Source organism: Comamonas nitrativorans, assembly GCF_042654765.1.
GTDB lineage: Bacteria > Pseudomonadota > Gammaproteobacteria > Burkholderiales > Burkholderiaceae_C > Comamonas > Comamonas nitrativorans.
The window spans coordinates 1-53,226 of record NZ_JBHSEW010000006.1 but is presented as its reverse complement, the minus strand read 5'-3'; the positions used below and the strand labels follow the sequence as shown (position 1 = coordinate 53,226).

Genomic DNA, 53,226 nt, shown 5'->3' with positions numbered 1-53,226 from the left:
AAGCGGCTCCTGGGGCTTCAACGTCGGCGCGGGGCTGAACCTGCCCATCTTTACCGCCGGGCGCAACATGGCCAATCTGCGGGCTGCCAAGGTGGACAAGGACATTGCCATCGCCCAATACGAAAAAGCCATCCAGGTCGGCTTCAAGGAAGTCTCGGATGCCCTGGCCGGGCGCAACACCCTGCGCGAACAGGCCCAGGCGCAAACGGCCCAGGCAAATGCCGAACGCCGCCGCCTGGAGCTGGCCGACCTGCGCTACCGCAACGGCGTGGCCAGCTACCTGGACCTGCTCGATGCCCAGCGCTCGCTGTTTGCACTGGAACAGGCAGATGTGCAGACGCGCCTGCTTCAGCAAATCAACCAGATCCAGCTCTACAAAGCCCTGGGGGGCGGCTGGAACACCCCGACCACGGCAACGCACCCGACGCGCAATACCCCGCAGCAAGGGTAAATCCGGGGGGCCTGCGCCGATGCTGCGGTGGGTACTTGAGCAGCATCAGCAAAACCCCTATGGATATAATGCCTTCTTCGGTTTTCTGCCATCGCCCGATCGTTCTGTGCAAATCGCGTGTCCATGCGAATCCACAGCCATCGGGCGCTGAAATTTTGCCCTCTACCCACCCAAGAACGTCATGAACGCCCCCCAACAAAACGCCTCCGGCAGCGCGTCCCACTCCACCACCTTCTTTCTCCTGGCCACTGCCGCCGGTATTGGCCTGAGCATCGCACTCATCCTGTTTGGCGGCGGCGCCCCTTCCGGCTCCGTGCCCAGCACGACCGGCGACCTGGCCAAGGCCCAGCGCCTGCAAAAAGTCGGCTCCGTAACCCTGCGTGCAGAACAGAAAGACCGTCCTCTGGCCAATGGCGAAGCAGTCTTCAAGGCCCAATGCGCGGCCTGCCATGCCAGCGGCATCTCGGGCGCCCCGGTCTTCGGCAACGCTGCCGAATGGGGGCCGCGCCTGGGCCAGGGCTTTGAAGCGCTGGTGCAAGCCGCCCTGCACGGCAAGGGCGCCATGAGTCCGCAAAGCGGCGGCCAGTTCTCCGACCTGGAAATTGCCCGGGGCGTGGCCTACATGGCCAACGCCGGCGGCGGCAAGTTCGATGAACCCGAGCCAGCGCAAAGCAATTAATTTTTCATCCGCACAAAACCCAAGAGGCTTGCCATGGCAAGCCTCTTTTCATTGCCGGTTTTTCAACCCCGACGATTGCTGCATCGGCAGTTCGGACGCCATCAGCCCGACGTGCCCGGTTCCACCAGCGCCTGCGGACTGCGCACAAAACCGAACTGCTGCGGCAATGCCGCCCAGGCCAGCACCTGCGGAGCCGACCAGCGCCCTTGCTCCAGGCAATCGGCCGCCTGCCACATGTCCTGGGTATGCACCAGGCCCAGCCCTTGCGCGGTGTGCAGGTAGAGCCGGCCATCTTCGTCGAGCAGGCACTGCCGGGGCACCTCGGCCAGGCCGGTATGCGAGCGCACAGCGCCGTCCTCTTGCACCCGCCAGACCAGCGGCGTGTTCTCCAGCTCGACAAACACCCTCTGCGGGCCATTCTGGAAAAACCAGCAGCCGCGCTCGTCCACGGCGTAATTGCGCTCGATAAAGGCAATGAGCTGGACATGCTCCAGCCGCGAGCCTTTGCTCACGGCAAATGCACCCGCCGCCTGCGCCGCAAAATCACGCAGCCACCAGTGACCGCGCTGATCCAGACCCAGCCAGCCGTAGCAGTCGGGCACATTCGGCCACTTGGCCATGGCTTGTTTGACGATGGCGTCCATCCCAGCACTCCTTTATAAAATAATAGCTGCTACTGCTCTTGATTACTTGTTTTTAGATTATTTTTATACTGAAATTCAATAAAAACCAGCGGTAAAAGCTACGTTTTTAAATGTACCGCCATAAAAAAACCACCCGAAGGTGGTTGTTTTACCGCGAAGGCTTGACTTAGCGCTGACCCCGGAAGCGGCGCAGCGCAGCCAGCTGGGCTGCCAGCACGGTCAGCTCCGACTGGGCGCGGGCCAGGTCCAGATCGTTCCTGGCATTTTTCAACGCCTCTTCGGCAGCCGCCTGGGCTTCCTTCGCCTTTTGCTCGTCCAGGTCTTTGCCACGAATGGCAGTGTCGGACAGAACGGTCACGCAATTGGGCTGCACTTCCAGAATGCCACCGGCCACGAAGACAAATTCTTCGCCGCCATCGGCCTTCTCGATACGCACCGAGCCGGGCTTGATGCGGGTGATCAGTGGGGTGTGCTTGGGCAGAATGCCCAGCTCGCCCGCCTCGCCAGGCAACGCAACAAAACGCGCGGCGCCCGAGAAGATGGACTCTTCGGCACTGACCACATCAACGTGGATGGTGTTCATCGTGGGCTCTCCTTAGAAAAAGCAAAACTGTCTTCAGCGCGGGGCGGGGTGAAAAACAGGTCTTTCACCCCGCCCGCCGCATCAAGCTGCCAGTTTCTTGGCCTTCTCGAAGGCTTCGTCAATGGTGCCGACCATGTAGAAAGCCTGCTCGGGCAGATGATCGCACTCGCCGGCCACGATCATCTTGAAGCCGCGAATGGTTTCCGCCAGGGGCACGTATTTGCCGGGGGCGCCGGTAAACACTTCGGCCACGTGGAAGGGCTGCGACAGGAAACGCTGAATCTTACGGGCACGGGCCACGACCAGTTTGTCTTCCGGCGCCAGTTCGTCCATCCCCAGAATGGCGATGATGTCGCGCAGTTCCTTGTAGCGTTGCAGCGTGCCCTGCACGTCGCGAGCCACCTTGTAATGCTCTTCACCGACCACTTGCGGGTCGAGCTGGCGGCTGGTCGAGTCCAGCGGGTCCACGGCGGGGTAGATACCCAGGGCGGCGATGTCGCGCGACAGCACCACGGTGGAGTCCAAGTGGGCGAAGGTGGTGGCGGGCGAAGGGTCGGTCAAGTCGTCGGCAGGCACGTACACGGCCTGGATCGAGGTGATCGAGCCCACCTTGGTCGAGGTAATACGCTCTTGCAGGCGGCCCATTTCCTCGGCCAGCGTCGGCTGGTAGCCCACGGCGGAAGGCATACGGCCCAGCAGAGCGGACACTTCGGTACCGGCCAGGGTGTAGCGGTAGATGTTGTCCACGAAGAACAGCACGTCGCGGCCTTCGTCACGGAAGGACTCGGCCATCGTCAGACCGGTCAGCGCCACGCGCAGACGGTTGCCGGGCGGCTCGTTCATCTGACCGTAAACCATGGCCACCTTGGAATCGCCCAGGCTCTCCTGGTTCACCACGCCAGCATCGCTCATCTCGTGGTAGAAGTCGTTCCCTTCACGGGTACGCTCACCCACGCCGGCGAACACGGACAGACCCGAGTGCGCCTTGGCGATGTTGTTGATGAGTTCCATCATGTTCACGGTCTTGCCCACACCGGCGCCGCCGAACAGGCCCACCTTGCCGCCTTTGGCGAAGGGGCAGACCAGGTCGATCACCTTGATGCCGGTTTCCAGCAGTTCCTGCGAAGGCGACAGTTCGTCGTAGGCAGGAGCCTTGCGGTGGATGGAGGCCGTCAGGGACTGGTCCACGGGGCCGCGCTCGTCGATGGGGTTGCCCAGCACGTCCATGATGCGGCCCAGGGTGGCCTTGCCCACGGGCACGGTGATGGGGTTGCCGGTATTGGTGACCATCAGGCCACGCTTCAAACCGTCGGAAGAGCCCAGGGCAATGGTACGCACCACGCCGTCGCCCAGCTGCTGCTGCACTTCCAGGGTCAGTGCCGAGCCTTCGAGCTTCAAGGCGTCGTACACCTTGGGCATCTGGTCACGCGGGAACTCCACGTCCACCACGGCGCCGATACATTGAACAATCTTGCCTTGTACTTGAGCCATTTGTGTTTGCTCCAATCTGTTTACTGTGAAAGCTGTTACACAGCAGCGGCGCCAGCGACGATTTCCGACAACTCGGTCGTGATCGCGGCCTGACGCGTCTTGTTGTAGACCAGCTTCAACTCGCTGATGACATTGCCAGCGTTATCCGTTGCAGCCTTCATGGCAACCATACGCGCCGATTGCTCGGACGCCATGTTCTCTGCCACGGCCTGGTAGACCAGGGACTCGACGTAGCGCACGAGCAGATCGTCGATCACGGTCTGCGCATCCGGCTCGTAGATGTATTCCCACGATGCCCCGGTCTTTTCCGCCTGCATCTGTTCGCTGGACAGCGGCAACAGCCGCTCGACCACCGATTCCTGCTTCATGGTGTTGATGAACTTGGTGTAGCACAGGTACACCGCATTCAACTTGCCCTGCGCGTACTGGTCGAGCAGCGTCTTGACCGGGCCAATCAGCTTGTCCAGATGGGGCTGATCGCCCAAGCCGGTCACCTGCGAGATCACCTTGACACCCGAGCGGTTCAGGAACCCCAGGCCCTTGTTACCGATGGCTACAGCGTCTACCGCAACGCCCTCTGCCTGCAAGTCACGCACCTTGTTGATGACGACGCGCAGCACGTTGGTATTCAAACCACCGCACAGGCCCTTGTCCGTGGTAACCACGATGACACCGGCCTTCTTCGCGTCGTTCACCAGCATGAACGGATGCGTGTATTCAGGATTGGCTTCGCCCAGGTGGGCGGCAATGTTGCGAACCTTCTCGCTGTAGGGGCGGGCAGCCAGCATCCGCTCCTGCGCCTTGCGCATTTTGGATGCGGCCACCATTTCCATGGCTTTGGTGATCTTCTTGGTGTTTTCCACCGATTTGATCTTGCCGCGTATTTCCTTACCTACTGCCATAAGGCCTCCTCGTCCGGTTTACGCGAACGACTTCTTGAACGCAGCGATGGCAGCGGTCAATTCGGCTTCGTCTTTGCCTTCTTTGTCGAAAGCACGGTTTGCGTTCAGACGATCCACCAAGGCAGCGTGGCTGGTTTTCAGGAACTGGTGCAGGCCGGCTTCGAAAGCCAGAACTTGCTTGACGTCCACGTCGTCCATGAAGCCCTTGTTCACGGCAAACAGCGTCACGCCCATGATGGCGGTGGACAGCGGCGAGTACTGGGCTTGCTTGAGCAGCTCGGTCACACGGGCACCACGGTCCAGCTGTTTGCGGGTGGCATCGTCCAGGTCGGAAGCGAACTGCGCAAACGCAGCCAGCTCGCGGTACTGCGCCAGGTCGGTACGGATACCGCCGGACAGGCCCTTGATCAGCTTGGTCTGGGCTGCACCGCCCACGCGGGACACCGAGATACCGGCGTTGATGGCAGGACGGATACCGGCGTTGAACAGGCTGGTTTCCAGGAAGATCTGGCCGTCGGTGATCGAAATCACGTTGGTCGGCACGAAAGCGGACACGTCGCCGGCCTGGGTTTCGATGATCGGCAGTGCGGTCAGCGAGCCGGTCTTGCCTTTGACTTCGCCTTTGGTGAAAGCTTCGACGTAATCGGCGTTCACGCGGGCAGCACGCTCCAGCAGACGGCTGTGGAGATAAAACACGTCGCCGGGGAAAGCTTCACGTCCGGGCGGGCGGCGCAGCAGCAGCGAAACCTGGCGATAAGCCACGGCCTGCTTGGACAGGTCGTCGTACACGATCAGGGCATCTTCGCCACGGTCGCGGAAGTATTCGCCCATGGTGCAGCCCGAGTAAGCCGACACGTACTGCATGGCTGCCGAGTCGGAAGCCGTAGCTGCCACCACGATGGTGTAGTCCATGGCACCGGCCTGCTCCAGCGCACGCACCACGTTCTTGATCGAAGAAGCCTTCTGGCCGATCGCCACGTAGACGCAGGTGACGCCCTGGCCCTTCTGGTTGATGATGGCGTCAATGGCCACGGCGGTCTTACCCGTCTGGCGGTCGCCAATGATCAGTTCGCGCTGGCCGCGGCCGATCGGCACCATCGAGTCGATCGACTTGATACCGGTCTGCAGGGGCTGGTCCACCGACTGACGGGCGATCACGCCCGGGGCGACCTTTTCGATCACGTCGGTCATCTTGGCGTTGATCGGGCCTTTGCCGTCGATGGGTTGGCCCAGGGCGTTCACCACACGGCCGATCAGTTCGGGACCGACAGGCACTTCCAGAATACGACCGGTACATTTGACCGTATCGCCTTCGGAGATGTGTTCGTAGGCACCCAGAATCACGGCGCCGACGGAATCACGCTCCAGGTTCAGGGCCAGGCCGAAGGACGGCTGGCCGTTGGCATCGGCAGGGAATTCGAGCATTTCGCCCTGCATCACATCGGACAAGCCGTGCACGCGCACGATACCGTCGGTCACCGACACCACGGTGCCTTGATTACGGATATCGCTGCCAGCTTCCAGCCCCTCGATGCGGCTCTTAATCAGTTCAGAAATTTCTGCGGGATTGAGTTGCATGACTCTTTCCTTCTTCCTTTAAGTTAGCCCAGTCCTTACGCACGTCGATACGCTTGCATCACGCGGTAAGGGCCGCTTTCATTTGTTCCAAGCGAGCTTTGACGGAGGTGTCCAGCACCTCATCGCCCACCACAACGCGCACGCCGCCGATCAGGCTCTCATCGACCTTGACCGACAGAGACAGCTTGCGGGCAAAGCGCTTTTCCAGCACGCCGGCCAGATCGGCCAAGGCAGCATCGTCCATCGGGAAGGCGCTGTACACCACGGCATCCGAAGTGCCGCTGCGTTGATTGACAAGCCCGCGAAACTGCGCTGCCATTTCGGGCAGGGCATCGAGGCGGCCATTTTCAAGCACGACACGCAAGAAGTTGCGTGCCGCGTCGGGCAATGCCGAGCGGGCCACGCCCGTGATGACACCCAGCACTTTGTCAGGGCTCACCTTGGGGCTGTCGGCCAGCTGGCGCAATTGCGGATCGGCGGCAATCGCCGCCAATTCCTCCACCCAAGCGACAGTGCCGTTCAGGTCTGCGCTTTGCGCACAGGCCTTGAACAAGGCTTCCGCGTAAGGGCGGGCAATGGTGGCGAGTTCTGCCATGGTTGCTCTTCCTTACAGCTCTGTCTTGAGGCGGTTCAGCAGTTCAGCATGGGCACCGGCATTGACTTCCTTGCGCAGGATCTGCTCGGCACCTTTGACAGCCAGCGCAGCCACTTGCTCGCGCAGGGCTTCACGGGCGGCAATGGCTTGCTGCTCGGCTTCGGCGCGGGCAGCGGCAACGATTTTGTTGCCCTCGTCTGTCGCACGCGCTTTGGCTTCTTCGATGATGGCCTGGGCGCGACGATCGGCGTCCGCAAGGCGCGAAGCTGTTTCGTTGCGTGCCTGGCCCAATTCCTGCTCCACGCGCTGGTTGGCAGCACGCAGTTCGGTTTTGGCTTTGTCAGCAGCAGCGAGGCCATCGGCGATTTTCTGGGCTCGCTCATCCAGTGCCTTCGCAATCGGGGGCCACACGAAAGACATCGTGAACCACACCAAGATCAGGAAAACAATGGCCTGAACGAACAGGGTCGCGTTAATACTCACGGCAACACCTTTCTATTCTTCGGCGTTGATCGGAGCTTAGGCCAGGACGAAGGGGTTGGCGAAAGCGAACAGCAGAGCGATGGCCACGCCGATCAGGAAAGCGGCGTCGATCAGACCGGCCAAGATGAACATCTTGGTTTGCAGTTCGTTGATCAGCTCAGGCTGGCGAGCGGAAGACTCCAGGAACTTGCCGCCCATCAGAGCGATACCGATCGAAGCGCCGATAGCGCCCAGACCAACGATCAGACCACAGGCCAGAGCAACGAGACCGAGAATGTTTTCCATGATGACTCCTAGAGATGAAAGAAAGGTTGGAAAGTTAAAGGGAAAGGGAAGGTTTAGTGAGCTTCATGCGCCTGGCCGAGGTAAATCAGCGTCAGCATCATGAAAATGAAGGCTTGCAGGGTGATGATCAGAATGTGGAAGATCGCCCAGATCGAGCCTGCAATGATGTGCCCCACGGGGAGCAACACGCCAGAGAGCGACATGGCAGCCGCGCCACCCATCAGGGCAATCAGGCAGAACACCAACTCACCAGCGTACATGTTGCCGAACAGTCGCATGCCATGCGAGACGGTCTTGGCAACGTATTCAATGATTTGCATGGCCAGGTTCACGACACCCAGGATCACGGCAAATACAGGATTCTTGGAGGTACCGAAAGGCGCGGTCACCAGCTCGTGCGCCCAGCCGCCCATGCCCTTGATCTTGACGCTGTAGATGAAGCACAGGATCAGCACGGCGGTGGACAGGCCCAACGTGGTGGACAGGTCGGCCGTGGGCACGACGCGCAGGTAGGCATGGTCATCACCCTGGGCAACCTGCCACAGCTTGGGCAGCAGATCGACGGGCAGCAGGTCCATCGCGTTCATCATGAAGATCCAGACGAACACCGTCAGCGCCAGGGGAGCGATGAACTTGCGTGATTGGGCGTTGTGGATGTTGGCCTTGGCCTGGTTGTCCACCATTTCGACCAGGATTTCCACGGCGGCCTGGAAGCGCCCCGGCACGCCGGAGGTGGCCTTACGGGCACCCAGCCACAGCAGGAACAGCGCAAAAGCACCCGTCAGGATACTGACCGCCACGGAGTCAAGATTGACCACCGAGAAGTCAATGATGCTGTTCTGCTTGATGTTTTGCAGATGTTGCAAGTGGTGAACGATGTATTCACTTGCGGTAGGGGCGTGTGCATCAGCAGCCATCGGACAACTCTTCCCTCAAATAATCAATTGGTTTTACGAGCATTGACCCGCCCTGCCAACAGGGCCAGCCAATAAGTTTTCATTACGGCGATCAGGCCGATCAGCAGGGCCAACCAGTTCAGATCGCTGACAAGGCGCGGCGCGGCTGCCAACATGGCAATGCACAACACCAGCTTGACCAATTCCCAGCCAAAGAGCCGCACCATCGCTGCACCGGCCTGCCCTGATTTGCGGGCCAGCGCCCGGGCAAAAACGAGGGTCGGCAGCAAAATCGCCAGACCGCCGTAACCGGCGGAACGCCCGGCAGCAGCACCTGCAATCAGCCAAGCACCCAGGGCAACCAGCAGCGCCACCACGCACTGGATACCGATCAGACGACCCACCGATAATTGGGGATAACGCTGACGCCATGCTTGCGCTTCCTGCGCAGTCAGGGGCTTGAATTGCGGCTCTTCGTCCTCAAGTTCCGAATCCTGAATCCAGTAGTTCATGATGTTGAATTACCCTCAGCACGTTTGGAACTTTTTTCAAAAGCCTCTGATTATACGTAGAAACCCCGGCAATAAGTAAGTACTGTCGGCAAGTTGTACGTGTTTTTACCCACGTCAGCCCACCCCCTGCCCAACCGACACCGCCACTGCGCCGGTGTTGTTGCACTGCGACAATCGGGCATTCCCCATAGACAAGATTCTCCATGCCCCCAGACGTCCCCGCTACGCCCCCCGATCCTCGCAAGGACTCGTTGATCGAGTACCCCAGCCAGTTCCCCATCAAGGTGATGGGCCTGCAGACGGAACATTTCGTCCACACGATTGCGCAGATTGCCCGGCAGTTCGACCCGTTTTTCGATGCCCAGACCGTTGAGCTGCGTCCCAGCAGCAATGGCAAATACCTGGGCGTGACCATTACCGTCACCGCCACCAGCCGCGAGCAGCTGGACGACCTGTACCGCGCCCTGACCGGACACCCTGACGTGAAGGTGGTGCTGTGACGGCCCACGGCGCCCAACCCCTGGACGTGCGCTTTCTCGGGCCGGTGGATTACGCCTGCACGGTTGCAGCGATGCAGGACTTCACCGCCACCCGCACCCCGCAGACCCCGGACACCCTGTGGCTGTGCGAGCATCCGCCCACCTTTACCCAGGGGCTGGCCGGCAAGGCCGAACATGTGCTGCAACCGGGGACGATTCCCGTGGTGGCGACGAACCGGGGCGGGCAGGTGACCTACCACGGCCCGGGCCAGGTGGTGGCCTATCCGCTGCTGGACTTTCAGCGCCGGGGCTACTTCATCAAGGAATACGTGCATCGGCTGGAAGAGGCGGTCATCCGCACCCTCGGACATTTCGGCATTACCGGGCACCGCGTGGCCGGAGCGCCCGGGATTTACGTGCGCCTGGACGACCCGTTCAGCCACGCCCTGCTGCCCCAGCGCCCCCAGCGGCGGGTACCGGGCAGCGCTGCACCGCAGCCGGACTTTACCGGCCTGGGCAAGATTGCCGCGCTGGGCATCAAGGTCAGCCGCCATTGCAGCTACCACGGGCTGGCGTTGAACGTGGCGATGGACCTGGCGCCGTTTTCCCGCATCCATCCCTGCGGCTACCTGGACTTGGCCACGGTGGATATGCGCCATTGCGGCATCGACGCCACCTGGGCCGACGTGGCGCCACGCCTGGCCCAGGCGCTGGAAGGTTTATTGAATTAGTAGCTGCTTCCGGTTTATTTATCAGAGATTCAGATACTTTTCATCCTGAAATCCTTGCCAATAAAGCGGAAGAAGCTCACTTTTTAGGGAATTTGTGCCATCACTGCCGCCGGATCATCCGCACTGACGACCTGTTCGGCCCAGGGCGCCAGCTTGCGGGTATCGGCCCGCAGGACTTCCTGCTTGACCGTCAGGAGCTGCGCCGGGTGCATGGAAAAGCTGCGCAGCCCCAGCCCCAGCAGCAGCCCGATCATGTCCGGGTCCCCGGCCATTTCCCCGCACACGCACACCGACTTGCCCGCGGCCTGCCCGGCTGCAATGACCTGGGCCACCAGTTGCAACACCGCCGGATGCAAGGGGTCGTAGAGGTGGGCGACCGCCTCGTCGGCCCGGTCAATGGCCAGGGCGTACTGGATCAGGTCATTGGTGCCGATGGACAGGAAGTCAAAATGGCGCAAAAAGTAATCCACCATGATGGCCGCTGCAGGGATTTCGATCATGGCGCCCAACTGCACCGGCCCATACGGCACGCCGCGCTCCTGCAGCTCCTGACGGGCCTGGGCAACCTGGGCCAGGGTTTGCGTCACTTCCTGGCGGTGCGCCAGCATGGGGAACATCAGCCGCACCGGGCCGTGCGCCGCCGCCCGCAGCACGGCCCGCAACTGGGTGCGGAACATCGCCGGCTCGGCCAGGCTCCAGCGGATGGCCCGCAGGCCCAGGGCCGGGTTCAGGAAAACGTCGCGGCCATGCTTTTCCAGCGGTTTGTCGGCGCCGATGTCGATGGTGCGGATGGTCAGGGGGCGCCCCTGCATGCCGTCCACGGCCTGCCGGTAGGCCTGGTACTGCTCCTCTTCGCCCGGCAGTTGGCCGGCGCGTCCCATGAAGAGAAATTCGCTGCGGAACAGCCCGACGCCCGCAGCCCCGGCCTCCAGCGCCAGGGCCGCATCGCCGGGCTGCTCGATGTTGGCCAGCAGTTCGATCGGCACACCATCGCGGGTAATCGCCGGGGCGTGGCGCAACCGTGCCAGGCGCCCGCGCTCCAGGGCAATCTGCCGCTGGCGGAAGCGGTACTCATCCAGCATGGCCGCCGAAGGATCGGCCAGCACCACGCCGGCATCGCCATCGACGATCAGCCAATCGTCCTGCCGAATGAGCTGGTGCGCTGCCCGGGCGCCGACGACGGCCGGAATGTCCATGCTGCGGGCGACGATGGCGGTGTGGCTGGTTTTGCCCCCCACCGCCGTGACGAAACCGGCAAAGACGCTGCGCTTGAACTGGAGCATGTCCGCCGGCGACAGGTCTTGCGCCACCAGAATCAGCGGGGCCGGGCCGGTTTGTCCGGGCAGGCTCTGCTGCCCTGCGGCGGCTCCCGCCGGGCCGGGCGCTGTCAGCCCCTGGCCGTGCATATGGCGCAGCACACGATCAACGACCTGCTCCAGGTCGGCTTTGCGCTCGCGCAGGTAGTCGTCCTCCATTTCGTCGAACTGCCGCGCCACCTGCTCCAATTGCGTGACCAAGGCCCATTCGGCGTTGTACAGGCGCTCGACAATCCATTGCCGGATGCCGCCGAGCAGCAATTCATCCTGCAGCAGCATGAGATGCACGTCCAGCAAGGCGCCCAGCTCGGCCGGCGCATCGCCGGGCAGCTCCTGGGCCAGATGCTGCAGCTCGGCCACCACGGCATCCCGGGCAGCCCGGGCCCGGGCCAGTTCGGCTTCGACCTGGTGCGGCTCAATGAAGTAATGGCTGACTTCTGCCCGGCTGTTGGTCACGACAACGGCCTGCCCAATGGCGATGCCACGTGCCACCGCCAGACCGTGGAGGGAAAAGCTCATACCCGCTCCTCTTGCTGGTGCTGCCGTCGGCCTTATTGGCCTTCGCCAAACTTGTCTTCGATCAAGGCCACCAGGGCCTGCATGGCCGCCTCTTCCTGCGGGCCGTCGGTTTCCAGTACGACCTGCGAGCCCAGACCGGCAGCCAGCATCATCACCCCCATGATGCTCTTGGCATTGACGCGCCGCTCGCCCTTGCTCATCCAGACGTTGCAGTCAAAACTGCCCGCCAGCTTGGTCAGCTTGGCCGACGCACGGGCGTGCAGACCCAATTTATTGGTAATGGTAATTTCTGTACTCAGCATGGATCTGTCTTGGTAATCGTTATCGGGTCACGGTGCGGACGAGGCTTCCAGGGACGTGACAATGCCGTTGCGGGCACCGTCCACGGCCCGCTGCACCCATTGCCCCCCGGTTTCATGGCGGTAGGCGATAGAGCGCAGCAGCATCGGCAGATTGACACCGGCCAGCACCGGCCAGCCCTGGCCCTGCGCCCAGCGCAAGGCCACGTTGCCCGGCGTGGCCCCCCAGACATCGGTCAGCACCAGGCAGCGCTGCATTTCCACCGTGGCCTGCAGCGCCTGCGCCCGGGCCACGCTGGCCTCCGGGGGCTCGTCAGCAGGAATGTCCAGCGCATGGACAAATCCGGGTGCATCGGGAAAAACGTGGGCCGCACAGGCCAGCAGGGCACTGGCCAACGGCGCGTGGGCAACCACGACCACGTGGGCCGGCTCGGAAGAATCTGTCATGGGCAACTCTCGCAGCAAAGAGCCTCGATTATTCCAGCACCAACCCCTGGAAAAACTGCTGGGCGATCTCGTGGTGGGGCTTGGGCGCGTAAATCACGGCATGGATGATGCGGGCCTGCTCGCCCTCCTGCCGGGCAAACCACACGCCATGCGTGGTGATCGTCCAGCCGGACGGCCCCTCCCCTTCCACCGTCGCCTGGATCGAGCGCGACAACGGCATGGCCCCCGGCGGCACGAATGGCGCTCCGCTCTTGCTGCTTTTGCCATCAACAGCCTTCAGCTTGCTCAATACCGCTGCCTGCCAAAACGCCAGGGCATCATCGGCCCGGCTGGCATCCGCCAGCACCCAGTCCGATACGGCATAGGTCGAATCGACCGCATCGCAGCCCATCATGCTGACCTCGACCGGGCCATCGCCCATGCCAAAGTCCACCCGGGTACGTCCAACTTGCGGCTCGCAAGGGAAATTCACCAGCAGCTTGGCCTCGGCCAATTCCACCTGGCGCCACGGCAGTTGGGACTTGTCTTGTCCGCACCCCAGCAATGTCAGCAAAAGCGCCGCACTGGCGATCCCTCGGAAAAAAGCAAAGTATGTACGCATGCCTGCATTATCGGCAACCTGGACACTCCGCAATAGCCCTGGCGGCACAGTCCGGGCCCGAACTTTCCCGAGCAGGGCGACTCCACACCACCTCCTCACACACCACCTCAGGATTGCAATCCAGGCAAAATCCGTTCCCTTATGAAGACCACCCATCTGATTGCCAGCCTTGCCTTTGCCGCCGTCTCCGGCTTGGGCGCCTATGTGTATTGGGGTTCGGCCACCCAGGCTGCCCCCGCCTCCGAATTCGTTTTGCTGGACGGCAGTACCACCAGCACCCAGGGCTTGCGCGGCAAGGTCACGCTGGTCAATTTCTGGGCCACCAGCTGCACCACCTGCGTGGCAGAGATGCCCGACATCGTGGCCACCTACAACAAGTACAAGGATCAGGGCTACGACACCCTGGCCGTGGCGATGAGCTACGACCCGCCCCAGTACGTGCTGAACTACGCACAATCGCGCCAGCTCCCCTTCAAGGTCGCGCTGGACAACACCGGGGCGGCCGCCAAGGCCTGGGGCGACATCAAAATCACCCCCACCACCTATCTGGTGAACAAACGCGGTGAAATCGTCAAAACCTATGTTGGCACTCCCGACTTCCCGGAGTTGCACCGGCTGATTGAAAAGCTCCTCGCCGAAGCATGAGCGCCAGGGCCATTGCCCCGCAAAGGGGCAAGCCATTACACTTTGCTCTATCGCTGACCCTCCCTATTGCCCCGTTTTGACCGAGGAACATTCCCCCATCGCGCTACGCCAGGCCACGGATGCCCAGGACATGGCTATTGCTGGCGAGCTTTTCCAAGAGTACGCCGTCGACCTGGACATCGACCTGGGCTTTCAGGGCTTTGACGAAGAGGTGGCGACCCTGCCGGGCGACTATGCCCCGCCACGCGGCGCTTTGCTGCTGGCCTGGGTCGATGGCAGCCCGGCCGGTTGCTGCGCCCTGCGCCCGTTGGATACGTCCGACTATCCCAACGCCGCCGAAATGAAGCGCCTGTACGTGCGCAAAGCCTTTCGCGGTTTTGGCCTGGGCCGTCATCTGGCAGAGGCCACGCTGGATACCGCCCGCCAGGCGGGCTATGCCAGCGTCCTGCTCGACACCCTGGACGACATGGAGGCCGCCCGCGCCTTGTACGCCGAACTGGGCTTCGAGGAAATTCCGCCCTACTATCACAACCCCGTGATAGGGGCACATTATCTGAAAACCGATATTTTTTAAGTAAAAAAGGCTGCAAGCGCTTATTTGGCAAGCGGTTGCAGCTCTCTTTTTAGACAGCTTGAATTATTGCAACTGGCCCAGCAGGGTTTCAGCATCGCTCACGGTCAGGGCCGCGCCGTTTTCCAAATTCAGACGCTCCACCTTGCCATCACGCACCAGCATGGAATAACGCGCAGCACGCAGGCCCAGACCCTTGCCCGTCAGGTCCAGGGTCAGTCCAGTCGCCTTGGCGAATACGGCATCGCCGTCAGCCAGCATGCGCACCTTGCCCGCCACCTGCTCGGCCCGGCCCCAAGCCCCCATCACGAAGGCATCGTTCACGGCCACACACCAGATCTCGTCCACCCCGGCGTCTTGCAGCGCCTGGGCGTGTTGCACATACCCCGGCAGGTGTTTTTCCGAGCAGGTCGGCGTGAATGCCCCCGGCACGGCAAACAGGGCAATGGTTTTTCCCCGCAGGGCATCGGGCAAAACCACCGGATTGGGGCCGATGCTGCAGCCATTGCCCTCGACTTCAACGTATTCCATCAAAGTGCATGCCGGCAGCGCCTCGCCTACTTGAATCATGGTGTCATCCTTTCAAAATAAAAAAGCGACCCACATTGTGGGTCGCTTTTTAAGACCTTAAGGTCTTGGTCTGCTTTGGCGAAGCGTGCTTACACCAGAGCTGCTTTCTGCACCAAGCGGGTAGCCACCCAGTTCTTGGTTTTGGACAGCGGACGGCTTTCGGTGATCTCGATGGTGTCACCCAGCTTGTACTCATTGTTCTCATCGTGAGCATGGTACTTGCTGGACTTGATCATGATCTTGCCGTAGATGGGGTGCATCACACGGCGTTCCACCAGAACCGTCACGGTCTTGGTGCGCTTGTCGCTTACTACCTTGCCAACCAAGGTGCGCTTGAGGGATGGTTTAGCTTCCGTCATGTCGGCTCCTTACTTGGTGGCTTGCTTTTGGGCAAGAATGGTTTTCGCACGGGCGATATCGCGGCGTGTGGCCTTCAGCGTGGCAGTGTTGCCCAGCTGTTGCGTAGCCTTTTGCATACGCAGGCCAAAGTGTGCCTTTTGCAAGGACTTCACTTCCTCTTTCAGAGCGTCCACATCTTTTTCGCGGAGTTCAGCAGCTTTATTAGTCATGTTGATTCTCCTTAAGCGCCAATGTGACGGGTCACGAAAGTGGTACGCAGCGGCAGCTTGGCGGCAGCCAGGCGGAACGCTTCGCGGGCCAGCTCTTCAGGCACACCCATGATTTCATAGATGACCTTACCAGGCTGGATCTCGGCCACGTAGTACTCGGGGTTGCCTTTACCGTTACCCATACGCACTTCGGCGGGCTTGGTAGAGATAGGCTTGTCCGGGAATACGCGGATCCAGATCCGGCCACCACGCTTGACGTGACGCGAAATCGCGCGACGGGCAGCTTCGATCTGACGAGCAGTCAGACGGCCGCGATCGGTGGACTTCAGACCGAAGTCACCAAACGACACCTCATTGCCACGGGTGGCAATACCGGTGTTGCGGCCTTTATGTTCCTTGCGGAACTTACGGCGTGCAGGTTGCAGCATGTTTATTCTCCTTGACCGTCCGCTGCTGTAGCGGGCGCGTTCACGCGCTTAACGGAATCGACTGCCACGGCAGGCTTGTCGCTGCCATCAGCGGGGGCAGCGTTGGTACCGGCAGGACGGCGGCCACCACCACGGCGCTCGCCATCACGACGACCGTCACGACGGCCATCGCGGCGGGGGCGGCGTTCGTCTTCGCGCGGTGTTTCCACTGCAGGCAGATCGCCACGGCCCAGGGTGTCACCCTTGTAGACCCACACCTTGACACCGATGGCGCCGTAGGTGGTCTGGGCTTCCGAGAAACCGTAGTCGATGTCGGCACGCAGGGTGTGCAGCGGCACACGGCCTTCGCGGTACCACTCGGTACGGGCGATCTCGATACCGTTCAGACGGCCCGACGACATGATCTTGATGCCCTGGGCACCCAGACGCATGGCGTTCTGCATGGCACGCTTCATGGCGCGGCGGAACTGAATGCGCTTTTCCAGCTGCTGGCAGATCGAATCGGCGATCAGCTTGGCATCGATTTCGGGCTTGCGCACTTCTTCGATGTTCACGGCGACAGGCACGCCCAGACGGGTGGCGAGTTCCTTCTTCAGGTTCTCGATATCCTCGCCTTTTTTACCGATCACCACACCCGGACGGGCCGAGAAAATGGTAATGCGGGCGTTCTTGGCCGGACGTTCGATCAGCACGCGCGAAACGGCGGCGTTCTTGAGCTTGGCCTTCAGGTACTCGCGCACCTTGATGTCTTCGGCCAGCATGCCGGCGAAGTCACGGTTGCTGGCGTACCAACGGCTGGCCCAGTTACGGCTTACAGCAAGGCGAAAGCCGGTAGGATGGATTTTCTGTCCCATAGTCTTTCTGGCCCTTTAGTTACCCACTGTCACGTAGATGTGGCAGGTGGGCTTGCTGATACGGTTGCCACGGCCTTTGGCGCGGGCAGTGAAACGCTTGAGCGTGGTGCCTTGTTCGACGTAGATGGTCTTGACCTTCAGTTCGTCGATGTCGGCGCCATCGTTGTGCTCGGCGTTGGCAATGGCAGATTCCAGCACTTTCTTGACGATGCCAGCAGCTTTTTTCTGCGTGAACGTCAGGATGTTCAGTGCTTGATCCACTTGCTTGCCGCGGATCAGATCGGCTACCAGACGGCCCTTGTCTACCGACAAGCGCACGCCACGGAGAACAGCACGTGTTTCAGACATGTTCATTCCTTATTTCTTGGCCTTCTTGTCGGCAGGGTGACCTTTGAAGGTACGCGTCAGGGCGAATTCACCCAACTTGTGACCCACCATCTGGTCGGTGATATAGACCGGCACGTGCTGCTTGCCGTTGTGCACGGCAATCGTCAGGCCGATAAAGTCAGGCAGCACCATGGAGCGGCGCGACCAGGTCTTGACGGGACGTTTGTCCTTGCCGGCAACAGCCTTTTCCACTTTGGCCATCAGATGATGGTCAACAAACGGACCCTTTTTAATAGAGCGAGTCATTGGCTACCCCTTACTTCTTGCGACGCGACACGATCATGTTCTGTGTGCGCTTGTTGTTGCGAGTGCGGTAGCCCTTGGTCAGGTTGCCCCATGGGTCCATAGGATGCTTGCCACCCTTGCTGCGGCCTTCACCACCACCCATCGGGTGATCGACCGGGTTCATCACCATACCGCGAACGGTCGGGCGAATACCCATCCAGCGCTTGACACCGGCTTTACCCAGCTGACGCAGGCTGTGTTCTTCATTGGCAACTTCGCCAATGGTGGCACGGCATTCGATGTGGATCTTGCGCACTTCACCCGAACGCATACGCACTTGGGCGTACACGCCTTCGCGGGCCAGCAGCGTTGCCGAAGCACCAGCCGAGCGGGCCAGCTGAGCGCCAGCACCGATCTTCAGTTCGATGCAGTGGATGGTCGAGCCGACGGGAATGTTGCGGATCGGCAGGGTATTACCCACGCGGATCGGCGCTTCCGAGCCGCTGACGATGGTGGCGCCCACTTCCAGGTTGCGCGGAGCAATGATGTAGCGACGCTCGCCGTCGGCATAGCACACCAGAGCGATGTGGGCCGTGCGGTTCGGGTCGTACTCGATGCGCTCCACCTTGGCGGGGATGCCATCCTTGTTGCGCTTGAAGTCCACCACGCGGTAGTGGTGCTTGTGGCCACCGCCCTTGTGACGGATGGTGATGTGACCGTTGTTGTTACGACCGGCCTTCTGGAATTGCGGCTCCAGCAGCGGGGCGTAAGCGTCACCCTTGTGCAGGTGGTCACGCGTGACCTTCACCATGCCACGACGGCCAGGCGAAGTCGGTTTGATTTGAATCACAGCCATGGTTTACGCAGCCTCCCCGGACAGGTTCAGCTCTTGACCTTCTTTCAGCAGCACATAAGCCTTGCGCACGTTGTCGCGGCGGCCCACGGTCTTGCCAAAACGCTTGGTCTTGCCTTTGGTGTTCACTACAGACACACCCTTCACTTCGACCTTGAACAGCAGCTCGACAGCGGCCTTGATCTCGTGTTTGGTGGCGCCTTGCAGCACTTTGAAAGTCACGGCGTTGGATTTCTCGGCAACCATGGTGGCCTTTTCGGACACGATGGGAGCGACCAGCACCTGCATCAGACGACCTTCGTCAAACTTGGGGGTATTCATGCGAACATCTCCTGGAGTTTGTCGATTGCGCCCTTGGTGACGAGCACTTTCTTGAATTGGATCAGCGACACGGGATCTGCATAGCGCGGCTCAACCACGAAGACATTCTTCAGGTTGCGCGAGGCCAGGTACAGGTTCTCGTCCACTTCTTCAGCGATCACCATCACCGATTGCAGGTTCATGGCCTTGAATTTGTCGGCCAGCACCTTGGTCTTGGGCGAATCCACTTTCAGCGACTCGACCACCACCAGACGACCTTCACGGGCGAGCTGCGAGAAAATGGCAGCCATGCCAGCGCGGTACATCTTTTTGTTGATTTTCTGCGTGAAGTTTTCTTCCGGCAGATTCGGGAAGATACGTCCGCCCCCACGCCACAGCGGGGAAGAAGTCATACCGGCGCGGGCATTACCCGTACCTTTTTGCTTGAAGGGCTTCTTGGTCGAGTGCTTGACCTGTTGGCGGTCTTTCTGGGCACGGGTACCCTGACGACCGTTGGCACGGTAAGCCGTCACCAACTGGTGAATCAGGTCTTCGTTATAAGCACGACCGAAAACAGTCTCAGGCGCATCGATTTGCGCGGCGGTTTGACCCTGTTCATTCAGGAGTTCGAGCTGCATTAGTTCGCTCCTTTGCTAGCTTTAGCCTTGATGGCAGGACGCACGGAGACGAAACCACCTTTGGCACCAGGGATGGCACCCTTGATCAGCAGCAGCTGACGGGCTTCATCGATACGCACCACGTCCAGATTCTGGGTGGTCACGGTGACATCGCCCATGTGGCCGGTCATACGCTTACCGGGGAACACACGACCGGGGTCTTGCGCCATACCGATCGAACCAGGCACGCGGTGCGAACGGCTGTTACCGTGCGAATTGCGCTGGGCACCAAAATTGTGGCGCTTGATCGTGCCCGCAAAGCCCTTACCGATGGAGGTGCCTTGCACGTCCACTTTCTGGCCCACGGCAAACAGTTCGGCCACAGGCAAAGCAGCGCCAGCGGCGTACTTGGCTGCGGTTTCTTCCGTCACCTGGAATTCACGGGTAACTTCACCGGCTTCAACCCCTGCCTTGGCAAGGTGACCGGCTTCAGGCTTGGTAACACGCGAAGTTTTGCGTGCACCAAATGTGACCTGCAGGGCCACATAGCCATCGTTCTCTTGGGTTTTGACCTGGGTCACGCGGTTGTTCGACACATCCACCACCGTGACGGGAATCGCTTCCCCGTCATCGGTGAACAGACGCATCATGCCCACCTTGCGGCCCAGCAACCCTAGGGAGTTGCTCAGACTCATTTATTTACTCCAATACTTTCGCCGCTGCAACTGCAATTGGCCCAGCGTTGCGCTCAGTAAAAAGATGCCAGCGCACGAAAGAAGGTTGATGAAACTCCGCGCAAAAACGCGAAGCACAAAATTTTAACGCGAACTGCCCAAGCGAGCAAGTTCGCGTTAAAAACTCAACGAATGGCCCGCCACGACGGCAGGCCTTCCGTCTTATTGCAGTTTGATTTCGACGTCCACGCCAGCCGGCAGGTCGAGCTTCATCAGGGCATCCACCGTCTTATCGGTCGGATCCACGATGTCCATCAGACGCTGGTGGGTGCGGATTTCGAGCTGATCGCGGCTGGTCTTGTTCACGTGCGGCGAACGCAGAATGTCAAAACGCTTCATGCGCGTCGGCAGCGGCACGGGGCCTTTGACGATGGCGCCTGTGCGCTTGGCGGTTTCCACGATCTCGGCAGCGGATTGGTCAATCAGCTTGTAGTCGAAGGCTTTCAGGCGGATACGGATTTTTTGTTTGGACATTGTTAATTCCTAGTTGTGCTAAGAATCAAGCAATAACCTTGGCAACCACGCCAGCGCCCACAGTGCGGCCACCCTCGCGGATAGCAAAGCGCAGACCTTCTTCCATAGCGATCGGTGCGATCAGCTTCACGGTGATCGACACGTTGTCGCCAGGCATGACCATTTCCTTGTCAGCAGGCAGTTCGATCGAGCCGGTCACGTCCGTGGTACGGAAGTAGAACTGGGGACGGTAGTTGTTGAAGAACGGAGTGTGACGACCACCTTCGTCCTTGGACAGCACGTACACCTCGGCGGTGAATTCGGTGTGGGGCTTGATGGAGCCGGGTTTGCACAGCACTTGGCCGCGTTCCACGTCTTCACGCTTGGTGCCGCGCAGCAGCAGACCGACGTTGTCGCCAGCCTGGCCTTGATCCAGCAGCTTGCGGAACATTTCCACGCCGGTGACGGTGGTCTTCTGGGTGTCCTTGATACCGACGATTTCGATTTCTTCGCCGACCTTGATGATGCCGCGCTCGACACGACCGGTCACCACGGTGCCACGGCCAGAGATGGAGAACACGTCTTCCACGGGCATGGCGAAAGCACCGTCCACAGCACGCTCGGGCGTGGGGATGTAGGTATCCAGGGCTTCGGCCAGTTTCAGGATGGCGGGCTCGCCCTTGTCGGACTGGTCACCTTCCAGGGCCAGCTTGGCCGAACCACGGATGATGGGGGTGTCGTCACCGGGGAATTCGTATTTGTCCAGCAGTTCGCGGACTTCCATTTCCACCAGTTCCAGCAGCTCTTCGTCGTCCACCATGTCGCACTTGTTCAGGAACACGATGATGTAGGGCACACCCACCTGACGGGCCAGCAGGATGTGCTCGCGGGTCTGGGGCATGGGGCCGTCAGCGGCCGAGCACACCAGGATGGCGCCGTCCATCTGGGCAGCACCGGTAATCATGTTCTTCACATAGTCGGCGTGGCCGGGGCAGTCCACGTGGGCGTAGTGGCGGCCTTCGGTTTCGTACTCGACGTGCGAGGTGTTGATGGTGATGCCACGGGCTTTTTCTTCGGGGGCATTGTCGATTTGCGAGTAGTCTTTCGCTTCGCCGCCGAATTTCTTGGACAGCACCGTTGCCAGAGCAGCCGTCAGCGTGGTCTTGCCGTGGTCCACGTGGCCGATCGTGCCCACGTTGACGTGGGGTTTCGACCGTTCAAATTTTTCCTTTGCCATTGCAAATTCTCCAAAAGAGCTTGCCTGTGTGGGGTTTAACGTCTGCACCCGATTGCTTGATCACCCTGCACAGGACAACAGGATGGCACCGGATCGCAGATTGCAAAAAAATTTGCTTTTTTAATAGCTGCCAGCGCCTGCTACGCAAGGGCTAGCAGCCAATTCGACTTTTATTTGGCACGCGCCGAAACAATGGCTTCGGCTACGTTACGCGGGGCTTCCGAGTAGTGCTTGAATTCCATCGTGTAGGTCGCACGGCCCTGGGTCATGGAACGCAGCTGGGTGGCGTAGCCGAACATTTCGGACAGGGGCACTTCGGCCTTGATGGCCTTGCCGCCACCGGCCATATCGTCCATGCCCTGCACCATGCCGCGACGGCTGGACAGGTCACCCATCACCGTACCGGCGTAGTCTTCCGGCGTTTCCACTTCCACGGCCATCATGGGCTCCAGGATGACGGGGTTGGCCTTGCGGGCAGCTTCCTTGAAACCGAAGATGGCGGCCATCTTGAACGCCTGCTCGGACGAGTCCACGTCGTGGTACGAACCGAAAGTCAGTGCAACCTTGACGTCCACCACCGGGTAACCCGCCAGCACGCCGCTGGTCAGTGCCTCTTCCACGCCCTTCTGCACGGCGGGGATGTATTCGCGGGGCACGACACCGCCCTTGATCTCGTCCAGGAACTCGAAGCCCTTGCCCGGCTCGTTCGGTTCCAGACGGAACACCACGTGACCGTACTGCCCCTTGCCGCCGGACTGGCGCACGAACTTGCCGTCCACGTCCTTGACGGTGCTGCGGACGGTTTCGCGGTAGGCCACCTGGGGCTTGCCCACGTTGGCTTCCACGTTGAACTCACGCTTCATGCGGTCGATGATGATGTCCAGGTGCAACTCGCCCATACCGGCGATGATGGTCTGGCCCGATTCTTCATCGGTACGCACGCGGAAAGACGGGTCTTCTGCAGCCAAGCGCGACAGGGCAATGCCCATCTTTTCCTGGTCGGCCTTGGTCTTGGGTTCGACGGCCTGGGCAATCACCGGCTCGGGGAACACCATTTTTTCCAGCACGATCGGGGCGGACACGTCGCACAGGGTTTCACCCGTGGTCACGTCTTTCAGGCCCACGCAGGCAGCGATGTCGCCAGCGCGGATTTCGTCCACTTCCTGACGCTCGTTGGCGTGCATCTGCACGATACGGCCGATGCGCTCTTTCTTGCCTTTGGTGGCGTTCAGCACGGTCTCGCCCTTGGAGAGTACGCCCGAGTAAACACGCACAAAGGTCAGCTGACCAACGAAGGGGTCGGTCATCAGCTTGAAGGCCAGCGAAGAGAACTTCTCTGCGTCGTCGGCCTTGCGGGTCAGCTTCTTCTCTTCATCGTCAGGATCGGTACCGGCCACGTCAGGAATGTCGGTGGGCGCAGGCAGCAGATCCAGCACGGCGTCCAGCATGCGCTGCACACCCTTGTTCTTGAAGGCCGAACCGCACAGCATGGGCTGAATTTCGGTGGCGATGGTGCGCTGGCGCAGACCGGAGATGATTTCTTCCTCGGACAGCTCACCCTCTTCCAGGTATTTGTCCATCAGCTCTTCACTGGCTTCGGCGGCGGCCTCGATCATGTTCTCGCGCCACTTGTTGCACGTTTCCACGAGGTCGGCGGGGATGTCGCCGTATTCGAACTTCATGCCTTGAGAAGCATCGTCCCAGATGATGGCCTTCATCTTCAGCAGATCGACCACGCCCTGGAAGGTGTCTTCCGCACCGATCGGCACCACGATGGGCACAGGATTGGCGTTCAGGCGCACCTTCATCTGCTCAACCACTTTGAAGAAGTTGGCGCCGGTACGGTCCATCTTGTTCACGAAGGCCAGACGCGGCACTTTGTGCTTGTTGGCTTGGCGCCACACGGTTTCGGACTGGGGCTGCACGCCACCCACGGCGCAGTACACCATCACAGCACCGTCCAGCACGCGCATGGAACGCTCCACCTCGATGGTGAAATCCACGTGGCCCGGGGTGTCGATGATGTTGATGCGGTGTTCGGGGCGGGACATGTCCATGCCCTTCCAGAAGCAGGTCACGGCCGAGGAAGTGATGGTGATGCCGCGCTCTTGCTCCTGCTCCATCCAGTCGGTGGTGGCAGCGCCGTCGTGCACTTCGCCCAGTTTATGGGTCACGCCGGTATAAAACAGGATACGTTCCGACGTGGTGGTTTTGCCAGCGTCGATGTGGGCCGAGATACCGATATTGCGGTAACGGCTGATAGGGGTTTTGCGAGCCATGATGGATCCTTGATGATCAATGGATGTGGCTGCTGCTCACGGTGCTTACGCAGCAGCAGCTGCAAAGGGTAACCCTAGAACCTCAACAAGGTCGCCAGCAAGGACTTGCGGGCGACCTCCAAAGGCCCCAGGGGCCAAGGCTTTAGAAGCGGAAGTGGCTGAAGGCCTTGTTGGCTTCGGCCATGCGGTGCACTTCGTCACGCTTTTTCATGGCGCCGCCACGGCCTTCGGTGGCTTCCATCAGCTCGTTGGCCAAGCGTTGGGCCATGGATTTTTCGCTGCGCTTGCGGGCAGCTTCCTTCAGCCAGCGCATGGACAAAGCCAAGCGACGCACGGGACGCACTTCAACGGGCACCTGGTAGTTGGCACCACCCACGCGGCGGGATTTCACCTCGACCATGGGTTTGACGTTGTTCACTGCGGTGATGAACACTTCCAGAGCGTTTTTCTCAGGCTGTTTTTTCTCGATCAGTTCCAGAGCGCCATAAATGATGCGCTCGGCAACTGCTTTCTTGCCGCCTTCCATGATCACGTTCATGAATTTGGACAGCTCGACATTGCCGAACTTGGGATCCGGCAGGATTTCACGTTTGGGGACTTCGCGACGACGTGGCATTTTTTACCTCTATCTTTGCTTCAGTTGGCACCATTTCAGGTACCGCGAGAGCCAAACAAGGACTCCCACTTACTCGACCCGCGCACACTATGTGCGTTAGTGGTCACTACGCTGCGCTCCGCGCCACGCGGGGCAACAGCACCGAAAATTCAAACAGCAATGCTTATTTAGCCTTGGGCTTCTTGGCACCGTATTTGGAGCGGGCTTGCTTGCGGTCTTTCACGCCTTGCAGATCCAGCGAGCCGCGCACGATGTGGTAACGCACACCGGGCAAGTCCTTCACACGACCGCCGCGCACCAGCACCACGCTGTGTTCTTGCAGGTTGTGGCCTTCACCGCCGATGTAGGAGATGACCTCGAAACCGTTGGTCAGGCGCACCTTGGCAACCTTACGCAAAGCGGAGTTAGGCTTCTTGGGCGTCGTGGTGTACACACGGGTGCACACGCCACGGCGCTGGGGGCAGTTTTCCATAGCAGGGCTTTTGGATTTAACAACTTCGACCGTGCGGCCCTGACGCACGAGTTGGTTAATGGTTGGCATGTATTAACGTCCCTAAACGTGAATTGCTTTAAAAAAGCGAAAACGTGAATCCCTTCGGAAAATTCCGAAAAGCCCGCAACTGTAGCAGTTCGGCGGGCTGTCGGCAAGTCCCCCGGGATTTCAAACCCTTGCGGTGCTGGATCAGCGGATCCACAGCCGCAGCGCATCCCAGGCGCGGCTGAAGAAGCCGCCTTCGGTGACGTCTTCCAGGGCAAACACGGGCAGCTGGGCCAGGGTTTCCTCGCCCAGCATGACGTGCAGCGTGCCGACCTGCTGGCCCTTGGCGACCGGGGCGATCAGCGGATCCTGCCGCTCGATGCGGGTGACGAGCTTGCCGCTGCTGCCCGCAGGCACGGTGACGACGGTAGTGGCTTCGCGCCCCAGCTTCAGGGTGCTTTGCGTGCCTTTCCACAGCGGCGCTTCTTCCATCGCCTGGCCGGCTTCAAACAGCTTCACGGCGTCGTAGGCGGTGTAGCCCCAGTTGAGCAGTTTCTGGCTTTCGTTGGCCCGGGCGTTTTCACTGGTCGTGCCCAGGACGATGGAGAGCAGGCGCCGCCCCCCTACGTTGGGCATGTCACGCTGCGCGGTGGCCACCAGGCAATAGCCTGCGGCATTGGTGTGTCCGGTTTTCAGGCCATCGACGGTCGGGTCGCGAAACAGCAGGGTGTTGCGGTTCTTGCTGTTCGCCGCTGGCGTGCCCTCGTAGCGGTAGTCCTTGATCTTGTAGTAGTGCATGTACTGCGGAAAGTCCCGCATCAGGCGCATCGACAGAATGGACAGGTCCCGCGCCGTGGTCAGGTGCCCCGGCTCGGTCAGCCCTTCGGGGTTGCGATAGGTGGTGCCGGTCATGCCCAGGGCCTTGGCCTGTTCGTTCATGAGGCGCACGAAGTTTTCCACCGTGCCGCCGACCCCTTCGGCCAGGGCCATGGTGGCGTCGTTGCCGGACTGCACGATCATGCCCTTGATCAGGTCATCGACGGGCACCTGCATCTTGGGGTCGATGAACATGCGCGAGCCGGGCATTTTCCACGCCAGTTCGCTGACCGGCAGGCGCTGGTCCAGGGTAATTTTCTTGGAACGCAGGGCATCGAAGACGAGGTAGCCGGTCATCAGCTTGGTCAGCGATGCGGGTTCGATCTGCGCATCGACGTCCTTGGAGGCCAGAACCTGGTTGGCCGTCACGTCCACCAGCATGTAGTTGCGGGCGGCGATTTCCGGGGGTTGCAGGGTACTCACCTGCGCCATCGCGCACAGGGGGGCGAAGGCAGCGGTACAGGCCAGAAGGCGAAGACGGGTTTTCAACGTAGTCATGGAACTCACTGGAAAAAAACAAGGCCTGCTTGGGATACTCTGCACGAATCGCGCTGCCAAGCGGGCACTGCGGATCGGGATGGGCTGCAAGGCGCAAACCACAGCAATAGCGGTGCTATTGCGAGGATTTGCAACGCCGCAGACCGCCCGAGGCCGCAGAGGCCCACGGCGCGATGATTCGTGCAGAGCATCCCTTACGTGCAGGCCATGGTTGAAAAAAGGGCGGTTTACACCGGGGCGCTCAACAAATGGCGCAGCACCAGGGATTTGAGCAGCGGCAATTGTCCGTGAAAGAAATGCTCCCCCCCCGGCACGACCGTCACCGGCAGGACTTGGGGCCGCGCCCAGTCCATGACGCTGGCCAGCGGCACGGTGTCGTCCTGCTCGCCATGCAGCACCAGGGTGCGGTCGTGGCTTTCAGGCGGCAAGGTGGCTGGATCGAAACGGCTGGCCGCAGTTCCCACCAAAACAATTTTTTGCAAGCGCTCGGGCGTCCACAGTGCCTGCACGGCATGGGTGGTGACAAACGCCCCGAAGGAAAAACCGGCCAGGGCCAGGTTGCCGCCGGGCGCCACCTGCTGCACCACGGCCAGCAGGTCCTGCAATTCGCCCCGGCCCCCGTCGTGTTCCCCGACGCTGGCGCCGACGCCGCGAAAGTTGAAGCGCACCACCTCCCAGCCCGCCTGGACGAAGGCGCGGGTCAGCGTCTGCACGACCTTGTTGTGCATGGAGCCGCCATACAGCGGATGGGGATGCGCCACCACGGCCACGCCCCGGGGCGGCTGCTGGGCGGGACGGTTGCGCAGCGCCTCCAGGGGGCCGACCATGCCATCCAAGGTGAGTTTTTCTGTTTGGGCAATCATGAGGGATGCGGGGGATAAATCTGTCTTTTTATAGCTTTTACCGCTGATAAATAAAGGATTTCAGCATTGTTTGATACTGAAATCGTTGAAAAATCTGCGGTAACAGCACCTTAATCGATAGCTGAAAGGCTAGCGCCCCATGGTGGGCGGGATGAGCAGGCGCTCGACGATGCGGCCATGCTTCAGATGGGATTCGACGATTTCGTCGATATCGGCCTCGTCGATGAAGGAGTACCACACCCCCTCGGGGTAGACCACGCACACCGGCGCGGCCGAGCAGCGGTCCAGGCACCCCGCCTTGTTCACCCGCACCTGGCCCTGGCCGGCCAGACCGGCCGCTTTCACGGCCCGCTTGCAATGGTCGAAACCGGCCTTGGCGCCGTGCAGGGCGCAGCAGTCTTCGCCATTGGGGCGCTCGTTCAGGCAGAAGAAAATATGCCGCTCGTAGTAGCCGGGGGCAGCGGGGGTGGGGGATGCAGCGTCAGTCATCCCCCGGATTTTAGAGAGTCGGCCGCCGCTGGGTCAGCCGCGCCGCCGCATACACCAGCGTGGCATACGGCCAGAGCCAGCCCAGCCACTGCCCCAGGCCGTAGAACTGCACGAAGCGCCCCTGCTCCCACAATTGCAGGGTCTGGGCAAAGTAAGCGCTTTGCGGCGCCTGGTTGAGTGCCCCCAGTTGCAGCGCCAACCCGACCAGGGCCACCACCGCACTCCAGCGCCAGGACAGCACCGCCAGTACCCAGGCCAGCCCCAGCCCCACGGCCAGCCCCAGCAGCGCCGGGGGACTGAGCCACGCCCAGGCATTGGCCGGGCCGTAGCCCAGGGCGCAAGACAAGGCCGTCACCCCCACCCCGACGACCGTCCAGACCAGCGCGGCCACCATGCGCCGCCACGGCTGGCGCACCAGCAGGTGCGTGAGCAAGCACGGCGCCAGCACGCCCACGGCCACGCAGAACAGATAGCCCAGCGGCGTCAGCGCCTGCGCAGGCGCATGGCGCAGCGGCAGCCAGTGCGCATAGGCTGAGCCTTCCAGCCACTGGGCCAGCCCCACCTCCAGGTGCGGTAGCACCTGCCCCAGGCCCAGCGGCACCGCCGCCGGAAACAGCAAGGCCCAGGGCCACAGCAGCAACAGCGCCGTGCCGCCCGCATCCGCATCGCCCAGCCAGCGCTGGCGAAACACCGCCCAGCGCTGCACCCCGCCCAGCAAATGCAGCAGCCAGGCCAGCACACCGCCCAGCAGTGCCCCCAGGCTGTTGAGCAGCCAGTCGAGGTTGGACGGCACGCGCCGGGGCAGGTACAACTGCAATACTTCCATGCCCAGCGACAGGACGCTGCCCAGCCCCAGGGCCAGCAGCACCGCCCACCGCGCCGCGCCCGAGCGCACGGCGCCCAGGCCCAGCAAAAAGCCCAGCGGCAGGTAGCCGGCGATGTTGCTGCCCACGTCGAATCCCGTCCAATACTGCGGCGGCAGGGGCTGGGTCAGGACGGCCCACCAGGACAGCTCCTGGTCACGCCAGCCCTCGAACGGGTACAGGCTGGCAAAGACGATCAGCGCCGCATACAGCAGCGCCAGGGGCCAGGCGGAGGATTTGTGCAGCACGCCCGGCCCGCACTCAGAACGGCTTGACCACCACCAGGATGACGACGACCGTGAGCAACAGCACCGGCAGCTCGTTGAACCAGCGGTACCAGACGTGGCTGCGCAGCGTCTGCCCATCCTGCATCCGGGTGAACATGCGGGCGCACATCCAGTGGTAGCCGATGGTGGCCAGCACCAGCACCAGCTTGGCGTGCAGCCAGCCCTTGGCGCCCCAGAACCAGCCGAACCACAGCCACAGGCCCAGCCCCACGGCAGGCACCGCCAACAAGGTGGTGAAGCGCAGCAGCTTGCGTGCCATCAGCAGCAAGCGCTCACGTTCGGCGACGGAGCCGGGCGGCACCATGGCCAGATTCACGTAAATGCGCGGCAGATAGAACAGGCCGGCAAACCAGCTGGCCACGAAAACGATATGAAAAGCTTTGACCCATAACATAGGGCCAGCAGTGTACGTGCCCCCCGCCGCTGCCCTGCCCCGGGCCGAAAAAAAGCCCGGCCAAGGCCGGGCGCAGAAATCCCCGGTGAACCGGGGCCTGCTCAGGGAGGTCAAGCAGGGAGTGCAGCCAAACTGCTCTCGCGGGCCAATCTAACAGCCCGGGCAGGGGCGCCGGGATGGGACTATCCCCAAGGCACCCAGGCGCGGCACAATCGGCGTCCATGCACTTATCCAACCCCACCCCCTTCCCCGCCAACCGCCCGCGCCGCCTGCGCCGCGATGCCTTTACCCGCAACCTGGTGCGCGAACACCGCCTGAGCAGCCACGACTTCATCTACCCGGTGTTCGTCCACGAAGGCGAAAACCGCCGCGAGGCCGTGCTGTCCATGCCCGGCGTGGAGCGGCTGTCGCTGGACCTGCTGCTGGACGTGGCCCGCGAATGCGTGCAGCTGGGCATTCCCTACCTGGCGCTGTTCCCGGCCATCGACCCGGCCCTGAAAACCCCCGACGGCAAGGAAGCCGCCAACCCCGACGGCCTGATTCCCCGCGTGGTGCGGGCGCTGAAAAAAGAGTGCCCCGAACTGGGCATCATGACCGACGTGGCGCTGGACCCCTACACCAGCCACGGCCAGGACGGCATCCTGGACGACACCGGCTACATCATCAACGACGACACGGTGGAAATGCTGGTGGCCCAGGCGCTGGCCCACGCCGCCGCCGGCGTGGACATGGTGGCCCCCAGCGACATGATGGACGGGCGCATTGCCGCCATCCGCGACGCGCTGGAGGCGCACGGCCACATCCACACGCGCATCATGGCCTACAGCGCCAAGTACGCCAGCAGCTTCTACGGCCCCTTCCGCGACGCCGTGGGCACGCGCGGCGCCCTGGGCAAGGCCGACAAGAACGTCTACCAGATGGACCCGGCCAACACCGACGAAGCCCTGCGCGAAGTGGCGCTGGACATTGCCGAGGGCGCGGACATGGTGATGGTCAAGCCCGGGATGCCCTACCTGGACGTGCTGCGCCGCGTCAAGGACGAGTTCAAGGTGCCCACCTTCGCCTACCAGGTCAGCGGCGAATACGCCATGCTCAAGGCCGCTGCGGCCAACGGTTGGCTCGACCACGATGCGGTCATGCTGGAAAGCCTGCTGGCCTTCAAGCGTGCCGGGGCCGACGGCATCCTGACCTACTTCGCCATCGACGCGGCCAAGCTGCTGCGGGGCCAGTAAGCGGCCGTCAGAGAGAGCTATCACTTAAATAGCTTCTACCGCTTTTCATTGCTTGATTTCAGAATGAAACAACACTGAAATCATTCAACAGACAGCGGTAGAAGCTATGTTTTTAGCTGACACGCAGTTCAGGCGCTATCTTCCATGTGCATCAGGCTCAACCCCAGCAGCGCCCTGCGGCGCAGCCAGGGGCTGGGGCGGTAGCGCGGGTCACCGTACACACGGTGCAGGCCGTCCAACACTTCCAGCACCTGCGCCGCACCCCAGCGGTTGCCCAGGGCCAGCGGGCCTTGCGGGTAGCCCAGGCCCAGGGTGACGGCGGTTTCCAGATCCTGCGGGGTGCAGATGCGCTGCTGGCAGATGTCGGCGGCAATGTTGACGATGGTGGCCAGCACGCGCTGGGTGACGAAGCCGCCGCTGTCGCGCACGACGCTGACGGCCTTGCCGTCCCGGGCGAACAGGGCGTGCGCGGCGGCCCGCAGGTCGGCACGGGTGGCCGGATTGGTGGCCAGCACGCGGCGCTGCGTGGCGCTGTCGTCGATCAGCAGGTCGATGCCCACGGTGCGCGTCGCATCCAGGCGCTCGGCCACGGCGGCGGTGCTTACATCCAGCCCCAGGGGCGCAACCACGATCAGCGCCTGGGCGGACGGGGTGGCGCCCGTTTCCAGCACTGCGCCCAGCGTGTGCAGCAGATCGCACAGTGCAGCGCGGCGCGTGGCCTGGGGCGAGACCCAGACCGGCGGCAGTACGGCCACGTCCGGCACGGGCGGCTCCGGCGGCACCCGGGCGCTGCCGTTTTCGTAGCAATAAAACCCTTGTCCGGCCTTTTTTCCGACCACACCGCCCGCCAGCCGCTGCGCGGTGATGACGCTGGGGCGGTAGCGCGGTTCGTCGTAATACTGGCGGTAGATGGCTTCCATGACCGGGTGCGAGACGTCCAGCGCCGTCAGATCCATCAGCTCGAAGGGGCCAAGGCGAAAGCCGACCTGATCGCGCAGGATGCGGTCGATGGTGGCGAAGTCGGCAATGCCCTCGCCGACGATGCGCAGCGCCTCGGTGTTGTAGCCGCGCCCGGCGTGATTGACGATGAAGCCGGGCGTGTCCTGCGCCTGCACCGGCTGATGGCCCCACTGGCGCACGGCCTGGGCCAGCGCGTCGCACAGGGCCGGATCGGTCTTCAGCCCGGCGATCACCTCCACGACCTTCATGAGCGGCACCGGGTTGAAGAAATGCAGCCCGGCAAAACGCGCCGGGCGCTGCAGGCCCGCAGCGATCTGCGTGACCGACAGGGAGGAGGTGTTGCTGACCAGCACCGCATCCGGGGCAACGACGGCTTCGAGCTGGGCGAACAGCGCCTGCTTGGCGTCCAGGCGTTCGACGATGGCCTCGATCACCAAGGCGCAGCCGCGCAGGTCGGCAACTGCGCCCACGGGTTGCAGGCGATCGCTGTAGGCGCTGACCTGTTCGGCGCTCAGGCGGCCCTTGTCCTGCAGGCGCAGCCATTGCGCCTGCACCGCGCTGCGGGCGGCTTCGGCAGCACCGCTCTGGGCGTCGAACAGCAGTACCTGGCAGCCGCCCTGGGCGGCGATCTGGGCAATGCCTCGCCCCATGGCGCCCGTGCCGACGATGCCGATGAGGGGATAAATCGGTGTGGTCATGGTGAAGTGGGATAGAGAGATGTTTTGTGCGCATTCGCGCCCATGCCCAGGTAGGTGTCGATGATGCGCCGGTCGTTGAGCAGGTCCTGCGCATCGCCGGACAGGGCCACGGCCCCCATCTCCAGCACATAGGCGCGGTCGGCCACCTGCAAGGCGGCGCGGGCGTTCTGCTCGACCAGCAGCACGGAGACGCCGTGGCGGCGCAGCGAGGCCACCACCTGCAGCACTTCGCGCGTGATCAGCGGCGCCAGCCCCAGCGAGGGTTCGTCCAGCATCAGCAGGCGCGGACGGGCCATCAGCGCCCGACCGATGGCCAGCATCTGGCGCTCGCCGCCGGAAAGGGTGGCGGAGATCTGCAAGCGCCGCTCGCCCAGGCGCGGGAAGATATCGAACACCTCCTGCATGCGCTGCGCCTGGTCGCGCTGGCCCCGCCGCCAGCGGGAGAAGCCGCCCAGCAGCAGGTTGTCTTCGATCGTCATTTCGCCGAACAGCTCGCGCTTTTCCGGCACCAGTGCGATGCCGTGCGCCACCATGGCTTCGACGCTGGGGCGGGCGATGCGTGCGCCCCCCAGGGTGATGCTGCCCCTGGCGGGCAGCAGCCCCATGGCGGCACTGAGCAGCGTGGTCTTGCCCGCGCCGTTGGGGCCGATGACGGTGACGATCTCGCCCTCCTGCACGGTCAGATCGACGTCATGGACGGCTTCCACCGGGCCGTAGGAGACGCAGATGCCCTGCAATTGCAGCAAGGCGGTGCGTGGTGTGGCTGTTGTGCTCATTTGATGATCCCCGCTGCCAGATCGTCGGCACCGCCCAGATAGGCGTCCAGCACGCGCTGGTTGTTTTGAATGTCCCTGGGCGTGCCCTCGGCAATCACGGTGCCGAACTCCAGCACGGTGATGCGGTCGGCCAGGTTCATGACGAACTCCATGTCGTGCTCGACCACCAGGATGCCCAGCCCCTCGGCCCGCAACTGCGTGAGCAGGTCGGCCAGGGCACGCTTTTCCAGGTGGCGCAGGCCGGCCGCCGGTTCGTCCAGCAGCAGGACGGCCGGCTGCCCGGCCAGGGCGCGGGCGATCTCCACGATGCGCTGCTGGCCCAGCGCCAGCGAGGCCGCCGGGGTGTCGGCAAACGCGCCCAGGCCGCAGCGCTCGATCTGGCGGCGGGCCTCGGCCAGCAGGGCCGCCTCCTCGCTCCGGTCCAGGCGCAGCATGGCGGCCAGCCAGCCCTTGTGCGCCCGCCGGTGCGCCCCCAGGGCGACGTTTTCCACCACGCTGCGCTGGCCCAGCAGGCGCACGTGCTGGAAGGTGCGCCCCAGCCCCAGGGCGGCAAAGGCCCGCGAGGGCCGCTTGCCCATCACCTCGTTCATCAGGCGCACGTCGCCTTCGGTCGGCTCGTCCACGCCGGAGATCATGTTGAAGAAGGTGCTTTTGCCCGCGCCGTTGGGGCCGATCAGGGCATGGATTTCCCCGGCCTTGACGGACATGGACACCTGGTTGTTGGCGATCAGCCCGCCAAAGCGCTTGGTCACTTCCCGGGCCTGAAGAATCACCGAGCCGGGGGTCGGCAGGCTGCGCTGCGCCAGCGCCGCTTCGGCCCTGGGCGCACGCACCTTGTCCGGGCGCAGAAAACGGCCGGACAGGCGTTGCAGCGTCGGCCACATGCCGTCGGCAAAGCGTTGCAGCACCAGCACCATGAGCAGGCCGAACACCACCACCTCGAAGTTGCCGCTGGTGCCCAGCAGGGCGGGCAGCACGTCCTGGAGCTTTTGCTTGAGCAAGGTGATGACCGTCGCCCCCAGCACCGCGCCCCACAGGTGGCCCGCGCCGCCGACCACGGCCATGAACAGGTATTCGATGCCGATGTTCAGGTTGAACGGCGTCGGGTTGATGAAGCGCTGCATGTGCGCATACAGCCAGCCGGAGATGGCCGCCAGCAGCGCCGCCAGCACGAACAGCTTGATGCGGTAGCGGCCCGTATCCACGCCCATGGATTCGGCCATGACCCGGCCCCCTTTCAGGGCGCGGATGGCACGGCCCTCGCGCGAATCGAGCAGGTTGCTCATCAGCCACAGCGCCAACAGCAGCACCGTCCAGATCAGCACGCCCAGCAGGCGCGGGTCGGCCAGCGAGTAACCGGCAATGGTCAGGGGCGGTACGCCGCTGATGCCGGTCTGCCCGCCCAGGAACTGCATGTTGCCGAACAGGTAGTACAGGCTCAGGCTCCAGGCGATGGTGCACAGCGGCAGGTAGTGCCCGGAGAGCTTGAGCGTCACCGCCCCCAGCCCCCAGGCCACGGCAAACGTCAGCCCCAGCCCCAGCGCCAGCCCGACCCAGGGCAGGCCGCCCATGCCGACAATGCCGCCGAGCGCCTGCACCGCCGTGGGCGATGTGCAGGCCCAGGCCGTGGCATACGCGCCCATGCCGACGAAGGCCGCCTGCCCGAACGAGGTCATGCCGCCGACGCCGGTGAGCAGCACCAGCCCGACGGCCACGATGGCGTACAGGCCGATGTAGCTCATCACCACTACGGTGAATTCCGGCAGCAGCCCCCAGGCCAGCGCCAGGGCCAGCACGCACAGCCCCGTCAGTTGGGCACGGGTCAGCAGCCCGCCAGGGGCGCCGGTGGGGGTGGTTGCAGGTGTTTTTGCAGATGTGGGTGCGGGCGCAGTCATTCATCGTCCTCCACATGGCGGCTGTGCAGCGAACGCCACCACAGCACCGGAATGATCAAGGTAAATACCAGCACCTCTTTGTAGGCGCTGGCCCAGAAGGATGAAAACGATTCCAGCAGGCCCACCAGCAAGGCGCCCACCAGGGCCAGCGGGTAGCTCGCCAGCCCGCCGACGATGGCCGCCACGAAGCCTTTGAGGCCGATCAGGAAGCCGGTGTCGTAATACACCGTGGTCAGGGGCGCGATCAGCAGGCCGGAGACGGCGCCGATCAGCGCCGCCAGGGCAAAGCTCACGTCGCCCGACAAATCGGTGGGAATGCCCATCAGGCGTGCCCCGACGCGGTTGATGGCCGTGGCCCGCAGGGCCTTGCCGACCATCGACCGCTCGAAGAACGCGAACAGCAGCAGCACCAGCGCCAGCGTCACCCCCAGCACAACCAGGGACTGGCCGGAGACCATCATCGAACCCAGCTCGAAGCGGGCCTCGGAAAACGGCGTGGTGCGCGAACCTTCCGCGCCGAAGAACAGCAGCCCGGCGCCCACCATGACCCCGTGCAGCGCGACCGCGACGATGAGCAGGATCAGCACCGACGCATCGGCCAGCGGGCGGAACACCAGGCGGTACAGCAGCGGCCCCAGCGGGGTGATGAGCAGCAGCGTGGTCAGCGCCTGCAGCCACAGCGCTTCGGGGCGCACGGCCAGCACCAGCACGGCGGCCAGGGCCGGCAGGGCCGCGCACCAGAACAGGGTGGCGAACCAGTTCACGCTCTCGCCCTTTTTCCAGCGCCAGCCCTCCACGGCCAGCACGGCCAAGGCCAGTCCCAGCAGCAGCCACAGAGTGGCCGGGGTGGCGCCGGTTTGCAGCATGACCATGCTGAGTGCGCCAAAGGCCACAAACTCCCCCTGCGGAATGAAGATCACGCGGGTGACGGAAAACACCAGGACGAGCGCCAGCGCCATCAGGCCGTAAACGGCTCCGTTGACGATGCCGTCCTGCCCCAGCAGCAAGGCAATCTGGAAATCCATATTCGTCTTTCTTTCTGCAATCCAAACAGCCCCAGGGCCGGGGTCGGCCTGGGGAACACGCGGTTCATGGATGCGCCTGCATGGGCCTGCCGCCCGGCCTCAGCCAGGCGGCAGGGACACCATCAGGGCTGGTATTTCCAGGTGCCGTTCTCGATCTTCACCATCACGCTGGCCCGCTGGTCCAGGCCCAGGTGGTCGGTGGGCGACATGGTGAAGATGCCGTGGGCGCCGGGCACTTCCTTCAGCCCCTCCAGCGCATCGCGCATGGCGGCGCGGAACTCTGCCGTGCCGGGCTTGGCCTTCTTCAGCGCTTCGGGCACGGCGGCGGCCATCAGCACGCCGGCATCCCAGCCGTGGGCGCCAAAGGTGGAGACGCTGCCCTTGCCGTGGGCGGCCTCATAGGCTTTCACGTAGGCCGTGGCCGAGGCTTTGACCGGGTGGCTGGCAGGCAGCTGGTCGGCCACCAGCACCGGGCCGGCCGGCAGGAAGGTGCCTTCCACGTCCTTGCCGCCCACACGCAGGAAGTCGGCGTTGGCCACGCCGTGGGTCTGGTAATACTTGCCGGTAAAGCCGCGCTCCTTGAGCATTTTTTGCGGCAGGGCGGCGGGGGTGCCGGAGCCGGCCACCAGCACCGCATCGGGCTTGGCCGAGATGATCTTGAGTACCTGGCCGGTGACCGAGGTGTCGGTGCGGTTGTAGCGCTCGTTGGCGACGATCTTGAGTTTCTTCAGCTCGGCCGCCTTGGAAAACTCGTTGTACCAGCCCTCGCCATAGGCATCGGAAAAGCCGATGAAGGCCACCGTCCTGGCCCCCGAAGCGGCCATGTGGGCCGCGATGGCCAGGGACATCATGATGTCGTTCTGCGGGGTCTTGAAGACCCATTTGCGCTTGTCGTCCATGGGTTCGACGATGCGGGCGGCAGCGGCCATGGAGATCATCGGCGTTCTGGTTTCGGCGGCCACGTCGATCATGGCCAGCGACACCGGCGAGGTGCTGGAGCCCAGCACCACGTCCACCTTGTTCTCGCTGATCAGCTTGCGCATGTTGGCCACGCCGTTGGTGGTGTCCGAAGCGTCATCCAGCACGATGTAATTGATCTTCTCGCCGCCGATTTCCTTGGGCATCAGGGCAATGGTGTTTTTTTCCGGGATGCCCAGCGAGGCCGCCGGGCCGGTGGCCGAAACGGTCACGCCGACGTTGATGTCGGCCAGCGCCAGGCCGCTGGCGGCCAGCAGGCTGGCCGCAGCCAGGGTAGAGAGGGTCAGTCGTTTCGTCATCGTTGTCTCCTTGGTGGTGGTAGTGGTCGTGGAAAAATCAAAAATCAACGCCAGCGGCGACCGGTGCGCCGCTGGCGGCTCAGGCGCGTTCCAGCGCCAGGGCAATGCCCTGGCCCACGCCGATGCACATCGTCGCCAGGGCGCGGCGGCCCCCGGTACGCTCCAGTTGGCGCAAGGCCGTCAATGCCAGGCGGGCCCCGGAAGCACCCAGGGGATGGCCCAGGGCAATCGCCCCGCCATTGGGATTGACGTGCGGCGCATCGTCGGGCAGACCCAGCTGGCGCAGCACGGCCAGCCCTTGCGCGGCAAAGGCTTCGTTCAGTTCGATGGTGTCCAGGCTGTCCAGCGACCAGCCGATGCGGGCCAGCAGCTTCTGCGTGGCCGGGGCCGGGCCGATGCCCATGATGCGGGGGGCCACGCCTGCAGTGGCCATGCCGACGATGCGCCCGCGCGGGGTGAGCTGGTAGCGCTGGAGCGCGGCGTCCGAGGCCAGCAGCAGGGCGCAGGCGCCGTCGTTGACGCCCGAGGCGTTGCCGGCGGTGACGGAGCCGTCCGGGCGCACCACGCCCTTGAGGCGGGCAAGCTGCTCGGCGGTGGTTTCCGGGCGGGGGTGTTCATCCTCGCGCACCACGATGGGGTCGCCCTTGCGCCGGGGAATGGTGACGGGAACGATCTCGCCGTCGAAGAAGCCCGCGTCCTGCGCGGCCTTGCAGCGCTGCTGCGAGCGCAGCGCCAGCGCATCCTGGTCGGCGCGGGCGATGCCGAAGTCCTGCGCCACGTTCTCTGCCGTCTCGGGCATGGAGTCGATGCCGTATTGCGCCTGCATCGCGGGATTGACGAAGCGCCAGCCGATGGTGGTGTCCTCGATGCGGGCGCTGCGCGAAAAGGCGCTGTCGGCCTTGCCCAGGACGAAGGGGGCGCGGGTCATGCTCTCCACGCCGCCGGCGATCATCAGGTCGGCTTCCCCGCTGCGGATGGCGCGGGCCGCCATGCCGATGGTGTCCAGCCCGGAGCCGCACAGACGGTTGACGGTGCCGCCGGGCACCTCGATGGGCAGGCCCGCCAGCAGCGCCACCATGCGGGCCACGTTGCGGTTGTCCTCCCCGGCCTGGTTCGCGCAGCCATAGAGCACGTCGTCGATTGCACGCCAATCGACGGTGGGGTTGCGCTCCATCAGGGCCCGCAGCGGGATGGCCCCCAGGTCGTCCGTGCGCACATTCGCCAGGGCGCCGCCGTAGCGGCCAAAGGGCGTGCGCACGCCATCGACAATCCATGCGTTTACTTGCGTCATCTATTTGCTTTCGTAGGTGGTGGAGGGGAGGAGGCGGGCGAGGCCGCCCCCGTGGCGGGCCGGCGCACTGCCGCAGCGCCGCCGAAGAAAAGGTCGGTCACGATGGGGGCCATGTCCTCGTAGCTCAGGCTGCCGCCGGGGCGAAACCACGTGAACATCCAGTTGATCATCCCGAACAGCAGCATGGTGGTCGGCTTGGACAGACGTTCCTGACCCAGGTGCGGCCACAGCTGCTCGACGGTGTTGGAGAACTCGTGGGTGACCTGGCGCTCGGAACCGAGGATGCGGGTCTGGTCGGCTTCGGTGAGGAATTTGATGTCCTCGATCAGCACGCGGTGGGCGTGCTGGGCCTGGGCGTATTCGATGACGAAGCGGCGGATCAGCTCGCGCAGCCGCGCCTCGGGTTCCAGGTTCAGCTCGGCCACCTCGCTGACCAGGGCCTGCAGGCGCACGATGTGGTTTTCCGCGATGTTCACCAGCAGGTCGTACTTGTCGCGGAAGTAGTGGTACAGGGCCGGCTTGGACAGGCCGCAGGCTTCGGCCACGCCATTCATGGACGTGGCCGAGTAGCCGCGCTGAGCAAACAGTTCGGCAGCGTGCTGCAAGATCAGCTCGCGCTGGTCTTCGTATCCGGATGAGCGTCCTCGGGCCATGGTGGTATTCCTCCTTCGTTTCTCTCAAGGGTGCGCAGGCGCAGGGATGCGCCCAGGCGTGCCAAATGCACTATGAATAGTGCAACCGGCCATTGTCTGACAAGTGCTGGCAGCTACGATTCTTGAGGGATTGAAGGACGGCATGGTTCGGCTTCAGCGTTCATCGAAGGAAAGCACGACCTGCGGCGTCAGGGGGCGGCACTGGCAGGTGAGGACGAAACCTGCCGCCACCTCGTCCTTGTCCAGGGCGAAGTTGCGTTCCATGCGCACCTGGCCTTCCAGGCATTTGGCGCGGCAGGTGCCGCACACGCCCGAGGTGCAGGAAAACGGCACTTCCAGCCCGGCGGCGGAGGCGGCATCCAGAATGCTGGGCTGCTCCTTGCGGAAGCCGAACTCGCGCTTCAGGCCGTCGCGCACGATGGTGATCTGTGCCTGCTCGGCATCGCCTTCCTGCACCTGGTGGACGGCTGCGCCGACCTGGCCTGCGGCGGACAGCGCCACACCGAAACGCTCGACGTGGATGCGCTCCTCGGGCACACCGGCGGCCAGCAGGGCGGCCTGGGCCTCGTCGTTCATCTGGAAGGGGCCGCAGACGAAGACTTCGCCGATCTGCGCGGGCGGCACGATGTGGCGCAGAAATTCGCCCACCTTGTCGCGGTTCATCAGCCCCATGTTGATCGGCGCCTCGGTGGCTTCGCCGGAGAACACATGGTGCAGCGCCACGCGCGTGAGGTAGCGGTTCTTCACGTCTTCCAGCTCCTCCTTGAACATGGTCGATTGCAGCGTGCGGTTGGCGTACAGCAGGGTGAAGCGGCTGTGCGGCTCGCGGGCCAGCACGGTTTTCATGATGGACAGGATGGGCGTGATGCCGCTGCCCCCGGCAATGCCCAGGTAGTGGCGCCGGGCGCCGGCATCCAGCGGCACGTAGAAGCGCCCTTGCGGGGCCATGACCTGCAGGGTGTCGCCCACCTTGAGGCGGCGGTGAATCCAGTTGGAGAACAGCCCGCCGGCGACGCGGCGCACGCCCACGCGCAGGTGGGCCTCGTCCACGCCGGCGCAGATGGAGTAGGAGCGGCGCACGTCCTGGCCGTCGATGGTGGTGCGCAGCGTGAGGTACTGGCCCTGGATGAAGCCGAAGACCTGGCGCAGCGCAGGCGGCACCTCGAAGGAGACGATGACCGCCTCGGCGGTATCCGGTTCGATGGCGCATACGCGCAAGGGGTGGAAGGAAACGCTCATGGCAATGGCTTGGTCAAATGGGCTTGAAATGCTCGAACGGCTCGCGGCAGTCCAGGCAGCGGTACAGCGCCTTGCAGGCGGTGGCGCCAAAGGCCGACAGGCGCTCGGTGTGCGTGCTGGCGCAGTGCGGGCAGGGCACGCCGGGGGCGGGACGCCGGGGCAGGAAGCGGATGGGCACGCCCTGGCCGGCAGCCACCGGCCCGGGCGGGGCGATGCCGTAGGCCCGCAGCTTCTCGCGCCCTGCGGCGCTGATCCAGTCGGTCGTCCAGGCGGGCGCACGTTGCAGCGTGGTCCGGGCCGGCCCCAGGCCGGCCGCGTCGATGGCGGCCAGCGCGTCGCAGGCAATCACCTCGGTGGCCGGGCAGCCGCTGTAGGTGGGGGTCAGGACGATTTCCAGCACGCCACCGGCCTGCGCTGCGTCGGCATCGGCCAGGCGCACGGCCCGCACGATGCCCAGGTCGCACAGCGAAACGGCGGGCACTTCGGGGTCGGGCACGGTGCCCAGCACTTCCCAGGCCCGGCGGATGCGGGCATCTGCGGCCATCATCACCACACCCCTCCCGGATAGCTGCGCTGCAGGTGCTGCATTTCGGCCAGCAGGTAGCCCATGTGTTCGCTGTGGCGGCCCAGCCGGCCGGTGCTGCGGAACTTGCCCTCCGGCGCGGGCAGCTCCAGGTCGGCGGCGGCCAGCATCCGGCGCACGTCGTCGAGCCAGTCGGCCTCGACATCGGCCCAGCGCGGGCCCAGGCGGCTGGCATGAGCGTGTTCGTCCACGGCGTCCGGCGCAAAGAGTTCGGCGGTGTAGGGCCACAGGCTGGCCAGCGCCTGCTGCATGCGACGGCGCGATTCGGGCGTGCCGTCGCCCAGGCGCACCACCCAGTCGCCGGCGTGCTGCTGGTGGTAGCGGGCCTCCTTGACGGCCTTGGCGGCAATCGCGGCCAGCTCGGCATCGCCGGAGTCCTGCAGGCATTGCCACAGGTGCTTGAGCAGCGTGGCCAGCAGCGCGTTGCGCAGGGTGGTGAAGGCGAAGTCGCCCCGGGGCAGTTCGACGATGGTCGGGTTGCAGTAGTCGGCTTCGTTGCGCAGGAAGGCCAGCTGGTCTTCGTCATGGCCCCGGCCATCGACCCGGCCGGCGTGGGTCAGCACGGCGCGGGCCTGGCCGATCAGGTCCAGCGCCATGTTGGACAGGGCGATGTCTTCTTCCAGGATGGGGGCGTGCCCTGACCATTCGCACAGGCGCTGGCCCAGGATCAGGCAGGTGTCGCCCAGGCGCAGCAGGTAACGGAAGGCCGGGGCGGTGCCGATGTGGATGCTTTGCATGTGTTTGCTGCCTTCGCCTTACATGTGGTTCACGGCCTGGGGCAGGACGTAGAAAGTCGGGTGGCGGTAGACCTTGTCCTCGGCGGGGTCGAAGTACATGGCCTTGTCGCCGGGGTCGCTGGCGACGATCTGCTCGGAGCGCACCACCCAGACGCTGCTGCCTTCCTGGCGGCGGGTGTAGACGTCGCGGGCCATCTGGATGGCCATCGCGGCATCGGCGGCGTGCAGGCTGCCGCAGTGCTTGTGGTCCAGGCCGGCCTTGCTGCGCACGAAAACTTCCCACAGCGGCCATTCGGTGGCAGTGGCGGGATCGGCGGGGTGTTTCGGGGTGTTCATGGGAAACTCTCTTATAAATTCAATAGCTTTTTGCGCTGATATATGCTTGTTTTCAGGTACTTTTAATGCTGATATTCAGGTATATGAAGCGGTAACAGCTCCTGTTTTCAATGCTCGTTCCTGGTTGCATGCACCAGGGCGGCCTCGCGCACCCAGGCGCCCTCCTCCCAGGCCTGCACGCGTGCGCCCAGGCGTTCGCGGTTGCAGGGGCCGTCGCCGCCGACCACCTGCCAGAACTCGGCCCAGTCGATCGGGCCGAAGTCGAAGTGCCCGCGCTCGGCATTCCATTGCAGATCGGGGTCGGGCAGCGTCACGCCCAGCAGCTCGGCCTGGGGCACGGTGGCGTCGATGAATTTCTGGCGCAGTTCGTCGTTGGAGATGCGCTTGATGCCCCAGCGCATGGACAGGGCGCTGTTGGGCGACTGGTCGTCCGGGGGGCCGAACATCATCAGCGCGGGCCACCACCAGCGGTTCACCGCGTCCTGCACCATGGCCTGCTGGGCCTCGGTGCCCTGCTGCATCATGGTCAGCAGGGCGTCGTAGCCCTGGCGCTGGTGGAAGCTTTCCTCGCGGCAGATGCGCACCATGGCGCGGGCATAGGGCGCGTAGGAGCAGCGGCAGATCGGCACCTGGTTCATGATGGCCGCGCCATCGACCAGCCAGCCGATCACGCCCATGTCCGCCCAGGTCAGCGTGGGGTAGTTGAAGATGGAGCTGTACTTGGCCCGGCCCGTGTGCAGGGCGTCCAGCATCTCGTCGCGGCTGCTGCCCAGGGTCTCGGCGGCGGAATACAGGTACAGGCCGTGGCCGCCTTCGTCCTGGATCTTGGCCAGCAAGATGGCCTTGCGCTTGAGCGTGGGCGCCCGCGTGACCCAGTTACCCTCGGGCAGCATGCCGACGATTTCGGAATGGGCATGCTGGCTGATCTGGCGCACCAGGGTCTTGCGGTAATGCTCGGGCATCCAGTCCTTGGCCTCGATGAACTCGCCGGCGTCGATGCGGGCGTCGAAGCGGGCCTGCAACCGCGCTTCGTCGGCACTGTGCGGCACGGGGGCGAGGGCCGCCTCCTTGCCCAGGGTGTCCATTGCTTGGGTGTACATGGTTTTCCTTTTCAAAACAAAACGGCGCGGCCAGGGCGCACGCGGCTCAGGCCTGGGTGAAGAAGCCTTCGGTATGGATCAGCGCGGGCTGTGCGCCCAGCGCCCTGGCGGCAGCCACGCAGTCGTCCACAAAGGCGGTGGTGCCTGCAACGAAGACGCTGTGGCCGCTCAAATCGGGAAAATGCCGGCCCAGGATGGCCGGAATGCGTCCGTGCAGCACCCCGTCCCGGCGGTCCCGCGTCAGCGTGGGCAGGTAGCGGAAGTTGGGGTAGCGCAACTGCCAGTAGCGCATCAGGCCCACGTCGTACAGGTCGGCTGCCTCGCGGGCGGAGAACATCAGCGTGACCGGCTGCTTGTAGCCCCGGCGCAGGGCCGCTTCGGTCAGCGAGAGGATGGGGGCCAGCCCCGAACCGGCGGCCAGGCACAGCACCGGGGTGTCTGCCGCCGGGTCGCCGATGAAGGTGCCGTGCGGGCCGGAAAAGCGCAGTTGTGCGCCCAGCGCCACCTCGTCGTGCAGCCAGCGGCTGGTGCGGCCCGCCGGGGTGTTGGCCGCATCGGCATTGACGCGGGTGACCTGCAGGCGGATTTCGCCATCGTGCCGGGGGGCGCTGGCCAGCGAGTAGCTGCGCACCGGGATGCCCTGGCTGGCATCGCCCAGCTGCACGTACTGGCCGGGCCAGAAGCGCATGGCTTCGCCCAGGGGGCGCAGCACGAACTCGGTAATGCGCGGCGTGCGGGCGATGCGGTCGACCAGCACGGCGTACTGCGATTCGCGGGCGGGAAAGAGCTGGGGCTTGGCATCCTCGGTGCCCCATTCGATTTCCAGCTCCGGCGACAGCGGCTTGGCCATGCACATCAGGCCATACCCCTGGGCACGCTCGTCCGGCGACAGGGCCATGTCGAGCACGAAACCCTGGTCGAACTGGCCCGAACGCACTTTCACCTTGCACTCGCCGCAGGCGCCGGCACGGCAGTTGTTGGGCAGGGCATAGCCTGAGCGTTCAAGGGCTTCGAGCACGGTCTGGCCGCTGTCGCACGCGACGGTCTGCCCGGAGGGATACAGCTTGATGTGGGAGGTCATGGTGGTATTTGCGAAGTTCTGAAAAAGCGGAACGGTTAGAACACGGGGATGATGTCGTCCAGGTCCACGTCCGAGACTTCCTCGCCGGTGATGCCCACCTCGGGGATCGCCGGGAAGGGGATGTCGTACTTGTCCAGCGCCCCCTTGAGGTTCAGGATGGCGGTGCGCCAGTTGTTCTTCTTGGCCTCGTACTCGGGAATGGCAAACCCGGCGGCGCGGGCTGCGGCCTCGCCCGCACGCTGGCTCTCGATAAAGTCCTCGGGCAGGTCCCAAAACTCCATCGGCGGCTCGAACAGCACGGCGGACAGGAACAGGTAGCCGGCACGGATCTGCTTGGTGATCAGGGCGCGGTCTTCCACGGCGATCTTGGGATAGTCGCGCTCCATCAACGCCAGGCAGATGCCCATGTGGCGGCCCTCGTCCTTGCCGATGTTGCGGAAGGCTTCCTTGAACACCGGCTCGGTGCAGCCGGCGGCCATCTGGTGGAAGATGGTGGCGGCCGCGATCTCGCCCATCAGGAAGGAGCTGAACAGCACGGCCAGGCTGTATTTGGGCACGGCCGTCTTGTAGCCCGTCCAGTAGCGGGCGCCGTTGTGGTAGAGCCACTTGGCGTTCTTTTGCAGGCGCTTGCCCAGTTCGGTCTTGGGCGTGTAGGTGATCGGATCGGGATGCTCCAGAAACTTGGTGATGGCCAGGCCGCACATCTGCTCATGGTTCTGCTCGTCCTGCGTGACGCTGAAGAAGCAGCGGCGCACGGCATCTTCCTCATGGGCCTCGTAGGTCTTGATCAGCGCCGAGGCGAACACCGGCGGCGCAGAGGCGTCGAACACCGACAGCAGCGTCCACCAGTAGGCGATGGCCTCGCGCTGCTCCCAGGTGTATTTGTTCACGTCGAACGTGTCCCAGGGCAGTTTCTTGGGGTCCCAGACCTCGCGGCGCGAAGCGTCCCAGATTTCCTCCAGCTTTTTCGTGTGTTGGTGCCAGGACAGCGGGTAGACGTTGGGCTGCTCGATGGCAGGCGGGAACTCCATCGTGTGGGCAAGTTTTTCTTTACGCATGGCGAGATGTCTCCTTGTGAAGGTATTTAAATAAACCGACCGGTCGGTAATAAAAAGGAGAGGTGATTCGGGCATCACCGCCCCCGGAACCGGCCCATTCATGGAACGGGCCGGTTCCTAGCCGCTCCTGCGGGATGGCAGGGGGCGGTGTTCTTGAAACCAGTTGCCTCGGGGCCGCTCTGCGATCAGCGTGGCCGTTGGTCGATCACCCGTCGGGCCTTGCCCACCAGGGTGCGCTCGATCGCGCCGTAATCCAGCACGTCCACCTGGGTGGTGATGCCCACCAGGGTCTTGATGCGGTGCTGGAGCCATTGGCCGATTTTTCGCACCTCCTCGGTGCCCGACGGGATGCCGGGCTGCAGCTCGCAGCGCACGGCCACCTTGTCCAGGGTGCCGTCGCGGGTGACGTGGATCTGGTACTGGCCGGAGAGCGAACGGTGCTGCAGCACGATTTCCTCGATCTGCGTGGGAAACATGTTGACGCCACGGATGATGAGCATGTCGTCCGAGCGGCCCACGATCTTGCCCATGCGCCGGAAGCTGCGCGAAGTGGGGGCCAGCAGCCGCGTCAGATCCCGCGTACGGTAGCGGATCATGGGCAGCGCCTCCTTGGACAGGGAGGTGAACACCAGCTCGCCCTCCTGCCCGTCGGGCAGCACTTCGCCGGTCTGCGGGTCGATGATTTCGGGGTAGAAATGGTCTTCCCAGATCACCGGGCCGTCCTGGCTTTCCACGCACTCGCTGGCCACGCCCGGCCCCATGATTTCAGACAGGCCGTAAATGTCGACGGCGGCAATGCCGGCCTTGGCCTCGATCTCCTGGCGCATCGCTTCCGTCCAGGGTTCGGCCCCGAAAATGCCGACTTTCAGGGAGCTGTCCCGCGCATCCAGCCCCTGGCGCTGGAACTCCTCCACGATCACCTGCATGTACGAGGGGGTGACCATGATGATGTCCGGCTTGAAGTCCTGGATGAGCTGCACCTGCTTTTCCGTCTGCCCGCCGGACATCGGCACCACCGTACAGCCGGCCCGCTCGGCACCGTAGTGCGCCCCCAGGCCGCCGGTGAACAGGCCGTAGCCGTAGGCGATGTGCACCATGTCGCCGGGGCGGCCACCCGCAGCGCGGATGGAACGCGCCACCAGGTTGGCCCAGGTGTCGATGTCCCTGGCGGTGTAGCCCACCACCGTCGGCTTGCCCGTGGTGCCCGAGGAGGCATGGACGCGCAGCAACTGGTTGCGCGGCACGGCGAACATGCCGAAGGGGTAGTTGTCGCGCAGGTCTTTCTTGTAGGTGAAAGGGAACTTGGACAGGTCGGCCAGGGTTTTCAGGTCGCAGGGGCGGACGCATCTTTCGTCGAACGCCTTGCGGTAATGCGGCACGTTGTCGTAGGCATGTTGCAGCGACCAGCGCAGGCGCTGCAATTGCAGTGCCTGGATTTCGTCGCGGCTGGCGGTTTCGATCGGCTCCAGCTCTCCCGGGGCGGGGCGTGTGACGGTCATGGGTTTGTCTCCGAATTTTTTTGTCGATGGTGGTTCTGCCCGGGCCGCTCAGGCCGTCTGGGACAAGGGCACGGTGGAGCGGCCCTTCATGGTGTAGGAGCGCCCCCGGAAGGCGGCGATCAATTCGTCGCGCTGGTTGCGCACGGTGACGTCGTAGACCCCGGTGCGCCCGGCGCGGGAGATTTCCACGCCTTCCGCGATGAGCAGATCGCCCAAACGGGCCGGGGCGACGAAGTCGATGGACAGGCCCGAGGCCACCGTCATCTCATTGCCCGCATTGCAGGCAAAGGCGAAAGCGGAATCGGCCAGGGTGGTGATGAAGCCGCCGTGGCAGGTGGCGTGGCCGTTGAGCATGTCGGCACGCACCGCCATCGTCACCGTGGCGCTGGTGGGGCTGATCGCCACCACCTGCATGCCCAGGGCTTGCGAGGCGCCGTCGTTGGCATACATCGCCGTGCGGACGTGTTCGGCCAGTTGTTGGGGGGTCAGGCTTGCTTGCATGGAAAGAAAGAAGGGGGAAGGAAACAGGGGGCGCCTTGTCTGTCGCAGGGCGCCAGCGGTTCGGTGGTCAGCGGTCGGTGAACTGCGGCGGACGTTTTTCGGTGAACGCCCGCACGCCTTCGCGGTAATCGTCGGCATGGCCCAGGCGGCGCTGGTGCGCCGCCTCGTGCGCCAGGGCGCCGGGCCAGTCCAGCGCCAGTGCCGCGTCCAGCGCCGCGCGGGTGGTCACCAACGCCTGGGTGGGCATGGCGGCCAGCCGCTGGGCCAGGGCCAGGGCTTCGCTGGCCAGAACGTCGTCTTCGACGCAGCGCCAGATGAGGCCGATGCGCTGGGCGTCTTCGGCACTCAGCTTGTCGCCCAGCAGCGCCAGCCCCAGGGCATTGGCGCGGCCCACCAGACGCGGCAGCAGCCAGGTGCCGCCGCTGTCGGGCAGCAGGCCGATCTTGGTAAACGCCTGGATGAAGCTGGCCGAGCGCCCCGCCAGCACCAGATCGCAGCCCAGGGCAATGCTGGCCCCGGCCCCGGCGGCCACGCCATTGACGGCGGCCACCACGGGCACCGGCATGGAGCGCAGGCGCAGGCACAGCGGACGGTAGAAGCGCTCGATCACGTCGCCCAGGTCCTTGGCGGCAGCGCCCGGGGCCGTATCGGGCGCAACGGCCGGGTCGGCCAGATCCTGCCCGGCGCAAAAGCCGCGCCCGGCACCGGTCAGCACGACGCAGCGCACGCTGGTATCGGCTGCCGCAGCCTCCAGGGCCGCCAGCAATTGGGCGTGCAGCGCGGTCGTGAAACTGTTCAGGGCCGCCGGGCGGTTCAGGGTCAGGGTCTGCACAGCGCCCGATCGGGACGCCAGGACAAGAGGTTCGGACATAGAGGACAAGCTGTTCAAGGGTGAAAAGGGGTAATCACGTTGCCAATGCTGTTTTGCGATAAGTCAAAAACATGTTTGACCGATCGGTCGGTAAATAATATGCTGTGAACGCATTCTGATGCAAGTCAAACCGACGAAACCGACACCCAGAAAAACCCTAGGAGACTTTTCATGACCCTGTTCGACACCCACCGTGCCCTGCTCGACGGCGCCCTGGCCGCCTCTGCCGCACGTACCTACTGGTCGCCGTTCCCCGAGAACGCCTCGCCCAAGATCTACGGCGAAACCGCCCAGGCCGACGGCCAGGCCGCAGTGCAAGCCTTGCTGGGCCAGGACTACCCGCTCCAGCAGCCCGGCGAGACGGGCCGCATTGCCACCGAGCGCTCCCCCTACGGCGTGGACATCGGCGTGCGCTACCCCGAATGCCGCGCCGATGCGCTGATCGCCGCCGCCCAGGCTGCCGAACCGGCCTGGATGGCCCTGGGCGTGCAAGGCCGCGTGGGTGTGCTGCTGGAGGCGCTGACCCGCATCCATCGGCGCAGCCACGAAATCACCCACGCCGTCATGCTGACCACCGGCCAAGGCCCGATGATGGCTTTCCAGGCCGGTGGCCCCCATGCGCAGGACCGGGCGCTGGAAGCCATTGCCTACGCCTACAAAGCGATGGCAGACGTCCCCGCCGAAGCCACCTGGGAAAAGCCCCAGGGCAAAAACCCGCCGCTGATGATGAAAAAACATTTCGACATCGTGGGCCGGGGCATTGGCCTGGTGATCGGCTGCGCCACCTTCCCCACCTGGAACACCTATCCCGGCCTGTTCGCCGCGCTGGCCACTGGCAACCCGGTCATCGTCAAGCCCCACCCCAACGCGGTGCTGCCGGCCGCCATCACCGTCAGCATCCTGCGCGAGGTGCTGGCCGAGCAGGGGCTGGACGCCAACCTCGTGACCCTGGCCCTGTCCAACGACCCGGCGCACACCCAGGCGCTGGCGCAAAGCCCGGCCGTGGCCAGCATCGACTTCACCGGCAGCAACCAGTTTGGCCGCTGGCTGCAGGACAACGCCCGCCAGGCCCGCCTGTATGCCGAAATGGCCGGGGTGAACACCGTCATCATCGAATCGACCGACCAGTACGAGGCCATGCTGAACAACCTGGCCTTCACCCTGTCGCTGTACAGCGGCCAGATGTGTACCACCACGCAGAACATCTACATCCCCCAGAGCGGCATCCAGACCGACCAGGGCCACAAGGGGTTCGACCAGGTCTGCGACGACCTGGCGGCCGCCGTGCGCCAGCTGGCGGAAAACCCGCGCGTGGCCACCGCCGTGCTGGGCGCGGTGTGCGCCCCGGAAACCGTGGCCCGCATCCAGGAAGCGGCCGGCAAGGGGCGCGTGGTGCTGGCCTCGCAGGCGCTGGCGCACCCGCAGTACCCGGATGCCCGCATCCACAGCCCGGTGATCGTCGCCCTGACCGAGGCGGACCGCGCCACCTTCGCCAACGAATGCTTCGGCCCCATCGCCTTCCTGATCGCCACCGCCTCGAGCGACAGCGCCCTGGCGACCGCCGAATCGACCCTGTGCGAACACGGGGCGCTGACGCTGGGCGTGTACTCCACTGACCGCGCCTACGTCGAGCGCAGCGTGCAACTGTCGCGCCGCGCCCGCGTGGCCCTGTCCATCAACCTGACCCAGGGGGTGTACGTGAATCAGTCGGCGGCCTTCTCCGACTACCACGCCAGCGGCGGCAACCCGGCAGCCAACGCCAGCTACACCACGCTGGCCTTCGTGGCCGACCGCTTCGTCATCGTGCAGCGGCGCGAACATGTCTGAGCGTGCCGCCATGAACTTGTCCGCCCCTCTCCCCAACCCGCAAGCGCTGCAGCAAACGCGCGATGCACGCGGCGTCGTGCGCCTGACGCTGAACCGCCCCGAAGTGCGCAACGCCTTCGACGAGCCGCTGATCGCGCTGATCCACCACACCTTCACCGCCCTGGCCCAGGATGCCAGCGTGCGCGTGATCGTGCTGGACGCCGTGGGCAGCCTGTTTTGCGCCGGGGCCGACATCGGCTGGATGCGCCGCGCCGCCGCCCGTGACCAGCAGGCCAACCTGGAAGACGCCCGCGCCTTCGCGGCCATGATGCACGCCATTGCCGACTGCCCCCACCCCGTGGTGGCACGCATCCAGGGCGCGGCCTACGGCGGCGGCGTGGGCCTGGCCTGCGCGGCCGACATCGCCATTGCCAGCGAGCAGGCGCTGTTCAGCGTCAGCGAAGCACGCTTCGGCATCCTGCCGGCCGTCATCGGCCCCTACGTGGTCAATACCGTCGGGCTGCGCCAGGCCCGCCGCCTGGCCCTCACCGCCGCGCCCGTGGGCGCTGCCGAGGCGCTGGCCATGGGGCTGGTTCACCAGGTCGTCCCCGCGCAGGACCTGGATGCAACGGTGGAAGCCACCATTGCCCAATTACTGAACAACGGCCCGCAGGCGCTGACCGAAATCAAGCGCCTGCTCGATCAGCTCGAAGTCGGCCCCATCACCCCGGCGGTGCGCGAGCTGACGGCGCAGACCATCAGCCGCGTGCGCTCCGGCAGCGAGGCCCGCGACGGTTTTGCCGCCTTCGTCGCCAAACAGCCCGCGCCCTGGGTGCCGCCAGCATCCGGCTGATGCCGGGGCGCAATGCCCTTGCCGTTGTCACTCCGCCGCTGCCGGGCCACACTGCCGGGTAGCGGTTTTTTTATGGTTTCATTTTTGCAATTGAAAGGACAGCGTATGCCGCATTCTTTGTTCGATCCCGTGCAATTGGGCGATCTGCCCCTGCGCAACCGCATCGCCATGGCCCCGCTGACGCGCAACCGCGCCAGCGGCAACGTGCCCGGCGCACTGGCCGCCACCTACTACGGCCAGCGCTCCGGCGCCGGGCTGATCATTTCCGAAGGCGCCCCCATCAGCCAGCAGGGCCAGGGCTACGCCGACGTGCCCGGCCTGTACCAGCCCGCGCAACTGGCGGGCTGGCAGGGCGTGACCGATGCCGTCCACGCCCAGGGCGGTACGATCTTCGCGCAGCTGTGGCACGTGGGCCGCGTCTCGCACACCAGCCTGCAACCGGCAGGGGCCGCGCCGGTGGCCCCTTCGGCACTGACCGCGCAGACCAAGACCTATCTGGTCGATGCCGCCACGGGCGCCGGCAGCTTTGCCCCCACCTCGGCGCCGCGTGCCCTGCTGGCGCAGGAGCTGCCGGGCATCGTGGCCGACTTTGCCCAGGCGGCCCGCCATGCGCGGCAGTGCGGCTTTGACGGCGTGGAAATCCACGGCGCCAACGGCTACCTGCTCGACCAGTTCCTGAAGGACGGCAGCAACCAGCGCGACGACGCCTGGGGCGGCAGCATCGACCACCGCGTGCGCCTGGTGTGCGAGGTGGTGCAGGCCGTGACGGCCGCCATCGGCGCGGGCCGGGTGGGGCTGCGCATCTCGCCGGTCAGCCCGGCCAACGGCATCCACGACAGCGCCCCGCAGCCGCTGTTCGAGCACCTGCTGCGCCGCCTCGCGCCGCTGGAGCTGGCCTACATCCACGTCATCGAAGGGGCCACGGGCGGGCCGCGCATCCTGCCGGAGCAGCCCTTCGACTACGCCGCCCTGAAGGCCGCCTACCGCAGCGCCGGCGGCCAGGGGCTGTGGATGGTGAACAACGGCTACACGCGGGACATGGCGCTGGAGGCTGTGGCCAGCGGTTACGCCGACATGGTGGCCTGGGGCAAGGACTTCATCGCCAACCCCGATCTGGTCGAACGCCTGCGCCGCAACGCGCCGCTGAACCCCGGCCGGCGCGAAAGCTATTACGGCGGCGGGGCCGAAGGCTATACCGACTATCCCCGGCTGGAGGATTAAAAAAATAGCTGCTACTGCAGATAAATAAACGATATTGGATAGTTTTATATCTACATTCGTTTAAATACCATCGGTGGCAGCTATTTTTATTGAATATCACCGCCCCATGCCCAAAGGCGGCGGGGCGCTGTGGACGATGCGGCTGAACAGGCGCTCGTAGGCCGGGTCGGGCGCGGCGCCCTGGGTCAGCAGGTCGGTGTTGCTGGCAAAGGCCGCATCCATCGCCGCCCAGTCTTCGTCGGTCAGGTACTTGAGCGCGGCGGGCAGCACCACGGATTCTTCCAGGCGCATATGCTCCAGGTAGAAGGTGATGTAGCGGTCGAGTGCCGCAACGAAGGTAGCGCGGCGGCTTTCGCCCATCAGCTCCCAGGCCAGCAGCAGATGGCCCAGCTCGCGCACCGCCGCCTCGCCGCCGGCGTGTTCGCGGTCCAGGCGGGCAATCGCCTCGGCCACCTCCGGCGCCCGCTGGGCAATGGGCGGAAAGAGCAGCTCGGTCTCCTTCGGATGGTGCTGGCGCTCGGGAAATTCGTCGATGTAGAACAGCATGGCACGCATGGCGTCGAAGAACGTGCCCGCTTCCTTGCCAGGGCCGCGTTCGGCCAGCATACGCAGGGAGCGCAGGATGGCGGCCAGGGTGCCGTGTTCTTCGCGGATGACCTTGAGGGTGATGGAGGACATGGTGCAAAAATCTCCCGAATGGTGAGGGACGCCGGGCTGCCGCAGGCAGCGATCGAGATCCGATCGGTACGTCATAGCCCGCTACGGTAACAAATTACCGACCGATCGGTCAACAAATGATTTGCAGGTGCGCCTCTCCTTGCCAAAGGCGGCTAAGATGTTCAGTCCCGGCATTTGATGGATAGGATTGATCGTGAAGCGTTCGGGCTCATCTGTCCACTGCTTGCAGATGAATTCGTAAGGTGTCAGGCCCTTGAGCGTCTTGAGTCGGCGGCCGAA

Annotated in this window: 63 protein-coding genes and 1 pseudogene (1 of these 64 only partly in view); 10 read left to right on the top strand and 54 right to left on the bottom strand. The window is 64.0% G+C overall.

The window, feature by feature from the left end:
• On the top strand, positions 1–451 hold the final stretch of the coding sequence (locus ACFO3A_RS08000) for an efflux transporter outer membrane subunit (RefSeq protein WP_377725489.1). The gene continues 1,004 nt to the left of window position 1, outside the view; the window shows 451 of its 1,455 coding nt (coding positions 1,005–1,455); its start codon lies beyond the left edge, outside the window; the stop codon is at positions 449–451.
• A gap of 181 nt (positions 452–632) precedes the next feature.
• Positions 633–1,130 carry a c-type cytochrome gene (locus ACFO3A_RS07995; RefSeq protein WP_377725487.1) on the top strand — a complete coding sequence of 166 codons (498 nt, stop codon included), beginning with the start codon at positions 633–635 and terminating at the stop codon, positions 1,128–1,130.
• 101 nt (positions 1,131–1,231) lie between these two features.
• Here ACFO3A_RS07995 and ACFO3A_RS07990 read toward each other — a convergent pair whose 3' ends face one another.
• The 10 genes from ACFO3A_RS07990 to ACFO3A_RS07945 form a co-directional block, all read right to left on the bottom strand.
• Positions 1,232–1,774, bottom strand: coding sequence for a DUF2946 family protein (locus tag ACFO3A_RS07990; RefSeq protein ID WP_377725486.1), 543 nt, complete (start codon positions 1,772–1,774; stop codon positions 1,232–1,234).
• A 166-nt stretch (positions 1,775–1,940) separates the two neighbouring features.
• Complete coding sequence (locus ACFO3A_RS07985; protein WP_377725484.1) at positions 1,941–2,357, bottom strand: F0F1 ATP synthase subunit epsilon; 417 nt, start codon at positions 2,355–2,357, stop codon at positions 1,941–1,943.
• Between the two features lie 81 nt (positions 2,358–2,438).
• The gene (gene atpD / locus ACFO3A_RS07980; protein WP_377725483.1) at positions 2,439–3,848 is read right to left on the bottom strand and encodes a F0F1 ATP synthase subunit beta; all 1,410 of its coding nucleotides are present in this window, start codon (positions 3,846–3,848) and stop codon (positions 2,439–2,441) included.
• A gap of 35 nt (positions 3,849–3,883) precedes the next feature.
• Positions 3,884–4,750, bottom strand: a complete 867-nt coding sequence (gene atpG, locus ACFO3A_RS07975; protein WP_377725481.1) for a F0F1 ATP synthase subunit gamma — start codon at positions 4,748–4,750, stop codon at positions 3,884–3,886.
• Positions 4,751–4,768: 18 nt separating this feature from the next.
• On the bottom strand, positions 4,769–6,328 hold the full coding sequence (gene atpA, locus ACFO3A_RS07970; protein ID WP_377725479.1) for a F0F1 ATP synthase subunit alpha: 1,560 nt from the start codon (positions 6,326–6,328) through the stop codon (positions 4,769–4,771).
• 58 nt (positions 6,329–6,386) lie between these two features.
• Positions 6,387–6,923, bottom strand: coding sequence for a F0F1 ATP synthase subunit delta (locus ACFO3A_RS07965; RefSeq protein ID WP_377725477.1), 537 nt, complete (start codon positions 6,921–6,923; stop codon positions 6,387–6,389).
• Positions 6,924–6,935: 12 nt separating this feature from the next.
• The gene (locus ACFO3A_RS07960; RefSeq protein WP_377725475.1) at positions 6,936–7,406 is read right to left on the bottom strand and encodes a F0F1 ATP synthase subunit B; all 471 of its coding nucleotides are present in this window, start codon (positions 7,404–7,406) and stop codon (positions 6,936–6,938) included.
• Positions 7,407–7,442: 36 nt separating this feature from the next.
• Entirely contained in the window at positions 7,443–7,691 is a 249-nt protein-coding gene (gene atpE / locus ACFO3A_RS07955; protein WP_011803767.1) for a F0F1 ATP synthase subunit C, read from the bottom strand.
• A 53-nt stretch (positions 7,692–7,744) separates the two neighbouring features.
• Complete coding sequence (gene atpB / locus ACFO3A_RS07950; protein ID WP_377725472.1) at positions 7,745–8,608, bottom strand: F0F1 ATP synthase subunit A; 864 nt, start codon at positions 8,606–8,608, stop codon at positions 7,745–7,747.
• Positions 8,609–8,631: 23 nt separating this feature from the next.
• On the bottom strand, positions 8,632–9,099 hold the full coding sequence (locus tag ACFO3A_RS07945; RefSeq protein WP_377725470.1) for an ATP synthase subunit I: 468 nt from the start codon (positions 9,097–9,099) through the stop codon (positions 8,632–8,634).
• A gap of 203 nt (positions 9,100–9,302) precedes the next feature.
• On the opposite strand from ACFO3A_RS07945, the gene ACFO3A_RS07940 reads away from it, so the two are divergent.
• Together ACFO3A_RS07940 and lipB are read left to right on the top strand one after the other, a co-directional pair.
• Positions 9,303–9,599: a YbeD family protein gene (locus ACFO3A_RS07940; protein WP_377725469.1), complete on the top strand. Its 297-nt coding sequence runs from the start codon at positions 9,303–9,305 to the stop codon at positions 9,597–9,599.
• A gap of 71 nt (positions 9,600–9,670) precedes the next feature.
• On the top strand, positions 9,671–10,309 hold the full coding sequence (lipB, locus tag ACFO3A_RS07935; protein ID WP_377725737.1) for a lipoyl(octanoyl) transferase LipB: 639 nt from the start codon (positions 9,671–9,673) through the stop codon (positions 10,307–10,309).
• A gap of 83 nt (positions 10,310–10,392) precedes the next feature.
• On the opposite strand, the gene ptsP is transcribed toward lipB, so the two are convergent.
• Genes ptsP through ACFO3A_RS07915 form a run of 4 tightly spaced genes read right to left on the bottom strand, consistent with a single transcriptional unit; the run spans position 10,393 to position 13,491 of the window.
• The gene (gene ptsP, locus ACFO3A_RS07930; RefSeq protein WP_377725466.1) at positions 10,393–12,144 is read right to left on the bottom strand and encodes a phosphoenolpyruvate--protein phosphotransferase; all 1,752 of its coding nucleotides are present in this window, start codon (positions 12,142–12,144) and stop codon (positions 10,393–10,395) included.
• A gap of 32 nt (positions 12,145–12,176) precedes the next feature.
• Entirely contained in the window at positions 12,177–12,446 is a 270-nt protein-coding gene (locus tag ACFO3A_RS07925) for an HPr family phosphocarrier protein (RefSeq protein WP_377725464.1), read from the bottom strand.
• A gap of 27 nt (positions 12,447–12,473) precedes the next feature.
• Positions 12,474–12,890, bottom strand: coding sequence for a PTS sugar transporter subunit IIA (locus ACFO3A_RS07920; protein ID WP_377725462.1), 417 nt, complete (start codon positions 12,888–12,890; stop codon positions 12,474–12,476).
• Between the two features lie 28 nt (positions 12,891–12,918).
• The gene (locus ACFO3A_RS07915; RefSeq protein ID WP_377725460.1) at positions 12,919–13,491 is read right to left on the bottom strand and encodes a hypothetical protein; all 573 of its coding nucleotides are present in this window, start codon (positions 13,489–13,491) and stop codon (positions 12,919–12,921) included.
• Between the two features lie 141 nt (positions 13,492–13,632).
• Here ACFO3A_RS07915 and ACFO3A_RS07910 point away from each other — a divergent pair, with 141 nt between their 5' ends.
• Both ACFO3A_RS07910 and ACFO3A_RS07905 read left to right on the top strand, forming a co-directional pair.
• On the top strand, positions 13,633–14,136 hold the full coding sequence (locus ACFO3A_RS07910) for a TlpA disulfide reductase family protein (protein WP_377725458.1): 504 nt from the start codon (positions 13,633–13,635) through the stop codon (positions 14,134–14,136).
• 130 nt (positions 14,137–14,266) lie between these two features.
• The gene (locus ACFO3A_RS07905) at positions 14,267–14,710 is read left to right on the top strand and encodes a GNAT family N-acetyltransferase (RefSeq protein WP_377725736.1); all 444 of its coding nucleotides are present in this window, start codon (positions 14,267–14,269) and stop codon (positions 14,708–14,710) included.
• 63 nt (positions 14,711–14,773) lie between these two features.
• Here ACFO3A_RS07905 and ACFO3A_RS07900 read toward each other — a convergent pair whose 3' ends face one another.
• The 21 genes from ACFO3A_RS07900 to ACFO3A_RS07800 form a co-directional block, all read right to left on the bottom strand.
• Positions 14,774–15,277 carry a peroxiredoxin gene (locus tag ACFO3A_RS07900; RefSeq protein ID WP_377725456.1) on the bottom strand — a complete coding sequence of 168 codons (504 nt, stop codon included), beginning with the start codon at positions 15,275–15,277 and terminating at the stop codon, positions 14,774–14,776.
• An 89-nt stretch (positions 15,278–15,366) separates the two neighbouring features.
• Positions 15,367–15,636, bottom strand: a complete 270-nt coding sequence (gene rpsQ, locus ACFO3A_RS07895; RefSeq protein WP_207574341.1) for a 30S ribosomal protein S17 — start codon at positions 15,634–15,636, stop codon at positions 15,367–15,369.
• 9 nt (positions 15,637–15,645) lie between these two features.
• Entirely contained in the window at positions 15,646–15,846 is a 201-nt protein-coding gene (gene rpmC, locus ACFO3A_RS07890) for a 50S ribosomal protein L29 (RefSeq protein WP_377725453.1), read from the bottom strand.
• Between the two features lie 11 nt (positions 15,847–15,857).
• Positions 15,858–16,274, bottom strand: coding sequence for a 50S ribosomal protein L16 (gene rplP / locus ACFO3A_RS07885; protein ID WP_207574339.1), 417 nt, complete (start codon positions 16,272–16,274; stop codon positions 15,858–15,860).
• A 2-nt stretch (positions 16,275–16,276) separates the two neighbouring features.
• Positions 16,277–17,128 carry a 30S ribosomal protein S3 gene (gene rpsC / locus ACFO3A_RS07880; protein WP_377725451.1) on the bottom strand — a complete coding sequence of 284 codons (852 nt, stop codon included), beginning with the start codon at positions 17,126–17,128 and terminating at the stop codon, positions 16,277–16,279.
• Between the two features lie 15 nt (positions 17,129–17,143).
• Entirely contained in the window at positions 17,144–17,476 is a 333-nt protein-coding gene (gene rplV, locus ACFO3A_RS07875; RefSeq protein ID WP_377725449.1) for a 50S ribosomal protein L22, read from the bottom strand.
• Between the two features lie 9 nt (positions 17,477–17,485).
• Positions 17,486–17,761 carry a 30S ribosomal protein S19 gene (gene rpsS / locus ACFO3A_RS07870; protein WP_377725447.1) on the bottom strand — a complete coding sequence of 92 codons (276 nt, stop codon included), beginning with the start codon at positions 17,759–17,761 and terminating at the stop codon, positions 17,486–17,488.
• 10 nt (positions 17,762–17,771) lie between these two features.
• Positions 17,772–18,596, bottom strand: coding sequence for a 50S ribosomal protein L2 (gene rplB, locus ACFO3A_RS07865; protein WP_377725445.1), 825 nt, complete (start codon positions 18,594–18,596; stop codon positions 17,772–17,774).
• 3 nt (positions 18,597–18,599) lie between these two features.
• Positions 18,600–18,914 carry a 50S ribosomal protein L23 gene (rplW, locus tag ACFO3A_RS07860; RefSeq protein WP_377725443.1) on the bottom strand — a complete coding sequence of 105 codons (315 nt, stop codon included), beginning with the start codon at positions 18,912–18,914 and terminating at the stop codon, positions 18,600–18,602.
• Complete coding sequence (gene rplD, locus ACFO3A_RS07855; RefSeq protein WP_377725441.1) at positions 18,911–19,531, bottom strand: 50S ribosomal protein L4; 621 nt, start codon at positions 19,529–19,531, stop codon at positions 18,911–18,913. The genes rplW and rplD overlap by 4 nt, the downstream gene beginning before the upstream one ends.
• Positions 19,531–20,205: a 50S ribosomal protein L3 gene (rplC, locus tag ACFO3A_RS07850; RefSeq protein WP_377725439.1), complete on the bottom strand. Its 675-nt coding sequence runs from the start codon at positions 20,203–20,205 to the stop codon at positions 19,531–19,533. Before rplC ends, rplD begins: the two co-directional genes overlap by 1 nt.
• Before the next feature lie 201 nt (positions 20,206–20,406).
• The gene (rpsJ, locus tag ACFO3A_RS07845; protein ID WP_317700498.1) at positions 20,407–20,718 is read right to left on the bottom strand and encodes a 30S ribosomal protein S10; all 312 of its coding nucleotides are present in this window, start codon (positions 20,716–20,718) and stop codon (positions 20,407–20,409) included.
• 25 nt (positions 20,719–20,743) lie between these two features.
• Positions 20,744–21,934, bottom strand: coding sequence for an elongation factor Tu (tuf, locus tag ACFO3A_RS07840; RefSeq protein WP_377725436.1), 1,191 nt, complete (start codon positions 21,932–21,934; stop codon positions 20,744–20,746).
• A 170-nt stretch (positions 21,935–22,104) separates the two neighbouring features.
• Positions 22,105–24,213: an elongation factor G gene (fusA, locus tag ACFO3A_RS07835; RefSeq protein ID WP_377725435.1), complete on the bottom strand. Its 2,109-nt coding sequence runs from the start codon at positions 24,211–24,213 to the stop codon at positions 22,105–22,107.
• A gap of 142 nt (positions 24,214–24,355) precedes the next feature.
• Complete coding sequence (gene rpsG, locus ACFO3A_RS07830; protein WP_207574328.1) at positions 24,356–24,829, bottom strand: 30S ribosomal protein S7; 474 nt, start codon at positions 24,827–24,829, stop codon at positions 24,356–24,358.
• A 163-nt stretch (positions 24,830–24,992) separates the two neighbouring features.
• Positions 24,993–25,370 carry a 30S ribosomal protein S12 gene (rpsL, locus tag ACFO3A_RS07825; protein WP_003059441.1) on the bottom strand — a complete coding sequence of 126 codons (378 nt, stop codon included), beginning with the start codon at positions 25,368–25,370 and terminating at the stop codon, positions 24,993–24,995.
• Between the two features lie 141 nt (positions 25,371–25,511).
• Complete coding sequence (locus tag ACFO3A_RS07820) at positions 25,512–26,681, bottom strand: D-alanyl-D-alanine carboxypeptidase family protein (protein WP_377725432.1); 1,170 nt, start codon at positions 26,679–26,681, stop codon at positions 25,512–25,514.
• 227 nt (positions 26,682–26,908) lie between these two features.
• Complete coding sequence (locus ACFO3A_RS07815; protein ID WP_377725431.1) at positions 26,909–27,544, bottom strand: alpha/beta hydrolase; 636 nt, start codon at positions 27,542–27,544, stop codon at positions 26,909–26,911.
• Positions 27,545–27,673: 129 nt separating this feature from the next.
• Positions 27,674–28,033: a (2Fe-2S) ferredoxin domain-containing protein gene (locus tag ACFO3A_RS07810; protein WP_377725429.1), complete on the bottom strand. Its 360-nt coding sequence runs from the start codon at positions 28,031–28,033 to the stop codon at positions 27,674–27,676.
• Between the two features lie 10 nt (positions 28,034–28,043).
• Positions 28,044–29,141, bottom strand: a complete 1,098-nt coding sequence (locus ACFO3A_RS07805) for a VanZ family protein (RefSeq protein WP_377725734.1) — start codon at positions 29,139–29,141, stop codon at positions 28,044–28,046.
• Between the two features lie 16 nt (positions 29,142–29,157).
• A complete protein-coding gene (locus ACFO3A_RS07800) occupies positions 29,158–29,577 on the bottom strand; it encodes a CopD family protein (protein WP_377725427.1) in 420 nt (139 codons plus the stop codon).
• A 221-nt stretch (positions 29,578–29,798) separates the two neighbouring features.
• On the opposite strand from ACFO3A_RS07800, the gene hemB reads away from it, so the two are divergent.
• Entirely contained in the window at positions 29,799–30,809 is a 1,011-nt protein-coding gene (gene hemB, locus ACFO3A_RS07795; protein WP_377725426.1) for a porphobilinogen synthase, read from the top strand.
• Between the two features lie 128 nt (positions 30,810–30,937).
• Here hemB and ACFO3A_RS07790 read toward each other — a convergent pair whose 3' ends face one another.
• From ACFO3A_RS07790 to ACFO3A_RS07710, 17 genes are all read right to left on the bottom strand, one after another.
• Positions 30,938–32,467, bottom strand: a complete 1,530-nt coding sequence (locus ACFO3A_RS07790) for a 3-hydroxyacyl-CoA dehydrogenase (RefSeq protein ID WP_377725424.1) — start codon at positions 32,465–32,467, stop codon at positions 30,938–30,940.
• Entirely contained in the window at positions 32,464–33,243 is a 780-nt protein-coding gene (locus ACFO3A_RS07785) for an ABC transporter ATP-binding protein (protein ID WP_377725423.1), read from the bottom strand. The genes ACFO3A_RS07790 and ACFO3A_RS07785 overlap by 4 nt, the downstream gene beginning before the upstream one ends.
• Positions 33,240–35,138, bottom strand: a complete 1,899-nt coding sequence (locus ACFO3A_RS07780; RefSeq protein WP_377725421.1) for a branched-chain amino acid ABC transporter ATP-binding protein/permease — start codon at positions 35,136–35,138, stop codon at positions 33,240–33,242. The genes ACFO3A_RS07785 and ACFO3A_RS07780 overlap by 4 nt, the downstream gene beginning before the upstream one ends.
• Positions 35,135–36,163 carry a branched-chain amino acid ABC transporter permease gene (locus tag ACFO3A_RS07775; RefSeq protein ID WP_377725419.1) on the bottom strand — a complete coding sequence of 343 codons (1,029 nt, stop codon included), beginning with the start codon at positions 36,161–36,163 and terminating at the stop codon, positions 35,135–35,137. The genes ACFO3A_RS07780 and ACFO3A_RS07775 overlap by 4 nt, the downstream gene beginning before the upstream one ends.
• A 122-nt stretch (positions 36,164–36,285) precedes the next feature.
• On the bottom strand, positions 36,286–37,440 hold the full coding sequence (locus ACFO3A_RS07770; RefSeq protein WP_377725417.1) for an ABC transporter substrate-binding protein: 1,155 nt from the start codon (positions 37,438–37,440) through the stop codon (positions 36,286–36,288).
• 79 nt (positions 37,441–37,519) lie between these two features.
• Positions 37,520–38,731, bottom strand: coding sequence for a 3-oxoadipyl-CoA thiolase (gene pcaF / locus ACFO3A_RS07765; RefSeq protein WP_377725415.1), 1,212 nt, complete (start codon positions 38,729–38,731; stop codon positions 37,520–37,522).
• Positions 38,728–39,384, bottom strand: a complete 657-nt coding sequence (locus tag ACFO3A_RS07760) for a TetR/AcrR family transcriptional regulator (RefSeq protein WP_377725414.1) — start codon at positions 39,382–39,384, stop codon at positions 38,728–38,730. The genes pcaF and ACFO3A_RS07760 overlap by 4 nt, the downstream gene beginning before the upstream one ends.
• 153 nt (positions 39,385–39,537) lie before the next feature.
• Complete coding sequence (gene paaE, locus ACFO3A_RS07755; protein WP_377725413.1) at positions 39,538–40,623, bottom strand: 1,2-phenylacetyl-CoA epoxidase subunit PaaE; 1,086 nt, start codon at positions 40,621–40,623, stop codon at positions 39,538–39,540.
• A 13-nt stretch (positions 40,624–40,636) separates the two neighbouring features.
• Positions 40,637–41,170 (bottom strand): 1,2-phenylacetyl-CoA epoxidase subunit PaaD, encoded by a 534-nt coding sequence (gene paaD / locus ACFO3A_RS07750; RefSeq protein ID WP_377725411.1) that lies wholly within the window; start codon positions 41,168–41,170, stop codon positions 40,637–40,639.
• Positions 41,170–41,943 carry a 1,2-phenylacetyl-CoA epoxidase subunit PaaC gene (gene paaC, locus ACFO3A_RS07745; RefSeq protein ID WP_377725409.1) on the bottom strand — a complete coding sequence of 258 codons (774 nt, stop codon included), beginning with the start codon at positions 41,941–41,943 and terminating at the stop codon, positions 41,170–41,172. Before paaC ends, paaD begins: the two co-directional genes overlap by 1 nt.
• Positions 41,944–41,961: 18 nt before the next feature.
• Positions 41,962–42,279 (bottom strand): 1,2-phenylacetyl-CoA epoxidase subunit PaaB, encoded by a 318-nt coding sequence (paaB, locus tag ACFO3A_RS07740; protein WP_377725407.1) that lies wholly within the window; start codon positions 42,277–42,279, stop codon positions 41,962–41,964.
• A gap of 107 nt (positions 42,280–42,386) precedes the next feature.
• Positions 42,387–43,379 carry a 1,2-phenylacetyl-CoA epoxidase subunit PaaA gene (gene paaA, locus ACFO3A_RS07735; protein WP_377725406.1) on the bottom strand — a complete coding sequence of 331 codons (993 nt, stop codon included), beginning with the start codon at positions 43,377–43,379 and terminating at the stop codon, positions 42,387–42,389.
• 46 nt (positions 43,380–43,425) lie between these two features.
• On the bottom strand, positions 43,426–44,460 hold the full coding sequence (locus ACFO3A_RS07730) for a 2Fe-2S iron-sulfur cluster-binding protein (RefSeq protein WP_377725405.1): 1,035 nt from the start codon (positions 44,458–44,460) through the stop codon (positions 43,426–43,428).
• Between the two features lie 35 nt (positions 44,461–44,495).
• Entirely contained in the window at positions 44,496–45,518 is a 1,023-nt protein-coding gene (locus tag ACFO3A_RS07725) for a hypothetical protein (RefSeq protein WP_377725403.1), read from the bottom strand.
• 185 nt (positions 45,519–45,703) lie between these two features.
• A complete protein-coding gene (gene paaK / locus ACFO3A_RS07720) occupies positions 45,704–47,017 on the bottom strand; it encodes a phenylacetate--CoA ligase PaaK (RefSeq protein ID WP_377725402.1) in 1,314 nt (437 codons plus the stop codon).
• A gap of 48 nt (positions 47,018–47,065) precedes the next feature.
• A complete protein-coding gene (paaI, locus tag ACFO3A_RS07715; RefSeq protein ID WP_377725400.1) occupies positions 47,066–47,518 on the bottom strand; it encodes a hydroxyphenylacetyl-CoA thioesterase PaaI in 453 nt (150 codons plus the stop codon).
• Between the two features lie 67 nt (positions 47,519–47,585).
• Complete coding sequence (locus tag ACFO3A_RS07710) at positions 47,586–48,389, bottom strand: enoyl-CoA hydratase-related protein (RefSeq protein ID WP_377725398.1); 804 nt, start codon at positions 48,387–48,389, stop codon at positions 47,586–47,588.
• Positions 48,390–48,560: 171 nt separating this feature from the next.
• Here ACFO3A_RS07710 and paaN point away from each other — a divergent pair, with 171 nt between their 5' ends.
• From paaN to ACFO3A_RS07695, 3 genes are all read left to right on the top strand, one after another.
• On the top strand, positions 48,561–50,216 hold the full coding sequence (gene paaN, locus ACFO3A_RS07705; RefSeq protein WP_377725397.1) for a phenylacetic acid degradation protein PaaN: 1,656 nt from the start codon (positions 48,561–48,563) through the stop codon (positions 50,214–50,216).
• Positions 50,209–51,048, top strand: coding sequence for an enoyl-CoA hydratase-related protein (locus ACFO3A_RS07700; protein ID WP_377725396.1), 840 nt, complete (start codon positions 50,209–50,211; stop codon positions 51,046–51,048). Before paaN ends, ACFO3A_RS07700 begins: the two co-directional genes overlap by 8 nt.
• Positions 51,049–51,153: 105 nt before the next feature.
• Complete coding sequence (locus tag ACFO3A_RS07695) at positions 51,154–52,269, top strand: alkene reductase (protein ID WP_377725395.1); 1,116 nt, start codon at positions 51,154–51,156, stop codon at positions 52,267–52,269.
• Positions 52,270–52,365: 96 nt separating this feature from the next.
• Here the strand turns inward: ACFO3A_RS07695 and ACFO3A_RS07690 are convergent, their stop codons facing one another.
• Entirely contained in the window at positions 52,366–52,947 is a 582-nt protein-coding gene (locus tag ACFO3A_RS07690) for a hemerythrin domain-containing protein (protein WP_377725394.1), read from the bottom strand.
• An 81-nt stretch (positions 52,948–53,028) separates the two neighbouring features.
• Positions 53,029–53,226 (bottom strand): annotated as a pseudogene (locus tag ACFO3A_RS07685) (hypothetical protein); the annotation flags it as partial.

Bases quoted from the DNA above. Each gene is read 5' to 3' on its own strand.
- ACFO3A_RS07995 (WP_377725487.1), top strand. From the start codon at position 633: ATGAACGCCCCCCAACAAAACGCCTCCGGCAGCGCGTCCCACTCCACC.
- ACFO3A_RS07990 (WP_377725486.1), bottom strand. From the start codon at position 1,774: ATGGACGCCATCGTCAAACAAGCCATGGCCAAGTGGCCGAATGTGCCC.
- ACFO3A_RS07985 (WP_377725484.1), bottom strand. From the start codon at position 2,357: ATGAACACCATCCACGTTGATGTGGTCAGTGCCGAAGAGTCCATCTTC.
- atpD (WP_377725483.1), bottom strand. From the start codon at position 3,848: ATGGCTCAAGTACAAGGCAAGATTGTTCAATGTATCGGCGCCGTGGTG.
- atpG (WP_377725481.1), bottom strand. From the start codon at position 4,750: ATGGCAGTAGGTAAGGAAATACGCGGCAAGATCAAATCGGTGGAAAAC.
- atpA (WP_377725479.1), bottom strand. From the start codon at position 6,328: ATGCAACTCAATCCCGCAGAAATTTCTGAACTGATTAAGAGCCGCATC.
- ACFO3A_RS07965 (WP_377725477.1), bottom strand. From the start codon at position 6,923: ATGGCAGAACTCGCCACCATTGCCCGCCCTTACGCGGAAGCCTTGTTC.
- atpE (WP_011803767.1), bottom strand. From the start codon at position 7,691: ATGGAAAACATTCTCGGTCTCGTTGCTCTGGCCTGTGGTCTGATCGTT.
- atpB (WP_377725472.1), bottom strand. From the start codon at position 8,608: ATGGCTGCTGATGCACACGCCCCTACCGCAAGTGAATACATCGTTCAC.
- ACFO3A_RS07945 (WP_377725470.1), bottom strand. From the start codon at position 9,099: ATGAACTACTGGATTCAGGATTCGGAACTTGAGGACGAAGAGCCGCAA.
- ACFO3A_RS07940 (WP_377725469.1), top strand. From the start codon at position 9,303: ATGCCCCCAGACGTCCCCGCTACGCCCCCCGATCCTCGCAAGGACTCG.
- lipB (WP_377725737.1), top strand. From the start codon at position 9,671: ATGCAGGACTTCACCGCCACCCGCACCCCGCAGACCCCGGACACCCTG.
- ptsP (WP_377725466.1), bottom strand. From the start codon at position 12,144: ATGAGCTTTTCCCTCCACGGTCTGGCGGTGGCACGTGGCATCGCCATT.
- ACFO3A_RS07925 (WP_377725464.1), bottom strand. From the start codon at position 12,446: ATGCTGAGTACAGAAATTACCATTACCAATAAATTGGGTCTGCACGCC.
- ACFO3A_RS07920 (WP_377725462.1), bottom strand. From the start codon at position 12,890: ATGACAGATTCTTCCGAGCCGGCCCACGTGGTCGTGGTTGCCCACGCG.
- ACFO3A_RS07915 (WP_377725460.1), bottom strand. From the start codon at position 13,491: ATGCGTACATACTTTGCTTTTTTCCGAGGGATCGCCAGTGCGGCGCTT.
- ACFO3A_RS07910 (WP_377725458.1), top strand. From the start codon at position 13,633: ATGAAGACCACCCATCTGATTGCCAGCCTTGCCTTTGCCGCCGTCTCC.
- ACFO3A_RS07905 (WP_377725736.1), top strand. From the start codon at position 14,267: ATGGCTATTGCTGGCGAGCTTTTCCAAGAGTACGCCGTCGACCTGGAC.
- ACFO3A_RS07900 (WP_377725456.1), bottom strand. From the start codon at position 15,277: ATGATTCAAGTAGGCGAGGCGCTGCCGGCATGCACTTTGATGGAATAC.
- rpsQ (WP_207574341.1), bottom strand. From the start codon at position 15,636: ATGACGGAAGCTAAACCATCCCTCAAGCGCACCTTGGTTGGCAAGGTA.
- rpmC (WP_377725453.1), bottom strand. From the start codon at position 15,846: ATGACTAATAAAGCTGCTGAACTCCGCGAAAAAGATGTGGACGCTCTG.
- rplP (WP_207574339.1), bottom strand. From the start codon at position 16,274: ATGCTGCAACCTGCACGCCGTAAGTTCCGCAAGGAACATAAAGGCCGC.
- rpsC (WP_377725451.1), bottom strand. From the start codon at position 17,128: ATGGGACAGAAAATCCATCCTACCGGCTTTCGCCTTGCTGTAAGCCGT.
- rplV (WP_377725449.1), bottom strand. From the start codon at position 17,476: ATGTCTGAAACACGTGCTGTTCTCCGTGGCGTGCGCTTGTCGGTAGAC.
- rpsS (WP_377725447.1), bottom strand. From the start codon at position 17,761: ATGACTCGCTCTATTAAAAAGGGTCCGTTTGTTGACCATCATCTGATG.
- rplB (WP_377725445.1), bottom strand. From the start codon at position 18,596: ATGGCTGTGATTCAAATCAAACCGACTTCGCCTGGCCGTCGTGGCATG.
- rplW (WP_377725443.1), bottom strand. From the start codon at position 18,914: ATGAATACCCCCAAGTTTGACGAAGGTCGTCTGATGCAGGTGCTGGTC.
- rplD (WP_377725441.1), bottom strand. From the start codon at position 19,531: ATGCAGCTCGAACTCCTGAATGAACAGGGTCAAACCGCCGCGCAAATC.
- rplC (WP_377725439.1), bottom strand. From the start codon at position 20,205: ATGAGTCTGAGCAACTCCCTAGGGTTGCTGGGCCGCAAGGTGGGCATG.
- rpsJ (WP_317700498.1), bottom strand. From the start codon at position 20,718: ATGTCCAAACAAAAAATCCGTATCCGCCTGAAAGCCTTCGACTACAAG.
- tuf (WP_377725436.1), bottom strand. From the start codon at position 21,934: ATGGCAAAGGAAAAATTTGAACGGTCGAAACCCCACGTCAACGTGGGC.
- fusA (WP_377725435.1), bottom strand. From the start codon at position 24,213: ATGGCTCGCAAAACCCCTATCAGCCGTTACCGCAATATCGGTATCTCG.
- rpsG (WP_207574328.1), bottom strand. From the start codon at position 24,829: ATGCCACGTCGTCGCGAAGTCCCCAAACGTGAAATCCTGCCGGATCCC.
- rpsL (WP_003059441.1), bottom strand. From the start codon at position 25,370: ATGCCAACCATTAACCAACTCGTGCGTCAGGGCCGCACGGTCGAAGTT.
- ACFO3A_RS07820 (WP_377725432.1), bottom strand. From the start codon at position 26,681: ATGACTACGTTGAAAACCCGTCTTCGCCTTCTGGCCTGTACCGCTGCC.
- ACFO3A_RS07815 (WP_377725431.1), bottom strand. From the start codon at position 27,544: ATGATTGCCCAAACAGAAAAACTCACCTTGGATGGCATGGTCGGCCCC.
- ACFO3A_RS07810 (WP_377725429.1), bottom strand. From the start codon at position 28,033: ATGACTGACGCTGCATCCCCCACCCCCGCTGCCCCCGGCTACTACGAG.
- ACFO3A_RS07800 (WP_377725427.1), bottom strand. From the start codon at position 29,577: ATGTTATGGGTCAAAGCTTTTCATATCGTTTTCGTGGCCAGCTGGTTT.
- hemB (WP_377725426.1), top strand. From the start codon at position 29,799: ATGCACTTATCCAACCCCACCCCCTTCCCCGCCAACCGCCCGCGCCGC.
- ACFO3A_RS07790 (WP_377725424.1), bottom strand. From the start codon at position 32,467: ATGACCACACCGATTTATCCCCTCATCGGCATCGTCGGCACGGGCGCC.
- ACFO3A_RS07785 (WP_377725423.1), bottom strand. From the start codon at position 33,243: ATGAGCACAACAGCCACACCACGCACCGCCTTGCTGCAATTGCAGGGC.
- ACFO3A_RS07780 (WP_377725421.1), bottom strand. From the start codon at position 35,138: ATGACTGCGCCCGCACCCACATCTGCAAAAACACCTGCAACCACCCCC.
- ACFO3A_RS07775 (WP_377725419.1), bottom strand. From the start codon at position 36,163: ATGGATTTCCAGATTGCCTTGCTGCTGGGGCAGGACGGCATCGTCAAC.
- ACFO3A_RS07770 (WP_377725417.1), bottom strand. From the start codon at position 37,440: ATGACGAAACGACTGACCCTCTCTACCCTGGCTGCGGCCAGCCTGCTG.
- pcaF (WP_377725415.1), bottom strand. From the start codon at position 38,731: ATGACGCAAGTAAACGCATGGATTGTCGATGGCGTGCGCACGCCCTTT.
- ACFO3A_RS07760 (WP_377725414.1), bottom strand. From the start codon at position 39,384: ATGGCCCGAGGACGCTCATCCGGATACGAAGACCAGCGCGAGCTGATC.
- paaE (WP_377725413.1), bottom strand. From the start codon at position 40,623: ATGAGCGTTTCCTTCCACCCCTTGCGCGTATGCGCCATCGAACCGGAT.
- paaD (WP_377725411.1), bottom strand. From the start codon at position 41,170: ATGATGGCCGCAGATGCCCGCATCCGCCGGGCCTGGGAAGTGCTGGGC.
- paaC (WP_377725409.1), bottom strand. From the start codon at position 41,943: ATGCAAAGCATCCACATCGGCACCGCCCCGGCCTTCCGTTACCTGCTG.
- paaB (WP_377725407.1), bottom strand. From the start codon at position 42,279: ATGAACACCCCGAAACACCCCGCCGATCCCGCCACTGCCACCGAATGG.
- paaA (WP_377725406.1), bottom strand. From the start codon at position 43,379: ATGTACACCCAAGCAATGGACACCCTGGGCAAGGAGGCGGCCCTCGCC.
- ACFO3A_RS07730 (WP_377725405.1), bottom strand. From the start codon at position 44,460: ATGACCTCCCACATCAAGCTGTATCCCTCCGGGCAGACCGTCGCGTGC.
- ACFO3A_RS07725 (WP_377725403.1), bottom strand. From the start codon at position 45,518: ATGCGTAAAGAAAAACTTGCCCACACGATGGAGTTCCCGCCTGCCATC.
- paaK (WP_377725402.1), bottom strand. From the start codon at position 47,017: ATGACCGTCACACGCCCCGCCCCGGGAGAGCTGGAGCCGATCGAAACC.
- paaI (WP_377725400.1), bottom strand. From the start codon at position 47,518: ATGCAAGCAAGCCTGACCCCCCAACAACTGGCCGAACACGTCCGCACG.
- ACFO3A_RS07710 (WP_377725398.1), bottom strand. From the start codon at position 48,389: ATGTCCGAACCTCTTGTCCTGGCGTCCCGATCGGGCGCTGTGCAGACC.
- paaN (WP_377725397.1), top strand. From the start codon at position 48,561: ATGACCCTGTTCGACACCCACCGTGCCCTGCTCGACGGCGCCCTGGCC.
- ACFO3A_RS07700 (WP_377725396.1), top strand. From the start codon at position 50,209: ATGTCTGAGCGTGCCGCCATGAACTTGTCCGCCCCTCTCCCCAACCCG.
- ACFO3A_RS07695 (WP_377725395.1), top strand. From the start codon at position 51,154: ATGCCGCATTCTTTGTTCGATCCCGTGCAATTGGGCGATCTGCCCCTG.
- ACFO3A_RS07690 (WP_377725394.1), bottom strand. From the start codon at position 52,947: ATGTCCTCCATCACCCTCAAGGTCATCCGCGAAGAACACGGCACCCTG.